Annotated in this window: 53 protein-coding genes and 2 tRNA genes (2 of these 55 running past the window's edge); 19 read left to right on the top strand and 36 right to left on the bottom strand. The window is 70.0% G+C overall.

Annotated elements, in window-relative coordinates:
- Positions 1-633, top strand: partial view of an acyl-CoA dehydrogenase family protein gene (locus tag ACZ63J_RS26235; protein WP_465406751.1) — the 3' portion only. 549 nt of this gene lie to the left of the window's left edge; the window shows 633 of its 1,182 coding nt (coding positions 550-1,182); the start codon falls outside the window, past its left edge; the stop codon is at positions 631-633.
- Positions 634-752: 119 nt separating this feature from the next.
- Here ACZ63J_RS26235 and ACZ63J_RS26230 read toward each other — a convergent pair whose 3' ends face one another.
- The 3 genes from ACZ63J_RS26230 to tpx all read right to left on the bottom strand — a co-directional run bounded on the left by ACZ63J_RS26230 (position 753) and on the right by tpx (position 2,324).
- Positions 753-1,223, bottom strand: coding sequence for an SgcJ/EcaC family oxidoreductase (locus ACZ63J_RS26230; RefSeq protein ID WP_465302270.1), 471 nt, complete (start codon positions 1,221-1,223; stop codon positions 753-755).
- Positions 1,224-1,252: 29 nt separating this feature from the next.
- Entirely contained in the window at positions 1,253-1,717 is a 465-nt protein-coding gene (locus tag ACZ63J_RS26225) for an SgcJ/EcaC family oxidoreductase (protein WP_465406753.1), read from the bottom strand.
- Positions 1,718-1,811: 94 nt separating this feature from the next.
- On the bottom strand, positions 1,812-2,324 hold the full coding sequence (gene tpx, locus ACZ63J_RS26220; RefSeq protein WP_465302266.1) for a thiol peroxidase: 513 nt from the start codon (positions 2,322-2,324) through the stop codon (positions 1,812-1,814).
- A 216-nt stretch (positions 2,325-2,540) separates the two neighbouring features.
- Here tpx and ACZ63J_RS26215 point away from each other — a divergent pair, with 216 nt between their 5' ends.
- The 3 genes from ACZ63J_RS26215 to ACZ63J_RS26205 all read left to right on the top strand — a co-directional run bounded on the left by ACZ63J_RS26215 (position 2,541) and on the right by ACZ63J_RS26205 (position 4,194).
- The gene (locus tag ACZ63J_RS26215; RefSeq protein ID WP_465302264.1) at positions 2,541-2,999 is read left to right on the top strand and encodes an SgcJ/EcaC family oxidoreductase; all 459 of its coding nucleotides are present in this window, start codon (positions 2,541-2,543) and stop codon (positions 2,997-2,999) included.
- Between the two features lie 29 nt (positions 3,000-3,028).
- Positions 3,029-3,484 carry an SgcJ/EcaC family oxidoreductase gene (locus ACZ63J_RS26210; RefSeq protein ID WP_465302262.1) on the top strand — a complete coding sequence of 152 codons (456 nt, stop codon included), beginning with the start codon at positions 3,029-3,031 and terminating at the stop codon, positions 3,482-3,484.
- A gap of 131 nt (positions 3,485-3,615) precedes the next feature.
- Positions 3,616-4,194: a VOC family protein gene (locus ACZ63J_RS26205; RefSeq protein ID WP_465406755.1), complete on the top strand. Its 579-nt coding sequence runs from the start codon at positions 3,616-3,618 to the stop codon at positions 4,192-4,194.
- 133 nt (positions 4,195-4,327) lie between these two features.
- On the opposite strand, the gene ACZ63J_RS26200 is transcribed toward ACZ63J_RS26205, so the two are convergent.
- From ACZ63J_RS26200 to ACZ63J_RS26180, 5 genes are all read right to left on the bottom strand, one after another.
- Positions 4,328-4,400: transfer RNA gene (locus ACZ63J_RS26200), tRNA-Ala, on the bottom strand.
- Between the two features lie 54 nt (positions 4,401-4,454).
- The gene (sepX, locus tag ACZ63J_RS26195; RefSeq protein WP_465406757.1) at positions 4,455-5,279 is read right to left on the bottom strand and encodes a divisome protein SepX/GlpR; all 825 of its coding nucleotides are present in this window, start codon (positions 5,277-5,279) and stop codon (positions 4,455-4,457) included.
- A gap of 162 nt (positions 5,280-5,441) precedes the next feature.
- On the bottom strand, positions 5,442-6,110 hold the full coding sequence (locus ACZ63J_RS26190; RefSeq protein ID WP_465341388.1) for a GNAT family N-acetyltransferase: 669 nt from the start codon (positions 6,108-6,110) through the stop codon (positions 5,442-5,444).
- Positions 6,110-7,387, bottom strand: a complete 1,278-nt coding sequence (glp, locus tag ACZ63J_RS26185; protein ID WP_465302254.1) for a molybdotransferase-like divisome protein Glp — start codon at positions 7,385-7,387, stop codon at positions 6,110-6,112. The genes ACZ63J_RS26190 and glp overlap by 1 nt, the downstream gene beginning before the upstream one ends.
- Positions 7,384-8,289 (bottom strand): UTP--glucose-1-phosphate uridylyltransferase, encoded by a 906-nt coding sequence (locus tag ACZ63J_RS26180; protein ID WP_465406759.1) that lies wholly within the window; start codon positions 8,287-8,289, stop codon positions 7,384-7,386. The genes glp and ACZ63J_RS26180 overlap by 4 nt, the downstream gene beginning before the upstream one ends.
- 24 nt (positions 8,290-8,313) lie before the next feature.
- On the opposite strand from ACZ63J_RS26180, the gene ACZ63J_RS26175 reads away from it, so the two are divergent.
- From ACZ63J_RS26175 to mscL, 4 genes are all read left to right on the top strand, one after another.
- Positions 8,314-8,904, top strand: a complete 591-nt coding sequence (locus ACZ63J_RS26175) for a 5-formyltetrahydrofolate cyclo-ligase (protein ID WP_465406761.1) — start codon at positions 8,314-8,316, stop codon at positions 8,902-8,904.
- An 86-nt stretch (positions 8,905-8,990) separates the two neighbouring features.
- Positions 8,991-9,290, top strand: a complete 300-nt coding sequence (locus ACZ63J_RS26170) for an FmdB family zinc ribbon protein (protein WP_465302248.1) — start codon at positions 8,991-8,993, stop codon at positions 9,288-9,290.
- Positions 9,291-9,420: 130 nt separating this feature from the next.
- Positions 9,421-10,050, top strand: a complete 630-nt coding sequence (locus ACZ63J_RS26165; RefSeq protein ID WP_465406763.1) for an SAF domain-containing protein — start codon at positions 9,421-9,423, stop codon at positions 10,048-10,050.
- Positions 10,051-10,083: 33 nt separating this feature from the next.
- Positions 10,084-10,497 carry a large conductance mechanosensitive channel protein MscL gene (gene mscL / locus ACZ63J_RS26160; RefSeq protein WP_465406765.1) on the top strand — a complete coding sequence of 138 codons (414 nt, stop codon included), beginning with the start codon at positions 10,084-10,086 and terminating at the stop codon, positions 10,495-10,497.
- Between the two features lie 5 nt (positions 10,498-10,502).
- On the opposite strand, the gene ACZ63J_RS26155 is transcribed toward mscL, so the two are convergent.
- Both ACZ63J_RS26155 and ACZ63J_RS26150 read right to left on the bottom strand, forming a co-directional pair.
- On the bottom strand, positions 10,503-10,676 hold the full coding sequence (locus ACZ63J_RS26155) for a hypothetical protein (protein ID WP_465302242.1): 174 nt from the start codon (positions 10,674-10,676) through the stop codon (positions 10,503-10,505).
- Between the two features lie 90 nt (positions 10,677-10,766).
- Complete coding sequence (locus tag ACZ63J_RS26150) at positions 10,767-11,267, bottom strand: MogA/MoaB family molybdenum cofactor biosynthesis protein (protein ID WP_465302240.1); 501 nt, start codon at positions 11,265-11,267, stop codon at positions 10,767-10,769.
- Positions 11,268-11,390: 123 nt separating this feature from the next.
- Between ACZ63J_RS26150 and ACZ63J_RS26145 the strand changes: the two genes are divergently transcribed.
- On the top strand, positions 11,391-12,446 hold the full coding sequence (locus ACZ63J_RS26145; protein WP_465406767.1) for an NAD-dependent epimerase/dehydratase family protein: 1,056 nt from the start codon (positions 11,391-11,393) through the stop codon (positions 12,444-12,446).
- 186 nt (positions 12,447-12,632) lie between these two features.
- On the opposite strand, the gene ACZ63J_RS26140 is transcribed toward ACZ63J_RS26145, so the two are convergent.
- The 3 genes from ACZ63J_RS26140 to ACZ63J_RS26130 are packed head-to-tail and all read right to left on the bottom strand — an operon-like array spanning position 12,633 to position 15,818.
- Positions 12,633-13,682 (bottom strand): sensor histidine kinase, encoded by a 1,050-nt coding sequence (locus tag ACZ63J_RS26140; protein WP_465406769.1) that lies wholly within the window; start codon positions 13,680-13,682, stop codon positions 12,633-12,635.
- Complete coding sequence (locus ACZ63J_RS26135; RefSeq protein ID WP_465341382.1) at positions 13,679-14,380, bottom strand: response regulator transcription factor; 702 nt, start codon at positions 14,378-14,380, stop codon at positions 13,679-13,681. Before ACZ63J_RS26135 ends, ACZ63J_RS26140 begins: the two co-directional genes overlap by 4 nt.
- 10 nt (positions 14,381-14,390) lie before the next feature.
- Entirely contained in the window at positions 14,391-15,818 is a 1,428-nt protein-coding gene (locus ACZ63J_RS26130; protein ID WP_465439629.1) for a hypothetical protein, read from the bottom strand.
- 158 nt (positions 15,819-15,976) lie between these two features.
- Here ACZ63J_RS26130 and ACZ63J_RS26125 point away from each other — a divergent pair, with 158 nt between their 5' ends.
- From ACZ63J_RS26125 to ACZ63J_RS26110, 4 genes are read left to right on the top strand one after another with little or no spacing between them, the layout of a single operon-like run.
- Positions 15,977-16,621, top strand: a complete 645-nt coding sequence (locus tag ACZ63J_RS26125; RefSeq protein WP_465439641.1) for a glycosyltransferase family 2 protein — start codon at positions 15,977-15,979, stop codon at positions 16,619-16,621.
- Entirely contained in the window at positions 16,618-17,301 is a 684-nt protein-coding gene (locus tag ACZ63J_RS26120) for a TIGR04282 family arsenosugar biosynthesis glycosyltransferase (RefSeq protein ID WP_465439627.1), read from the top strand. Before ACZ63J_RS26125 ends, ACZ63J_RS26120 begins: the two co-directional genes overlap by 4 nt.
- A complete protein-coding gene (locus ACZ63J_RS26115; protein WP_465400149.1) occupies positions 17,301-17,933 on the top strand; it encodes a class I SAM-dependent methyltransferase in 633 nt (210 codons plus the stop codon). Before ACZ63J_RS26120 ends, ACZ63J_RS26115 begins: the two co-directional genes overlap by 1 nt.
- The gene (locus tag ACZ63J_RS26110) at positions 17,930-19,063 is read left to right on the top strand and encodes a molybdopterin-dependent oxidoreductase (protein WP_465400150.1); all 1,134 of its coding nucleotides are present in this window, start codon (positions 17,930-17,932) and stop codon (positions 19,061-19,063) included. Before ACZ63J_RS26115 ends, ACZ63J_RS26110 begins: the two co-directional genes overlap by 4 nt.
- Positions 19,064-20,100: 1,037 nt before the next feature.
- Here the strand turns inward: ACZ63J_RS26110 and ACZ63J_RS26105 are convergent.
- From ACZ63J_RS26105 to ACZ63J_RS26075, 7 genes are all read right to left on the bottom strand, one after another.
- On the bottom strand, positions 20,101-21,537 hold the full coding sequence (locus tag ACZ63J_RS26105; protein ID WP_465400151.1) for a S1C family serine protease: 1,437 nt from the start codon (positions 21,535-21,537) through the stop codon (positions 20,101-20,103).
- A 71-nt stretch (positions 21,538-21,608) separates the two neighbouring features.
- On the bottom strand, positions 21,609-22,691 hold the full coding sequence (gene galT, locus ACZ63J_RS26100) for a galactose-1-phosphate uridylyltransferase (protein ID WP_465302222.1): 1,083 nt from the start codon (positions 22,689-22,691) through the stop codon (positions 21,609-21,611).
- Positions 22,688-23,488 (bottom strand): DeoR/GlpR family DNA-binding transcription regulator, encoded by an 801-nt coding sequence (locus ACZ63J_RS26095; protein WP_465302220.1) that lies wholly within the window; start codon positions 23,486-23,488, stop codon positions 22,688-22,690. The genes galT and ACZ63J_RS26095 overlap by 4 nt, the downstream gene beginning before the upstream one ends.
- A 158-nt stretch (positions 23,489-23,646) precedes the next feature.
- Positions 23,647-25,056: an ATP-binding protein gene (locus ACZ63J_RS26090; RefSeq protein ID WP_465400152.1), complete on the bottom strand. Its 1,410-nt coding sequence runs from the start codon at positions 25,054-25,056 to the stop codon at positions 23,647-23,649.
- The gene (locus ACZ63J_RS26085) at positions 25,053-25,745 is read right to left on the bottom strand and encodes a response regulator transcription factor (protein WP_465302216.1); all 693 of its coding nucleotides are present in this window, start codon (positions 25,743-25,745) and stop codon (positions 25,053-25,055) included. Before ACZ63J_RS26085 ends, ACZ63J_RS26090 begins: the two co-directional genes overlap by 4 nt.
- A 68-nt stretch (positions 25,746-25,813) precedes the next feature.
- Complete coding sequence (locus ACZ63J_RS26080) at positions 25,814-26,422, bottom strand: trimeric intracellular cation channel family protein (protein ID WP_465302214.1); 609 nt, start codon at positions 26,420-26,422, stop codon at positions 25,814-25,816.
- Complete coding sequence (locus ACZ63J_RS26075; RefSeq protein WP_013230063.1) at positions 26,423-27,076, bottom strand: response regulator; 654 nt, start codon at positions 27,074-27,076, stop codon at positions 26,423-26,425.
- 273 nt (positions 27,077-27,349) lie between these two features.
- On the opposite strand from ACZ63J_RS26075, the gene ACZ63J_RS26070 reads away from it, so the two are divergent.
- Positions 27,350-27,422 (top strand) — tRNA-Arg (locus ACZ63J_RS26070).
- A gap of 84 nt (positions 27,423-27,506) precedes the next feature.
- On the opposite strand, the gene ACZ63J_RS26065 is transcribed toward ACZ63J_RS26070, so the two are convergent.
- The 5 genes from ACZ63J_RS26065 to ACZ63J_RS26045 all read right to left on the bottom strand — a co-directional run bounded on the left by ACZ63J_RS26065 (position 27,507) and on the right by ACZ63J_RS26045 (position 37,305).
- A complete protein-coding gene (locus tag ACZ63J_RS26065; RefSeq protein ID WP_465400153.1) occupies positions 27,507-28,562 on the bottom strand; it encodes a hypothetical protein in 1,056 nt (351 codons plus the stop codon).
- Positions 28,559-32,965 (bottom strand): coiled-coil domain-containing protein, encoded by a 4,407-nt coding sequence (locus tag ACZ63J_RS26060; protein WP_465400154.1) that lies wholly within the window; start codon positions 32,963-32,965, stop codon positions 28,559-28,561. Before ACZ63J_RS26060 ends, ACZ63J_RS26065 begins: the two co-directional genes overlap by 4 nt.
- Positions 32,962-33,702: a hypothetical protein gene (locus ACZ63J_RS26055; protein WP_465400155.1), complete on the bottom strand. Its 741-nt coding sequence runs from the start codon at positions 33,700-33,702 to the stop codon at positions 32,962-32,964. Before ACZ63J_RS26055 ends, ACZ63J_RS26060 begins: the two co-directional genes overlap by 4 nt.
- On the bottom strand, positions 33,699-35,264 hold the full coding sequence (locus tag ACZ63J_RS26050; RefSeq protein ID WP_465400156.1) for a hypothetical protein: 1,566 nt from the start codon (positions 35,262-35,264) through the stop codon (positions 33,699-33,701). Before ACZ63J_RS26050 ends, ACZ63J_RS26055 begins: the two co-directional genes overlap by 4 nt.
- 175 nt (positions 35,265-35,439) lie before the next feature.
- Entirely contained in the window at positions 35,440-37,305 is a 1,866-nt protein-coding gene (locus ACZ63J_RS26045) for a DNA/RNA helicase domain-containing protein (RefSeq protein ID WP_465400157.1), read from the bottom strand.
- Positions 37,306-37,588: 283 nt separating this feature from the next.
- Here ACZ63J_RS26045 and ACZ63J_RS26040 point away from each other — a divergent pair, with 283 nt between their 5' ends.
- Positions 37,589-39,514, top strand: a complete 1,926-nt coding sequence (locus ACZ63J_RS26040) for a DNA/RNA helicase domain-containing protein (RefSeq protein ID WP_465400158.1) — start codon at positions 37,589-37,591, stop codon at positions 39,512-39,514.
- On the opposite strand, the gene ACZ63J_RS26035 is transcribed toward ACZ63J_RS26040, so the two are convergent.
- Complete coding sequence (locus ACZ63J_RS26035; protein WP_465400159.1) at positions 39,511-40,710, bottom strand: amidohydrolase family protein; 1,200 nt, start codon at positions 40,708-40,710, stop codon at positions 39,511-39,513. The genes ACZ63J_RS26040 and ACZ63J_RS26035 overlap by 4 nt on opposite strands.
- Before the next feature lie 10 nt (positions 40,711-40,720).
- Positions 40,721-41,227 carry a GlcG/HbpS family heme-binding protein gene (locus ACZ63J_RS26030; protein ID WP_465400160.1) on the bottom strand — a complete coding sequence of 169 codons (507 nt, stop codon included), beginning with the start codon at positions 41,225-41,227 and terminating at the stop codon, positions 40,721-40,723.
- A 158-nt stretch (positions 41,228-41,385) separates the two neighbouring features.
- On the opposite strand from ACZ63J_RS26030, the gene ACZ63J_RS26025 reads away from it, so the two are divergent.
- Entirely contained in the window at positions 41,386-42,474 is a 1,089-nt protein-coding gene (locus ACZ63J_RS26025) for a sensor histidine kinase (RefSeq protein WP_465400161.1), read from the top strand.
- Positions 42,471-43,094: a response regulator gene (locus ACZ63J_RS26020; RefSeq protein WP_465400162.1), complete on the top strand. Its 624-nt coding sequence runs from the start codon at positions 42,471-42,473 to the stop codon at positions 43,092-43,094. The genes ACZ63J_RS26025 and ACZ63J_RS26020 overlap by 4 nt, the downstream gene beginning before the upstream one ends.
- Here the strand turns inward: ACZ63J_RS26020 and ACZ63J_RS26015 are convergent, their stop codons facing one another.
- Positions 43,095-44,006, bottom strand: coding sequence for a hypothetical protein (locus ACZ63J_RS26015; RefSeq protein ID WP_465400163.1), 912 nt, complete (start codon positions 44,004-44,006; stop codon positions 43,095-43,097). It lies immediately after the preceding gene.
- The gene (locus tag ACZ63J_RS26010) at positions 43,993-44,643 is read right to left on the bottom strand and encodes a vWA domain-containing protein (RefSeq protein WP_465302197.1); all 651 of its coding nucleotides are present in this window, start codon (positions 44,641-44,643) and stop codon (positions 43,993-43,995) included. The genes ACZ63J_RS26015 and ACZ63J_RS26010 overlap by 14 nt, the downstream gene beginning before the upstream one ends.
- Before the next feature lie 149 nt (positions 44,644-44,792).
- Between ACZ63J_RS26010 and ACZ63J_RS26005 the strand changes: the two genes are divergently transcribed.
- Entirely contained in the window at positions 44,793-47,723 is a 2,931-nt protein-coding gene (locus ACZ63J_RS26005) for an AfsR/SARP family transcriptional regulator (protein ID WP_465400164.1), read from the top strand.
- 83 nt (positions 47,724-47,806) lie between these two features.
- Here ACZ63J_RS26005 and ACZ63J_RS26000 read toward each other — a convergent pair whose 3' ends face one another.
- From ACZ63J_RS26000 to ACZ63J_RS25970, 7 genes are all read right to left on the bottom strand, one after another.
- Positions 47,807-49,012, bottom strand: a complete 1,206-nt coding sequence (locus ACZ63J_RS26000) for a helix-turn-helix domain-containing protein (protein ID WP_465439625.1) — start codon at positions 49,010-49,012, stop codon at positions 47,807-47,809.
- A gap of 100 nt (positions 49,013-49,112) precedes the next feature.
- Positions 49,113-49,289, bottom strand: coding sequence for a hypothetical protein (locus ACZ63J_RS25995; RefSeq protein WP_465302191.1), 177 nt, complete (start codon positions 49,287-49,289; stop codon positions 49,113-49,115).
- Between the two features lie 176 nt (positions 49,290-49,465).
- Positions 49,466-52,618, bottom strand: a complete 3,153-nt coding sequence (locus ACZ63J_RS25990; protein ID WP_465400166.1) for a helicase HerA domain-containing protein — start codon at positions 52,616-52,618, stop codon at positions 49,466-49,468.
- Positions 52,615-53,277 (bottom strand): hypothetical protein, encoded by a 663-nt coding sequence (locus ACZ63J_RS25985; protein ID WP_465400167.1) that lies wholly within the window; start codon positions 53,275-53,277, stop codon positions 52,615-52,617. Before ACZ63J_RS25985 ends, ACZ63J_RS25990 begins: the two co-directional genes overlap by 4 nt.
- A 9-nt stretch (positions 53,278-53,286) precedes the next feature.
- Positions 53,287-54,912, bottom strand: coding sequence for a tyrosine-protein kinase family protein (locus tag ACZ63J_RS25980; RefSeq protein WP_465400168.1), 1,626 nt, complete (start codon positions 54,910-54,912; stop codon positions 53,287-53,289).
- A complete protein-coding gene (locus ACZ63J_RS25975; RefSeq protein WP_465400169.1) occupies positions 54,909-55,505 on the bottom strand; it encodes a toll/interleukin-1 receptor domain-containing protein in 597 nt (198 codons plus the stop codon). Before ACZ63J_RS25975 ends, ACZ63J_RS25980 begins: the two co-directional genes overlap by 4 nt.
- A gap of 81 nt (positions 55,506-55,586) precedes the next feature.
- On the bottom strand, positions 55,587-56,804 hold the full coding sequence (locus ACZ63J_RS25970; RefSeq protein ID WP_465400170.1) for an MFS transporter: 1,218 nt from the start codon (positions 56,802-56,804) through the stop codon (positions 55,587-55,589).
- Positions 56,805-56,874: 70 nt separating this feature from the next.
- Between ACZ63J_RS25970 and ACZ63J_RS25965 the strand changes: the two genes are divergently transcribed.
- Positions 56,875-56,979 carry the 5' end (the start) of a LysR family transcriptional regulator gene (locus ACZ63J_RS25965; protein ID WP_465400171.1) on the top strand. Its footprint extends 804 nt past the window's final position, so only the first 105 of its 909 coding nucleotides appear in the window; the start codon lies at positions 56,875-56,877; the stop codon falls past the right edge of the window.

Below are 56,979 nucleotides of genomic sequence, written 5' to 3'. Positions count from 1 at the left end.
TCCGGCTTCGCCGGCACCGGCAGTGTCAACACGGTGGCCGAGAACCTGTTCGTGCCGGCCGAGCGCGTCCTGCCGATGCCGCTGGTGCTCCAGGAGCAGTTCGCCTCCGAGCTCAACGCCACTTCGCCGGTGTTCCGCACCCCGATGATCCCGACCGGCGCGTCCGGCTTCATCGCCGTGGCCATCGGGATGGGCCGCGCGGCCCTGGCCGAGTTCAAGAAGTCCTTGGCGGGGCGTCCGATCGCGTTCACCGACTACGGCCTCCAGAGCGAAGCCCCGATCACGCACTTCGAGATCGCCGAGGCGGCGCTCAAGCTCGAAGAAGCCGAGTACTACGCCTGGCGGATGGCCTCCGGCCTCGACAAGAAGGGCGAAGCCGGCGAGAAGTGGACGCTCGAAGAGCGGATGCACAACCGCGGCCGGCTCGGCCGCCTCGTGCAGCTGGTCGAAGAGTCCGTCGACATCCTGGCGCGCGCGAGCGGCGGGTCGTCGATCAAGCTGAGCAAGCCGATCCAGCGGATCCGGCGTGACATCCACGCGTTCAGCCTCCACGGCCTGATGCACCCGCACACCAACTTCGAGCTGTACGGCCGTTCCCTCTGCGGGCTCGAGCCGAACACGCCCTACATCTGAGCCGGCCCGGGTCCTCGGCATCACGCCGGGGACCCGGCTTCCGTTTCCGGCACAAGGAAAAGCCCCCGGTCTCCTCGACTTCGAGGAGACCGGGGGCTTTGTGCGGCTCAGGGGTGAGCTCAGCCGCCGATCGGGCTGCTCTGGTGGGACAGCAGCGCCCAGGTCCCGTCGTCCTGCTTCGTGACGATCCAGGTGGCGCGGATCCGGCGCGCGGGCGCGGTTTCCGTCTCGCCGTCGAGGACGATGCCGCCCTGGGTGATCACCATGACGGTGTCGTCGGTCAGGTACGACACCTGGAGCGGCCAGCCCTTCACGTGCGCGCCGCGCAGGCCGCCCTCGAAGCCGGCCTTCATGAACGCGCGGATCTGCTCGCGGCTGGTCAGCTGCTCGTCCTGCATGAGCAGGCTGCCGTTCTCGGTGAACACCGACGCGAACTCGTCCGCGTCGTTGGCGGCCCACGCGTGCGTGATGCGCAGCGGCACGGTCAGCGCCACGCGGTCACGGGGATCGGTGAACTCGTGGTAGAACGAGGTGTCCTCCTCGATCCCGTACGAGGCCAGGATTTCCGGCGCGGTGGTCGGAGCGGTCATAGCGGGTCTCCTTCGTCCGAGGATCGGGGCTACCAGCGCAGCGTCGCGCCGGTGCCGCGCGGGCTGTTCTGGTAGCCGGCCAGGTACCAGACGCCGTCGTCGGCCTTGGCCACGGTCCAGGTGGAGCGGACGGCGAGCTCCGGCGAGATCTCGGTCTCGCCCGGCGCGAGGATGCCGCCGTGGGTGCGGATGAGCGCGACGGAGTCGTTCACGAGCCGCAGGTCGACCGGCTTGCCGGTGATCCGGGAACCCTTGAACGGTCCGGCGAACGCCGCGGACAGGAACGACCGGATCTCGTCGCGGCCGACCTTGTACACGTCGCCGGGCAGGATCAGGGTGCCGTCCTTGGTGAACACGTTCACCACGGCGTCCACGTCGTTGCGCGCCCAGGCCTCGACCAGGCGCAGCGGCACGCCGAGCACCTCCTTTTCGCGCTCGCTGGTGAACGGACCGTAGTAGTCGTCCAATGTGGACTCGTCGACTTCAGAGGACACGGGTGTCCCCTCCCTTCTGTCACCGGTCGGTTGTCGTTCCCAGCGTGGCAGCCGCCCAGGCCAGGAGCGCCTTCTGCATTGCCGGTGCGGCCGGTCAGGCGGCCCGGCGGGTGCCCTCGGCGGCCTTCGCGGCGGCGATGACGGCGTCGTAGTCGGGCTGCTCCTCGATCGCCGGGACGTACTCGGCGTACACGACGGTGTCGGTCGCGTCGACCACGAACACCGCACGCGCGAGGAGGCGGAACTCCTTGATCGCCACGCCGTACGCCGTGCCGAACGAGAGGTCGCGGTGGTCGGAGACGACGCGGACGGCGTCCGCTCCGGTCGCGCCGCACCAGCGGGCCTGCGCGAAGGGCAGGTCGACCGAAACGGTCAGCACGGTGACCTCGCCGAGCTCCGCGACGGCGTCGTTGAAGCGGCGGGTCTGCAGGTCGCACACCGGCGTCTCCAGCGACGGCACCACGGAGATGACGCGGACCGTCCCGGAGAGCGTGGAGAAGGTCAGCGGGGACATGTCGGGGGCGACGACAGTGAAGTCCGGCGCCGCGTCCCCCGTCGTCACAACCGGGCCGACGAGGGTGACCGGGCGGCCGCGGAAGGTCACCACTCCGGCACGTTCGGGAATCGCATTCATGGACTGGACCGCTTTCTGGGTCGGAACAGGTCCGCGCCAGCGTTGCAGCGCCGCCACGACCCCGGCGTCTCCTGAGCTGCCGCATGAATGAAGACGCGTCGCCGCCGGGTCGGCCGCGACCATCGTGGGGAGGTTTGTCGTGTCCTCATCGGCAGACCGACCCCCGTAACCCGCGAGAAGAGGGCCGGAATGACGACGACCGAACAGGCTCGTTTGGACGCTTACTACGGAGAGTTCACCAGCGACAAGGAGAAGGAGGTGCTCAGCGTCCCGCTGCGGCTCGTGGCGGCCTGGGCGAAGAACGACGCCGACGGTGTTGCCGACGTCTTCGTCGAGGACGGCATCCTGATCCTGCCGGGCGACGTGTACAAGGAAGGCCGCGAGGAGATCCGCGTCTTCATGAAGGCGGCCTACGCCGGGCCGTTCAAGGACAGCGGTGTCACCGGGCAGCCGGTGGACCTGCGGTTCGTGACCGATGACGTCGCGCTGATCCGCACCCACGGCGGCATCCTCGCCGCCGGCGAGACCGAGATCGCGCCGGAGCTGGCGGTGCGCTCGAGCTGGATCACGGTCAAGCGCGACGGCGAGTGGTACCTGGCCGGCTACCAGAACAGCCCGCGCGGCGCCGGCGCCACCCTTCGTTGGTAGTTCCCCTCGTTCCCCAAGGAGAGAAATTCATGAGTTCCAAGGCAGCCGACCTGGTCGCGCAGGCGAAGCAGTGGGCCGGGTACTACGGCGAGTTCCCCAACGGCGAAGAAGGAGCGGTGCTGACGGTGCCGCTGCGGCTGCGGGCCGCGTGGGACGCCGGCGACGCCAACGCGATCGCGGACCTGTTCACCGACAACGGCAGCATGCTGGTCGGCGACGAGCAGCTGCGCGGCCGTGAGGCCATCCGCACCCACCTGACCGAGCTGTTCGCCGGCGACTACCGGGGCACCAAGGTCTCCGACGAGCCGGTCCGCATCAAGTTCCTCACCGACGGTGTCGCGCTGGCCATCACCAAGGGCGGCATCCTCGCCGACGGAGCGACCGAAATCGCCCCGGAGAACGAGAACCGGGCCACCTGGGTGGTCCGCAAGGAATCCGGTGACTACAAGCTCGTCAACTACCAGACCAGCCCCCTCCGCGGCTGAGTCCACCATGCTGAAGGCCACCTCGGGGAAAAGACCTCGAGGTGGCTTTCGCGCCTTCCCGGACCCGAGTCCCGTTCGCACGAGCAAATAGCTCCGTGTCGTTTCGGCGGTCCCGGGCTTACGTTCGGGCGGTGGCGAACGAACTGACGATTCCCCTCCTGCCCTGTCCGTCCATCAACGAGATCGCGTCGTTCTACGAGATGCTCGGCTTCGAGATCACCTACCGGCAGACGCGGCCGAACCCGCACGTAGCGGTGCGACGGGAAGACATCAACCTGCACTTCTTCGGCATGGAAGGCTACGACCCGGCGCAGTCGTACAGCACGTGTCTGGTGATCGTCCCGGACACCAGCGAGCTGTTCGAGGCGTTCGCGGCCGGAATGCGCTCGGTACACGGAAAACTGCTCGTCTCCGGCATCCCCCGCATAACCCGCCCCCGGCTGCGCAACGACCGCTACACGGGCTTCACGGTCATCGACCCAGGCGGCAACTGGATCCGGATCAACAGGGCCACCAAGGAACCCGAGGCACAGACGAAGCTGGCCAAAGCCCTGGAGAACGCGGCAAGACAGGCAGACGCCCGCGGCAACGAACCCCAAGGCCTGAAGATCCTCGAAGGCGCCCTGAAGCGAGCAACCGGCAACGAACCAGAGCTCCAGGCAGCCCAGGACTACCGCGACGAACTCATCGAACGACTCAAAGATCGCTGACAACAAAAGGTGACCACGGCCGGGGGTCCGGGGGCGAAGCCCTCCGGGCGGGGCGTGGGGGTTGCACCCCCACAAAACAGAGAAGCTCCACGCAAAAGGCCCGCGCCCTTTGCGGGCACGGGCCACCTAAGCGTGGAGCTGAGGGGAATCGAACCCCTGACCTTCTCGATGCGAACGAGACGCGCTACCAACTGCGCTACAGCCCCTTGATCGTGCTCGTAGAGCTTAGCAGTGCCCTGCGAGCACAATCCGCCGGGGGGTCACTCTCCGACGGCCCGGCGGTAAGGCCCGGTCCCGGGCTCGTCGAGCTCCTCGAACGCGGGGTCCTCGTCGTCGAGGTCGACGACGACCGCGCTGCGGCGGACGCGGGACGTCGGTGACGGGCGGCGCTCGACGACCTCGCGCCGGACCGGCTCGACGACCTCGACGTCCTCGGCCTCGTCGAGCTCGACCGGCTCCTCTTCCTCGATCTCCGGACGCGGCTCGGGGTGCCGCGGCGCGCGGGTGCTGTTGAAGCGGGCGAGCCGGCGCTGCCGGATCTCCTCCTCGATGCGCACCTGCCGGCGCAGGTACACGAGGTACCCGACCAGCGCGACGTCGGCGGCGCCGTGGCCCCACCAAGCCAGCGGGGTGAGGAAGCCCGCCACGGCGGCGGTGGCCACCGCGATCACGAGCAGGATGACGACGACGCGCTGCCGGAAGCCGTACTTCGCGCGGGCCGCGATCTCCGCCGCTTCGGGGTCGAAGCCGCCGCGGCCGGGCCGGTAGCCGGGCCGGTCGCGCTCGGCTCGCGAGCCGCGTTTGGGCTGCGGGAGCGGGTCGGGTTCGGGCTCCTCGTCTTCGAGGTCCTCGTCGAGCTCGGCTTCGAGCTCCGCGAGGTCGTCCTCGACCGAGGGCCGGGACTTCACCGGCTGGTCGGACATGGCGAATTCCTCCCGGTCTTCGTTGCGTCCACTGCGCACCACCCTGGCCGCGAGCGCGGAGTCGGTCGTCCGGGCGACCTGCTGCCGTCTGCGCGCGACCATGGGCACGAGTACGACGAGCCATGCCGCGGCCAGCGCGACGATGATCACGGAACTGGGCATCTCCCGTCACCTCCCCCGATCCTTCACCTGAAATCACGCTAGTCACAGGAGTAACAGATCGGGCGGAGGCTCGCCGGGTTCGATCACGGAAATGCCTCACCGGATTAGGTGATTCTCACAGCATGTGGTAACGCGCTCACTGACCCGGGTGGGTAATCACCGTCAGGCGTAGTCCGCGCGGCCCGCCGAGACGAGCCGGGACACCAGCCCGGACCCGGTCTCCTCGCGCGTCACGGCGAAGCAGTAGTGGTCGCGCCAAGCACCGGCGACGTCGAGGTAGCGCTCGAACAGCCCCTCCTGCCGGTAGCCCGCCTTGGTGAGAACCCGCAGGCTGGCGACGTTTTCCGGGCGCACGGTGGCCTCCAGCCGGTGCAGCCCGGCCGGGCCGAAGGCGTGGTCGGTGACGAGCGCGACGGCGGCCGTCGCGACCCCGCCGCGGACCACGTCGGACGACACCCAGTACCCGATCCAGGCGGACCGCAGCGACGCCCGGATGACGTTACCCACAGTGATCTGGCCCGCCAGACGACCGTTCAGGGTGATCGTGAAGGGCAGGCACTGACCACGCCGTGCGAGCGAACGCAGCGCCGCCCACTGCGACGGCCACGACCAGAAGGCGTTGCGTTCCGGCCACGGGCCGACGCCGGTCGGCTCCCACATCTCGAGGTGCGCCCGGTCCCGGAGCCGGATCCGGCTCCACTCGCCGGCGTCGCGCAGCCGGACCGGCCGGACCGCGACCTCGCCCGCGGGCACGCGCAGCGGCCCGAGCCGCGCCGGCCAGCCCGGGTGGCGGCTTTCGACCGGGTAGGACACGCCGGACACGGAGTTCATCAGGCCCGTTGCGCCAGGAACGTGACCTGGACCTGCTCGCCCGCGGGGACGTCGGTCATCTCTTCCGGCACGTTGATCAGGCAGTTCGCCTCGGCCAGCGACGCGAGCAGGTGCGCCCCGGACTGGCCGAGCGGCTGGACGAGGTACTCGCCGTTGGCCTCGTCGCGCAGGAGCTGGCCGCGCAGGTAACCACGCCGCCCCTCGGTCGAGGTGATCGGCGACAGCAGCCGCGCGCCGACGATCCGCCGGTGCGGGTTGCGGGTCCCGCGCGCCGCCCGGATCAGCGGCCGCACCAGCACCTCGAACACCACCAGCGCGCTCATCGGGTTGCCCGGGATGAGGAACGTCGGCACCGAGTCGGGCCCGAGCCGGCCGAACCCCTGCACCGAGCCGGGGTGCATCGCCACCCGCGTCATGTCGATGCGGCCGAGGTCGGACAGCGCCGCGTGGACCTCGTCGCCGGAGGAGCCCCCGGCGCCGCCGGCGACCACGACGATCTCCGACATCAGCAGCCGGCCCTCGACGATCTCCCGCAGCCGCTTCGGCTCGCTCGCCACGATGCCGACCCGGCTGACCTCGGCGCCCGCGTCCCGCGCGGCCGCGGCCAGCGCGTAGGAGTTGACGTCGTAGACCTGCCCGACCGACGGCGTCCGGTCGATGTCGACCAGCTCGTCGCCGACCGACACGATCGAGACCCGCGGCCGGGGGTAGACGAGGACCTTCGCGCGGCCGACGGCGGCGAGCAGGCCGACCTGCGCGGAGCCGATCGTGTCGCCGTTGCGGACCGCGACGTCGCCGATCTGGACGTCTTCGCCGGCGCGGCGCACGTACCCCGCCGACGGCACCGAGCGGTGCACGGTGACCCGGGCCTGGTGCCCGTCGGTGTAGGCGAGCGGCACGACGGCGTCGGCCAGCGTCGGCAGCGGCGCGCCGGTGTCGACCCGCACCGCCTGGCCGGGCTGCAGGCGCCGCGGCTGGCGCGAGCCCGCCGCGATCTCCCCGACGACCGGCAGCTGCACGGGCTCCTCGCCGGCGGCGCGGACGTCGACGCTGCGCACCGCGTACCCGTCGACCGCGGCCTGGTCGAAGCCGGGCAGCGCGTGCTCGGCGACGACCTCCTCGGCGCAGAGCAGGCCCTGGGCCTCGGAGATCGCCACCCGCACCGGCTGGGGCCGGACGGCGGCGTCCAGCGTCATCGAGATCTGCGCGTCGACCGAGCGAAACTCGGCCTCCTCCTCGGCCACTTCGGGCCGTGCCGCGTCGAGGGATTCCGTCATGGGCGATCTGTCCCGATCCGTTCCGTCAGCCACGCCCGTAAAGATGGACCGTACTCGGGCGTTTCAAGCGCGAAATCGACCGCGGCGCGCAGGAAACCACCCGGATTCCCCAGGTCGTGGCGGCCGCCGCGGTGCACGACGACGTGCACGGGGTGTCCTTCGGTGATCAGCAGCGCGACGGCGTCGGTCAGCTGCAGCTCCCCGCCGCTGCCCGGGGTGATCCGCTTCAGCGCGTCGAAGATCGCCCGGTCGAGCAGGTACCGGCCGGCTGCGGCGTAGGTCGACGGCGCGTCCTCCGGCTTCGGCTTCTCGACCATCCCGTGCACGCGCTTGACGTCTTCGTCGTCGGTGTCGGTGACGTCGAAGACGCCGTACGGCGAGATGTCGGCCTTCGGGATGTCGAACGCGCAGAGCACACTGCCGCCGTACTGCGCCCGCACCGCGCTCATCCGCTCGAGCACGCCGGTGGGTAGCACGAGGTCGTCCGGCAGCAGCACGGCGACGGCCTCGTCGTCCGGTTTCAGGTTCGGCTCGGCCTGCGCGACGGCGTGGCCGAGCCCGAGCGCCTGCTCCTGGATGGCGGTCTCGACGGCGAGCAGGGCGGACCCGCGACGCACCTTCTCCAGCAGCTCGGTCTTGCCCTTGGCCTCGAGGTTCTTCTCGAGCTCGGGCTGCTCCTCGAAGTACCGGACGACGGCGTCCTTGCCCGGCGAGGTCACGATGACCAGGCGTTCGGCGCCCGCGGCGGCGGCCTCGGCCGCGACCAGCTCGATCCCCGGCGTGTCCACCACCGGCAGCAGCTCCTTGGGCACGGCCTTCGTCGCCGGCAGGAAGCGCGTGCCGAGGCCGGCGGCAGGCACGATGGCGGTTCTGAACGTCTGGGAGGTTGCGGCGCCCGTCATGGGCGCAAAGCCTAACGTGAGGTCATGCATGCGCTGGGCAATGAGCACCTGAGCAAGGCGGAGTGGCGTGCGCGGCTTTCGGGCGCGCGAGCGGCCCAGACCCCCGAATCGCACGCCCAGGAGGCGTCGGCGCTGGTCAACGCGGTGTCGAAGGTCACAGCCACGACCGTGTGCGCCTACCTTCCCTTCGGCGCCGAACCGGGCACGGCGACGCTCGCCGACGCGCTGGCCGCCGGCGGGGCGCGGGTGCTGCTGCCGGTCATCCGGTCGCGGTCGGAACCGCTCGACTGGGCCGAGTACACCGGCGAGGCCGATCTCGTCCCCAGCCTGTTCCGCGGGATCCGCGAGCCCGGCGGGAAACGCCTGGGTGCCGGCGCCGTGGGCGCGGCGGAGCTGGTCCTGGTGCCCGCGCTGGCCGTCGACCACCGGGGCGTGCGGCTCGGCCGGGGCGCCGGCCACTACGATCGCTCGCTGGTGTTCGCCGCGCCCGGAGCGGCCCTGCTCGCCGTCGTGCGGGACGAAGAGCTGGTCGAGCAGCTGCCCGGGGAGGCTCACGACGTGCGCATGAGCGGGGCCTTGACGCCCGCTCGAGGCGTGCTGGAGCTGCCGATGTGAGCAACCAGGAATTGCTTTCGGGGAATGTCATCCAGCACAATTGGGTTGGCACTCTTGTCGGATGAGTGCCAGTGAAGGAGCCGTCAGTGCCTACGTACCAGTACGCCTGCAAAGAATGCGACCACCGGTTCGAAGCCGTGCAGTCGTTCTCGGACCCCAGCCTGACCGTGTGCCCGCAGTGCTCCGGCACGCTGCGCAAGGTCTTCAGCTCGGTCGGCGTCGTCTTCAAGGGCAGCGGTTTCTACCGCACCGACTCGCGCGACTCGAGCAAGTCGAGCACCGCGTCGGCCCCGGCGAAGAGCGAGACCAAGACCGAGACGAAGTCGGACACGAGCTCGGCATCTTCCTCCTCGACCACGACGAAGACGACCGCCGCGGCCTCCTGAGCCGCGAGTTGTCCACAACACCCCGGTTGTCCACAGATGCCGGACGAAGCCCTTCCGGCGGCTCGTCCGGCTTCCCTAACGTCGATCTCGTGCGGCACCGCGCCGCACCCGATCCGACCGAGGGGGACCCGTGGACGTCCTGGCGAAGTTCCACCCACCTGATCTGACCCGGCTGCGGGGCCGGCGGACGCGGCTGATGCGCCGCTGGCTCGCCGCCTGCCTGCTGCTGACCGGCGCTCTGCTGTTCGCCCATCCCGGCTCCGCGCGAGGCGCGCCGACGACTCCGACGGTCGTCGCGGCGCACGACCTCCCTTCCGGCGCGGCTCTGCGCGCCGCCGACGTCCGGCTGGCCGACCTCCCCGACGACGCACGTCCGTCGGGCGTGCTGAGCACCCTCGACGTCGTCGACGGGCAGCTGCTGGCGGGCGCCGTCCGGGCCGGTGAGCCGCTGACCGACGTCCGCCTGGCTTCGGCCATCCCCGCCTCGGGTGATCCCGGCACGGCGACCGTGCCGGTCCGGCTGGCCGACGCGGCCGTCACCGAGCTCCTGCGGCCTGGCCAGCGCGTCGACGTCGTGGCGGCGCCGGAACCGGGGGTGCCCGCGTCCGTGCTGGCCGTTGGTGCGACGGTGGTGACGGTGGGAAAGCGTGAGGCGTCCGCGGCCAAAGGACCCTTGGTGCTGCTCCGGCTCCCGGAGGCGGTTGCGACGAGGGTGGCGGCGATTTCACTGGAGCGACCGGTAACGGTTACTCTCCGCTAGCCCACGCCCCCGTCTCGTTCGTGAGGAGAACCAGTGTTCAAAGGCTTCAAAGACTTCCTGATGCGCGGCAACGTCGTTGATCTCGCCGTCGCGGTGGTCATCGGCTCGGCGTTCACGGCGATCGTCACGGCGTTCACGAACGGCCTCGTCAAGCCGCTCATCAGCACGATCGGCGGCACGGAGGCCGCCAAGGGCCTCGGCTACCAGATCTTCGACAACAACCCCTCGACGTTCCTGGACGTCGGCAACGTGATCAACGCGGCGATCAACTTCGTGCTGGTCGCGGCGGTGGTCTACTTCGTGATCGTGCTGCCGGTGAAGCACGTCCAGGAGCGGCGCAAGCGCGGCCAGGAGCCGGGCCCGGCGGAGCCGACCGACGTCGAGCTGCTCATCGAGATCCGCGACCTGCTGCGCGCCCAGGCCCAGCGCGACAACGGCCGCGGCTGAAGCCGTCAGCGGTCGTGGTGCGGTGGCCGGTTCTCCCGGTACCAGTCGTCCGGGAGGCCGGTGCGCCGGTCGGGGTCACGTTCGTCGGAGGTCGTCTCGGGCAGGACGTCCCCGAAGATCTCGTCCACCCGGCGGCGCCACTCGCCACTGGTCTTGGGGTCGCGCTCCGGTCCCGGCATGCGCCCAGTGTCCCACGACGCGTTCTTTGACAACTCCAGAGCGAACCTCGAAGCCGGGAGCGACGGGCATCCCGTCACCCCCAGCCGGGGTCAGACCTCCTCGAGGCCCGAGAGCTCGTCGATCACGTGCGGCACGAGCGAGGTCAGCGTCGCCATGCCGTCGCGCACCGCGGAGCGCGAACCGGCCAGGTTGACCACGAGGGTGCTGCCGGAGACGCCCGACAGGCCTCGCGAGATCCCCGCGTCGACGGCGCCGGCGGCCAGGCCGGACGCGCGGATCGCCTCGCTGATGCCCGGGATCGGCCGGTCGAGCACGCCGGCGGTGGCGTCGGGGGTGTTGTCCCGCGGCAGCACACCCGTGCCGCCGACGGTGATCACCAAGTCGGCACCGCCGATCACGGCGGTGTTGAGCGCGTTGCGGACATCCACGATCTCGGCTCCGACGACCACCACACCGTCGACGATGAAGCCGGCTTCTTCGAGCAGCTCGGTGACCAGCGGTCCCGTGGTGTCCTCGTGCTCGCCGTGCGCCACGCGATCGTCCACGATGACCACGAGGGCCCGGCCCAGCCGTTGTGCACTCCGTTCCATGGCGCCCACCGTAGTCGGTTTCGGCCACCCGGCGCCGGGAGGTGCCGGGTGAGTTCTGACGATCCGGTGACGCCGCGGCGCACACCTGGGCACGCCCCCGCGTGACCCCCTAGCGTGGCCGGTGTGCGCGTACTGGTCACCGGCGGAGCCGGGTTCATCGGGTCACACATCGCCGATCTGCTCGTCGAGGGGGGTGACGAGGTCGTGGTGCTCGACAACCTGCTCCAGAAGGCGCACGGTTCCCGCACCCCACCGGCGTACACCTCCCGGCACCGCTTCCTCCTCGGCGACGTCACCGACACCGAAATCGTCGCGGAGCTGCTGGACGGCGTCGACGCGGTCTGCCACCAGGCGGCGGTGGTCGGCCACGGCGTCGACCCGTCGGACGCGCCGTCGTACGCGCTGCACAACGACTACGGCACGGCGGTCGTCCTGGCCGCGATGCACGCGGCCGGGGTGCGGAAGCTGGTGCTGGCGTCCTCGATGGTCGTCTACGGCGAAGGCCGGTACGCGTGCCCGGACCACGGTGTGGTGACCCCGTCGCCGCGCCGTCAGTCCGATGTGGACGCCGGCCGCTTCGAGCCACGGTGTCCGGCCTGCGACGCCGAGCTGGGCTGGCGGCTGGTGCCCGAAGACGCGCCGTTGAATCCGCGCAGCTCGTACGCGGCCTCGAAGCTCGCGCAGGAACACTTCGCCGGCGCGTGGGCGCGCCAGTCGGGCGGCAGTGTGTGGGCGATGCGCTACCACAACGTCTACGGCCCGCGGATGCCGCAGAACACCCCGTACGCGGGAGTGGCGTCGCTGTTCCGCTCGGCCTTGGAGCGCGGCGAAGCCCCGCGGGTGCTGGAGGACGGCGGCCAGCAGCGCGACTTCGTGCACGTCCACGACGTCGCCAGGGCGAACGTCCTGGCTCTCCGGACGGACGGCCCGGAGGGCGACATCACGCCCTTGAACGTCTGCTCGGGCACCCCGCACACGGTGGGCGAGCTGGCTGAAGAGCTGGCCCGCGCCTGCGGCGGCCCGGCGCCCGAGGTGGTCGGCGGCGCCCGCACGGCCGACGTGCGCCACGTGGTGGCCGACCCGGCCCGCGCCCGCGAGCTGCTGGGGTTCACCGCGGAGATCGGTTTCGCCAAGGGCATGGCCGACTTCGCGACGGCCGAGCTGCGCGACCCGGTCTGACGGCGCTGACCGCACCCGCTCGTCTACGGCCGTGTGAGCGGTAGCAGGCGCCGCTGTCGGTCAGCACCCGCCGAACGGTGATGCCGCAACCGGCGAAGTGGAGACCGACACCTGGAACCGCTCCGCGGCCCGTCGTGCCTCAGCGTGGGTCGCGGGCCACGATCGCGATCTCGCCAGGCAGTGCAGCTAGGACATCGCCAACGGCAGCCGGACCTCGAACCGGCACCCGGGGCCGTGGTTGTGCACCCCGATCTTCCCGCGGTGGGCCTCGACCAGCCCCTTGGCGATGGCCAGCCCGAGCCCGCCGCCGCTGGTCGTGCCACCGCGTTCCGGGGTCCGGGCCTGCGTCCCGCGGAAGGCGACGTCGAAGACCCGGTTGATCTCGTCGTCCGGGATGCCGCCGCAGGAGTCGTCGACGGCGAGCAGTGCCTCGTCGCCGTCGACCCCGATCTGGACCGCGACCGTCCCGTCGGGCGGCGTGTGGCGGATCGCGTTCGAGACCAGGTTCCGCACGATCCGCGCCAGTTCCGGGTCGCTGCCGTTCACCACCGGCCACGTCGACGCGTTCGCGAGCACCCGCACCCGCTTCCGCTCGGCGACCGGCGACTGGGCCGCGACGGCGTCGCTGACGACGTCCCGCAGCGGCACCGCGGACATGGTCAGCTCGAGGGCGCCCGCGGTGATCCGCGAGAGCTCGAAAAGGTCGCCGACCATCGCGGAGAGCCGGGTGGTCTCGCCGCTGATCCGCTGGGCGTAGTCGGCGACCTCGCCGCGTTCGGACACCACGCCGTCGGCCAGTGCTTCGGCCATGGCCTGGATGCCGGCCAGCGGGCTGCGCAGGTCGTGGCTGATCCAGGCGACCAGCTCCCGCCGGGACGCCTCGGCCGCGCGCTCCCGGTTCCGGGCCTCCCGCTCCCACACACTGCGGCGCGCGATCGCCCGGCCGAGGATGATCGCCGCGGGCACCGTGACCACCGCGACGAGCAGGCAGACCAGCAGCATCGTGGTCAGGGCCGGGGTGAACATGAACCCGCTGACGCCGAGCACACCGACCAGTGTGGCGAGCACCGGGATCAGCACCAGCACGGTCATCGTGGTGGCGAGGGAACCGCGGCGCAGCACGTAGAGCACCACTCCGCCCAGCACGGCCACCGGAAGCGCGAACAGCAGCGCCAGCGGCAGGATGTGCGACAAGTGCTCGAGGATCTCGCGAAAGGACTCGCCGGGTTCGATCACGGCTGCTCCCGGTCGTAGCGGTAGCCGACACCCCACACCGTCGCGACCCGGGTCGGCTTCGCCGGGTCGCGCTCGATCTTCTCGCGCAACCGTCGCACGTGGACGGTCACCGTGGACTGGTCCCCGAAGTCCCAGCCCCACACCTTTTCGAGCAGGTCCGCCCGCGAATAGGCGACGCCGGGGTGGCCGAGGAAGAACGCGAGCAGGTCGAACTCCCTGGTGGTCAACGGGAGTTCGCGGCCACCGAGTGTCGCGGTGCGCGCCGTCATCTGCAGCCGGAGGTCGCCGTCGACGAGCTCCGCGGCCGCCGGTTCCGGGCGCGGCATCCGCGCGCGGCGCAGCACCGAGGCGACGCGGAGGGCGAGTTCCTTGGGGCTGAAGGGTTTCGTCACGTAGTCGTCGGCGCCGAGCTGGAGCCCGGCGATGCGGTTCTCCTCTTCGCCGAGCGCGGTGAGCATGACGATCGGCACCTGGCTGACCTGGCGCAGCCGCTTGCACACCTCGAGGCCGTTGATCCCCGGCATCATGACGTCGAGGACCACGAGGTCGGGCTCGTGCGCCGCGAACTTCGCGAGTCCCGCGGCGCCGTCGCCGGCCTGGTCGACGGTGAACCCGGCGACCTCGAGGTAGCGGCGCACGACGTCGCGGACCGTCTCGTCGTCGTCGACCACGAGCACGCGCCCGGCCTGATCGTTCATCACGTCTCCCTCACCAGCCGGTCAGCAGCAGGTGGTTGACCGTCAGCGCCGTCGCCGCCTGCGCGGCGAGCCACCAGCGCCGGCCGGGCCGCGGCAGCAGGGCCGTCATTGGCAGCAACCACACCCCGAACGGTAGCCAGATCCGTTCGGTCTCGGCTTTCGACAGGCCCGAGACGTCGGCGAACACGATGGTGAGCAGGGCGGCGAGGCCGAGCAGCAGCACCGGGTCGGTGAGCACGCCACGGCGTTGGCGGGGCAGGAAGGCCTCGGTGAGCCCACGCCGGAGGGCGGCGATCACCGCCGGCCCGAGGGCCACGGACACCGCGGCCAGGTCCGCCCAGACCCAGTACGAATAGGGCCGGACCAGCGCGACACCCTGGTAGTAGCGCTCGACGACCAGGTGGTAGCCGTCGAGCCACCAGAAACCCGCCCAGGCGAAAACACCGACGACGGCGATCGCCGCGGCGATCGCCAGGGCGGCCGCCCGCCACTGGCGGCCGAGCACCGCCACGGCCAGGGCGACCAGGCCGAGCAGCACCAGGCCGTACGAAAGGAAGATGCCGTAGCCGAGCAGCACCCCGGCGGCCAGCCCGGCCGGCACGGCGTACCGGCGGCCGTCGGTGAACCCCTTCGCGGACAACGCGAGCAGCGCCAGGCCGGTCGCGGTCGTCCCGGCGAACAGGCCGTCCGCGGAGACGCCGATCCACACCGCACCGGGCGTGAGGACGGCGAAGGGCAGCACCGCGCGGGCCGCGTCGGGCCGGCCGAGCAGGGCGACCGTCGCGGGCACGGCGACCGCGACCAGGCTGCCGACGAGCACCACGGCCGTCGCCGCCCAGGCGCCGCCGTGCAGGCCGAGCCGGTCCAGCCAGACGAACACGAGCGTCGCGCCCGGCGGGTGGCCGGACACGTGCGTGGTCCACGAGTTCGGCTGGAAGTCGAGGATGCGCGAGGAGAACTCGCGCAGCATCCGCGGGATGTCGGTGATGCCGGGAACCTCGTGGAGGTACTCCTGCGGAATGGTCAGGTGCCCGGCGAACCCGCGTGCCCAGCCGTCGACCATGGCCAGCGAGAAGATCCACGCGAGCGACGCGAGGTAACCGAAGGCGAGCGCGCGGCGCCACGGCAGGCGGGCGGCCAGCGCCGGCCCCTGGAGCACCACCGCGGCGGCGACCAGCACGGCGAACACCGAGCCCGGGCCGACGTGCGGCAGCCAGTCGGCGAACAACGGCGGCGAGTTGACGAAGATGACCACACCGGAGCCCGGCCGGTTGTAGTACAGGCCGACCGCGGCGGCCGCGGCCACGAGCACCGCGACCGCCGCGACGGCGAGGAGATCGGCCCGGTGGGCGCGGCGCCCGGGTCGACCGAGTGTCGGGGGTTCGGGTTCGCGGACGGGCGGCTCGGCGAGCCGCGCCGCCGGGTTCGGCTCGCTCATCGCCGTCCAACCTAGGGCCTCCGGCGGTGTTGCGCGCCCTAGGAGCGGCAGCCGTAACGACGCGGTAAGAATTCGTCACACGTCATGATTCAGTAATAGCCGCAAGGGTTCTCTGGTGTCCACCATGGACCTACGGTCGGCGCGTGACTTACTCGGAAGTGGACGTCGTCCTCCCTTGCCTCGACGAAGCGGGTGCGCTCCCCGGCGTGCTGGCCGGCCTGCCGCCGGGCTACCGCGCGATCGTGGTCGACAACGGCTCGGCCGACGGCTCGCCGGAAGTGGCGGCCTCGCTGGGCGCGAAGGTCGTCCACGAATCGCGTCGCGGGTACGGCGCGGCCGTGCACGCGGGCCTGGAAGCCGCCACCTCAGACATCGTGTGCTTCGCCGACGCCGACGGGTCCCTGGATCTCGGCGACCTGCCACGGCTGGTGAGCGCGGTCGAAGGCGGCGCCGACCTCGCCGTCGGGCGCCGGGTGCCGACCGGCCCAGGGGTGTGGCCTTGGCACGCGCGAGCGGGCAACGTCGTGCTGGCGCTGCTGCTGCGCGGGCGGGGGCTGCCGGTGCGGGACATCGCGCCGCTGCGGGCGGCGGACCGGCGGGCGCTGCTCGCCCTCGGCGTCACCGACCGGGCGTTCGGCTACCCGCTCGAGCTGCTGATCAAGGCCCAGCGGGCCGGCTGGCGGGTCCGCGAGTTCGACGTCCGCTACGGCGAGCGCGCGAAGGGAACCAAGTCGAAGGTGTCCGGCTCGGTGCGGGGCACGCTGCGCGCGGTCCGCGACTTCGGGCGGGTGCTGGCGCGATGACAACCCCGTTCGTGCTGCTGGTCGTGGCCAAGGCGCCGGTGCCCGGGCTCGCCAAGACCCGTCTCTGCCCGCCCGCGACGCCGGCCCAGGCGGCGGAGATCGCCGCGGCCGCGCTGCTCGACACCCTGGACGCCGTCTGCGCGGTGCCCGGCGCCGCGCCCGTCGTCGCCATGACCGGCCAGCTCGGCGCCGCGGCCCGCTCGGCCGAGATCGGGCTCGCGCTGCGGCGGGCCACCGTGATCCCCCAGCGTGGCTGGGACTTCGGCGCTCGCCTCGCGAACGCCCACGCGGACGCCGCCGCGGTGCACACCGGCCTGCCGATCCTGCAGATCGGCATGGACACCCCGCAGGTCACGCCGGAGTCGCTCGCCGCGGCGGCCGCACCGGTCGTCGTCGACGGGCACGACTCGGTGGTCGCCCCCGCGATGGACGGCGGCTGGTGGGCGCTGGGACTCGCCGAACCGGCGCACGCGCAAGTCCTTGCAGGCGTCCCGATGTCCCGCGACGACACCGGCGAACGTACTCTGCGCGCGCTCATCGCGTGCGGGCTACGGCCGCGACGGGGCGCTGAACTGTCCGATGTGGACACGATGGCGGACGCCCGCGCGGTGGCGGCGCTGTGCCCGGACGGCCGGTTCGCCCGCGCCGTCGCGGCGGTCGACGGCCGGGCGGTCGCGTGATGACGGCCCCGGCGACCACCGGAAACGAGTTCGACCACGGCCTGCTCGGCCACCAGTGCTGGCTCGAGCTGGCCAACGGCGAGCGGATCGAGCTGCCGGTCGAACGCTGGACCGAGCCGTCCGACGGGGACGACGTGCTGCTCGACGCCTGTTCCGGCCCGACGATCGACCTCGGTTGCGGGCCCGGCAGGCTCACCGCCGCGCTGGCCGAACGCGGGGTCCTCGCACTGGGCGTGGACAGCTCCCGCACGGCCGTCGGCCTGACCCGCCGTCGGGGCGGGAGTGCGTTGCGCCGCAACATCTTCGACCGGCTGCCCGGCGAAGGCCGGTGGCGGCACGCCCTGCTCGCCGACGGCAACATCGGCATCGGCGGCGATCCGGTGGAGCTGCTGCGCCGCACCGCCCGGCTGCTCGGCGCGGGCGGTGACGTCCTCGTCGAGCTGGAGCCGCCCGGCCACGGCCTGCGGCACGAGCGCGTCCGGCTGCGTCCCGGGCACGCCGACGTCGCGTGGTTCACGTGGGCCTGGGTCGGCGTGGACGCGATCGCCGAGGTCGCATTGCCCGCCGGCCTGCGGGTCGACTGGACGACCCGGCACGGCCACCGCTGGTTCGCGCGGTTGGAGCGGCCGTGAAGCTGCCGATTCCCAGTGAAGAACAGTTCAAGGCGGCGGCGCACAACGAGCGCGTGACGTCGAAGATCGGGCTGGCACTGGCCGTCACGTTCACGACGTGCTTCATCACCGGCCTGATCAGCCACCTCATCCAGCACCCGCCGACGTGGTTCTTCTGGCCCAGCCGCCCGGTCGGGCTCTACCGCGTCACGCAGGGACTCCACGTGATTTCCGGCGTAGCGTCGATCCCGCTGCTGCTGGCGAAGCTGTGGAGCGTCTACCCGAAGCTGTTCGGCCGGCCGCTCGTCCGCTCGCTGCCGCACGCGCTGGAGCGCCTCTCGATCCTCGTGCTCTCGGGCGCGGCGTTCTTCGAGCTGACGACCGGGCTGCTGAACGTCGCGCAGAACTACCCGTGGGGGTTCTACTTCCCGCAGGTGCACTACGCGGTGGCGTGGCTGGCGATCGGGTCGATCCTGGTGCACGTCGCGGTGAAGCTGCCGGTCGTCCGCCGCGCGCTGAGCCGCGCGACCGTTGAAGAGGAGAAGAGCGAGCCGTCCGCCGGGCTGTCCCGACGGGGTTTCCTGCTGACGACGGGACTCGCGACGGGTGTCGCGGTGGTCGCCACCGCCGGTGCCACGGTTCCGTTCCTGCGCGGCGTTTCCGGCCTGGCGTGGAAGACGAGCAAGGGCACGCAGGATCTCCCGGTCAACCGCACGGCGCTGGCCGCGGGCGTCACGCAGTCGGCACGCGCCGCGGACTGGCGGCTCTCGATCCTGACGCCACGCGGCACGACGGCGCTCTCACTCGACCAGCTGCGCGCGCTGCCCCAGACGACGGCGGAGCTGCCGATCGCGTGCGTCGAGGGCTGGAGCCAGTCGGCGGTCTGGCGCGGGGTTTCCCTGCCGGCACTGCTGAAAGCCACCGGCGCGCAACCGGGCGCGACGGTCCGAGTGTCCTCTTTGGAGCGTTCGGGGTTGTACGGCGTCAGCGTGCTCCCCGGCGAGCACACGGCCGACGAGCTGACGCTGCTCGCACTGGAGCTGAACGGCGAAGTGCTCAACATCGACCACGGCTTCCCGTGCCGGATCATTGCCCCGAACCGGCCGGGCGTGCTGCAGACGAAATGGGTCTCGAAGCTGGAGGTGCTGTGAAGGTCACCCGCGCTTTACTCGCGTTGCCGGGCCTCGCCGCGCTCGCGTGGGGTGTGGTGCTGTTCGCCGAATACGCGCTCCCGCTGCGCCCGGACGTCTACGGCACGATCGCCTGGATCATCGGCGGCCCGCTCTTGAACGACGGCGTGGTCGCCCCCCTGACAGCGGTGCTCGGCATCCTCCTCGGCCGCCTCCTGCCGCACCCGTGGAAGGTCCCGGTGGTCGTCGCGACGGTGCTCACCGGGGTCCTGGCGATCCTGGCGTTCCCGCTGCTCTGGCGCCCGTACGGCACCCCGCCAATGCCCGGCCTCCACGACGGCAACCCCACCCTGGGCCTCACCCTCACCCTGGCCGCAGTCTGGCTGGTAGCCCTCCTGACCCCACTGGCCCGCCGTGTCGTCCCCCCAATCACACGTGTCGACCCTCCAAACACACGTGTCGACCCTCCAGACACGAGTGATGCCCCTCCAATCACGCAAGATGCCCCCTCAATCACGCGTGACGCCCCGCCAGACACGCGAGACGCCCCGCGAGACACGACAACCGCCCCGCCCGGCACCCCAGTCCACCCTCCTGGCGCACGAACCGACTCCCCAGGCACGCCAGCCGACCCACCTGGCACGCCAACCGCCCTTCCAGGCACGCCAACCGACTCCCGAGGCACGCCAGGCAACTCACCTGGCACGCGAACCGCCCCGCCAAGCGCGCCAGCCGACTACCCAGGCACGCCAAGCGCCCCTCCCGGCGCACGAACCGACTCCCCAGGCACGCCAGCCCACCCTCAAGGCGCGCAAACCGACTCCCCAGGCGCGCCAGCCGCCCCACCCGGCACACCAGCCGCCCGTCCAAGCGCGCGAACCAACCCACCCGGCCCACGAACCGACCCACCCGCCACCTGACCCAGCCACAAAAACGGCCACGCGCGACCGGCATCAAGTGCCAGGTCGCGCGTGGCCTAGTGGGTCCGGCCCCGGATCACGGGGGTCGAGCCATAGCTGGTCTCGGCCGCGCCGAGGCGGCCGAGCGTCTGGAATGGATCAGTTGGCCGGGACGGGCTGCCCGCCGAGGGTCACCTCGACCGTGCGGCCGTCGGCGAGTGTGAACTTCGCCTTCTCGTCCGGCGCGCGGGTGCGGATCGCCGCGACGAGCGTGTCGGACTTGTCGATGGCGCGGTCGTCGATCTTGGTGACGACGTCGCCCGCCTTCAGGCCGGCCTTCTCCGCCGGGCTGCCGGCGGTGATGGCACCGAGCTCGGCGCCGCCCTGCGGGGCGTCCTTCACCTGCGCGCCGATGTAGGTCTGGATCGCCTGGCCGGTCTTGATGATCGTGTCCGCGGTGCGGCGGGCCTGGTCGATCGGGATGGCGAACCCGATGCCGACGTTGCCGCTCTCGGAACCGCCCTGGCCCTGGCCGCCCGAAGCCGACTGCGGGCTGTAGATCGCCGAGTTGATGCCGATGACCTGGCCGGACATGTTCGACAGCGGACCGCCCGAGTTGCCCGGGTTGATCGCCGCGTCGGTCTGGACGGCGTCCATCACCGTCTCCTGGCCGCCGCTGCTGCCGCCCGCGCGCACCGGCCGGTGCAGCGAGCTGACGATGCCCGAGGTGACCGTGCCGGCCAGCTCGAACGGCGATCCGATGGCGACGACGGACTGGCCGACGCGCAGGTCGTCGGACCGACCGATCTCGACCGGGGTCAGGTTGCCGATGCCGTCGACCTTGACCACGGCGATGTCGGTGGTCGGGTCGCGGCCGATGACCTTGGCGGCGGCCTTCTTGCCGTCCTGGAACACGGCCTGGATCTGGCCGCCGTTCGCGGCGACCTCGACGACGTGGTTGTTGGTCAGGATGTAGCCGTCGGTGCTGATGACGAACCCGGAGCCCTCACCGGCCCCCTGCTGCCCGCTCACCTGCAGCTCGACGACGCTCGGCGACAGCTTCTGCGCGACCGACTCGACCGAACCGGCCGGAGCGTTGCCGGTCTGCTGGGCCGGCTTCGGCGCGTCGAGCGCGTTGCCGGCCGGGCCGCCGGACGACCCGCCGGTCAGGTACCCGACGGCCCCGCCCGCGACGCCCCCGACGAGCAGCGCCACCAGCGCGACGCCGGCGAGCAGCTTCCCGCCGGTGCGCTTCGGCTGCGGCGCCGGTGCGTTGTAGACGGACGTGCCGGGCATGCCGGACTGCGCGTACGGGTTCGGCGGCGGGTAGACGCTCTGCTGGGTCTGGCCGGACGGCACCTGCGCACCCGGGGCGGACCACGGGTTCGCCTGCTGCGCTCCGTACGCCGGATCGGCCCCGGTCACCGCGTGGTAGGACGGCTCGGAGTACTGCGGCGTGCCGCCGGACTCGGGCGCGGCCTGCTCGCCGTACGGCGTACCCGCCCACCCGCCTTGAGCGGCCTCCTGGCCGGGCTGGGCGTCCGCGGGGTGCCGCGGCGCCGCCGCGTCGTGCGCGTTGGGGTCGTTCTCGGTCATGCCCTCACCTTGCGCGATGGTCCTGAGAGGTTCCTGAGCCGAACCTGTGCATCGGAGATGAGTATGGCCGCTCAGCCCGCCGCGCGGAGCCGTTCCGCGATCTGCTCCGGCGTCGCGTCGTTGATCCACACCGCCATACCCGATTCGGACCCCGCCAGGTACTTCAGCTTGTCCTTGGCGCGCAACACGGAGAACAGTTCCAGGTGGAGCCAGCCGAGCTCGCGGTCACGGCGCACCGGCGCCTGGTGCCATCCCGCGATGTAGGGCAGCGGCCGGTCGTACAGCGCGTCGCAGCGGCGCAGCACGTCCAGGTAGACGTCGGCGAAGTCGTCGCGCTCGGCGTCGGTCAGCGCCGGGATGTCCGGAACCTGCCGGTGCGGCACGATCTGCACCTGGACCGGCCAGCGCGCCGCCGGCGGCACGAACGCCGTCCAGTGCTCGCCGGACGCCACGACCCGCGCGCCGGACTTGATTTCCGCGGCGAGCACGTCGCCGAGCACCGGGCGGCCGTGTTCGGCCTGGTAGGCGCGGGCGACGTCGAGCATCCGCGCCGTCTTCGGCGTGACGAACGGGTACCCGTAGATCTGGCCGTGCGGGTGCGAAAGCGTGACGCCGATTTCCTCGCCGCGGTTCTCGAACGGGAAGACCTGCTCCACACCGGGCACTTCGGACAGTCCGGCCGTGCGGTCGGCCCACGCGTCCACCACGGCCCGCACCTGCTTCGCGCTCAGCCGCGAGAACGCGCCGTCGTGGTCGCTGGTGAAGCAGACGACCTCACACCGTCCACGACCCGGCCGCACCGGCACCAGCCCGAGACCGTCCACAGTGGACGGCTCGCCGACAACATCCTCGGCGAACGACGGGAACCGGTTCTCGAAGACGACGACGTCGTAGTCGCTTTCGGGGATTTCACTCGGTTTGCCGGGCTTGCTCGGGCACAGCGGGCAGAGGTCGGCCGGCGGCTTGTACGTCCGCGTCTGCCGGTGCGCGGCCATCGCGACCCACTCGTGGGTCAGCGGGTCGAGCCGGATCTCCGACGCGGCCGAAACCGGCGGCAGGTCACGGGTGTCCTCGGCGACGCGGTCGGGCGCGCCGGGCTGGTCGAAGTAGATGATCTCCCGGCCGTCGGCCAGGTGTCGTACGGTGCGCTTCACGCTTCCTCGGCCTCGACCGTCTCCGCCGTTTCGGCGATCATGAGTTCCCCTGCCCTTTCGGCGAGCATTTCCTTGGCCTCGTCGGAAATCCCGTCGTCGGTGACCACGACGTCGGCCTCGTCCAGGTCGGCGATCGTCGAGATCCCGACGGTGCCCCACTTGGTGTGGTCGGCGAGCACGACGAGCTTGCGCCCGGCCTCGACCAGCGCGCGGTCGGTCTCGCTCTCGGTGAGGTTCGGCGTCGTGAACCCCGGCCCGTCGGCCATCCCGTGCACCCCGAGGAAGACGACGTCGAGGTGCAGCGACCGCAGGCTGTGCACGGCGACCGGCCCGACCAGCGCGTCCGACGGCGTCCGCACCCCGCCGGTCAGCACGACGGTGCGATCCGGCTGGGTCGACCCGCGGAGCACGTCCGCGACCTGGATCGAGTTGGTCACGATGGTGAGCCCGGGAATGGCGTCGAGCGCCCGCGCGAGCGTCCACGTGGTGGTGCCGGCCGAGATGCCGATCGCGGTGCCGGGCCGGACGAGCGTGGCGGCGAGCTCGGCGATGGCTTCCTTCTGCGCGCGCTGGCGCACGGACTTCGCCTCGAAGCCGGGCTCGTCGGTGCTCTTGCCGATGACCGAGGTGGCGCCGCCGTACACCTTCTCGACGAGCCCGCGCCCGGCCAGGACGTCCAGATCGCGGCGGACCGTCATGTCGGACACGCCCAGCCTGGTCACGAGGTCACTGACCCGGACCGCACCGGTCCGGCGTGCCTCTTCCAGGATCACCGCCTGTCGCTGACGCGCCAGCACCGTTCAACTCCGTCCCCGCTGAACTTCGAGCCCCAACCACACAAAATCCTACACGATTCAACACGGGATCCGCAGGGCCGACGGGGGTGAACTTCGAATGACCAGGTCACGCCCGGGGCGGCGCGCCCCGGGCGAACAACACCGCGACGGACAACCGGTCAGCCGGGCGCTCCCGGCAGCCGGACCGTCATCAGCGCGCCACCCTCGGGCGCCCGCGCCGCGTACACGGCCCCGCCGTGCCGCTCGGCCGCGTGCTTCACGATCGCGAGGCCGAGGCCCGAACCGGGCAGCGTCCGCGCTTCCGAAGAGCGGTAGAAGCGGTCGAACACCTTCGGCAGGTCCTCCTCGGCGATGCCCGGGCCGGCGTCCGCGACCTCGACCACGGCGGTGCCGTCGCCGAGCGGGTAGAGCCGCACCCAGACCGTCGCGTCCGGCGGCGAGAACTTCACGGCGTTGTCCAGCAGGTTCAGGATCGCGCGCTCGATCGAGCTGTTGTCCCCGGTGAGCACCCACGGCTGCAGCGAGACGTCGAAGTTGATCTCGCCCGCGCGCCGCCGCGCCCGGTCCAGGGCCCGTTCGACGACGTCCAGCAGGTCGACGCGCTCGAAGCGCTCGCGCGGCTCGTCCTGGCGAGCGAGCTCGACGAGGTCGCCGATGAGCTGCGTCAGCTCGTCGAGCTGGCCGCTGATGTCCGCGACGATGTCGACGCGGTCGGCGTCCGGCAGCGGCGGCGCGCCGGGTTTGCTCGCGGCGAGCAGCAGCTCGAGGTTGGTGCGCAGCGACGTCAACGGCGTCCGCAGCTCGTGGCCCGCGTCCGCGACCAGCTGGCGCTGCCGCTCCTGCGAGTCCGCGACCGTGCCGAGCATCGTGTTGAAGGTCTGGGTGAGGCGGGCCAGCTCGTCGTCGCCGCTGACCGGGATCGGCCGCAGGTCGCCGGTCTTGGCGACCCGCTCGGCGGCCGAGGTCAGCCGGTCGACCGGGCGCAGGCCGGTCCGCGCGACCGCGGTGCCCGCCGCGGCGGCGACCAGGATGCCGGCGCCGCCGATCAGGAACAGCACCAGTGCGAGCTCGTTGAGCGTGCGCTTGGTCGGCTGCATCGACTGGGCGAGCACGATGGCCTCGCCGTGCCCGGTGGGCAGCGCGACGACCCGGCTGTCGGTGCGGAAGTCCGTCCGCATCGACTCCGGCGAATCCCCGTTCGCCACGTTCAGCTCGTCCTGGCCGAACGGCGGCGCCGAGCTCGAGAGCGGGTAGGTCATCACGGCGTGCTGGACGTCGGGCGCGGCGGTGAGCTGCCCGATCTGCAGGTCGGCGCTGGCCAGGAACGCGCCGGGCACCTGCCGCAGCTCGGTCTGCACCTGCGGCGACGCGACGGCCGCCTGGGCGCGCGCCATCAGGCCGTCGTCCAGCTGCTGGTAGAGGTTGCTGCGCACGACCATGTACGCGCCGAGCGACACCAGCGCGACGGCGCCGGCGACACAGGCGGCGGCGAGCAGCGTCACCCGGCCGCGCAGCGAGAACCGGCGTGTCCCCCACCGCGTGCCCCGGGGGTCGCCGGGTTCGGTCACGGCGGGGTTTCCCTCAGGACGTAGCCCACCCCCCGCACCGTGTGGATCAGCCTCGGCTCCCCCTCGGCCTCCGTCTTGCGGCGCAAGTAGCCGACGTAGACCTCCAGCGCGTTGCCCGACGTCGGGAAGTCGTAACCCCATACTTCCTCCAGTATCCGGCCCCGCGTGAGGACGTGCTTCGGGTAGGAAAGGAACAGCTCCAGCAGTGCGAACTCGGTCCGGGTCAGGCTGATCTCGCGCCCGCCGCGGCGCACTTCCCGGGTGCCCGGGTCGAGCGTCAGGTCCGCGAAGGACAGCATCTCGGACGCCTGACCGTTCTGGCCCTCCGGGACGGCGCGGCGCAGCAGCGCCCGCAGCCGGGCGAGCAGCTCTTCCAGCGCGAACGGCTTCGGCAGGTAGTCGTCGGCGCCGGCGTCCAGCCCGGACACCCGGTCGGAGACGGTGTCGCGGGCGGTGAGCACGAGGATCGGCAGGTCGTCGCCGGTGCTGCGCAGCCGGCGCGCCACCTCCAGGCCGTCGAGCCGCGGCATCATGACGTCGAGGACCATGGCGTCCGGCCGGTCGGCGATGATCGCTTCCAGGGCCTGCGCACCGTCACTGGCCAGCTCGACCTGGTAGCCGTTGAACTCCAGGGACCGCCGGAGCGACTCACGGACGGCGCGGTCGTCGTCCACCACAAGGATGCGCATGGCTGTAGTTTTACTCAGCGTGCTGAGACTCGCCTAAGAACACACACAGAACTAACAAAGAGATTCCCTTACTCCGGCGCCCGCGCGACCGGCGCGTTCCAGTGCCGCCAGAGCGCGACCATCCTCACGGTGACCACCGCGGCGGCCGCGACAACGGTGACCGGACCTTCGGGCAGTCGCACAGCGTGACCGATGGCGACGAGCACCGAGCCGGCCAGCGCGGCCACGGCGTAGATCTCTTTGCGCAGGACGAGAGGGATTTCCCGGAGCAGCAGATCACGCACGGCGCCGCCGCCGATCCCGGTCGTCATGCCGATCAGACACGCGGCGTAGACGGTCGCGCCGGCGTTGAGCGCGATGGTCGTCCCGGCGGTGGCGAAGACGCCGAGCCCGAGCGCGTCGGCGAGCAGCACACCCCGCCGCAGCCGCGCGACCTGCGGGTGGAAGACGAAGACGACCAGGGCGGTCGCGGCACAGACGGCGAGGTAGGGCCAGTTCCGCAGCGTCGTCGGCGGGTGGATGCCGAGCAGGACGTCCCGGATGACCCCGCCGCCGAGCGCGGTGGTGAGCCCGACGACGACCACGCCGAAGACGTCCAGACGAGCCCGCACGGCGGCGAGCGCCCCGGACGCCGCGAAGGCGACGAGCCCGAGGAACTCCAGCGCCGTGAGCAGCATCTACTGGTCGAGCAGGCCGCCGCGGTAGGCCAGCAGGGCGGCCTGCACGCGGTTCGCCGCCCCGATCTTGGAGAGCACGGCGGAAACGTACCCCTTGACGGTGGCCTCGGAGAGGTGCAGCCGCCCGCCGATCTCGGCGTTGCTCAGTCCCTGCCCGATCAGCGCGACGACCTCGCGTTCCCGTTCGGACAGCGAGGCGAGCAGCTTGCGAGCGGGCTGAGCAGCGCGTTGTTCGTCCCGGTGCGACTGGACCATCCGCGCGGCCACCCCAGGATCGAGCACGGCCCCACCCCGGCTCAGGTCCCGCACGGCCCGCAGCAGCGCGGCGGGGTCGATGTCCTTGAGCAGGAAGCCGTTGGCCCCGAGCCGCAGCGCGAGGCTGACGTACTCGTCGATGTCGAAGGTGGTCAGCATGGCAACGGTGGGCGGATCGGGGAGCGCGAGGATGGCCCGGAGCGCGCGAATGCCGTCGTCGGGGGCGCGCATCTTGATGTCGAGCAGGGCGACGTCAGGGTGGTACCGCCGGGCGACCTCGACCGCGGATCTGCCGTCGGAGGCTTCGCCCACGATCTCGATGTCCTGGGCCCCGGACATCATCGCGCGCAGCCCCGAGCGCACCAGTTCCTCGTCGTCGGCGAACATGAGCTTGATCAACGAAGCCCTCCGCAACAGCCAGTAGGAGGCGGCTCCCCGCGTCCCGTTAACGAAGGTTACCTACTGTTGTTCAGCAGTTCGAAACCAGACACGACCAGGTGAGGCGCTGGTCCGTCCAGGTCAGATGCGGCGGACCGTCCGGCAGGGTATATCTCCGGTCAGCGAGGAGCTTGAGAACCACTCACCTGGGTGACGACGGAGGTCGTGTTAGTCCATCCGTGCCCCTCCTGCTGCGACCGCCCCGGGCCCGCTAAGCTGGGCTCGGCAGTACATGCCCTCGTAGCTCAGGGGATAGAGCACCGCTCTCCTAAAGCGGGTGTCGCAGGTTCGAATCCTGCCGGGGGCACCCACAACTCGTGGTCGACAAGACGACCGGGTGCTTCGTGTTTCACCGGCTGGTTTCGGCAACGTGTCGCCGTCTTCGCGGCCGTCAAATCGCATCGAGCATGTCGCGGTGGTCCATGAGCAGCTCGTACCCGACCGCTTCCTGAGGAAGACGGAATCCATCGACCAGTGCGTCGCGGGCCGGCTCGGCGTACTGGCCCAGCCACTCGGCGGCTTCGGCAGCCTCGGCTGCCGGCACTCGGGCGGCCGGGCTCCTGTGCCGCGCGCCGAAAAGCAGCTCGTAAAGCGGATACGCGGGACCGACCGCCGGGAGGCCGGCCAGGCCGGCTCCGGTGTTCGCCGCGGCCGGGATCTGCAGTCCCTTCAGATCCACATCGCCGAAGTACACGATCCGAGCTGGTGCCGGCACCAGCAACGGCACTGTCAGCACCGCGGAGGGAAACTGGTTGCCCGTGCCGTAACCGACGTGGCGTCCCGGGCCGCCTTCCGCGGCATGGTGCCGCGTGACCTCCAGCAGCGATGCGTAAGTGTGGTGGTTCTCCGCGATGAGCAACGCAGTCCCCCTGGCGTCCACCGCGCCTGGAACCCACTGAGAGACAAAGGGGATGGGCACGGAATAGCACCGCAACAGGTCCGGCGTCAGCGCCCCGGACTTGAACAACCGAGTGGTCATGAGCTTGTTGAGCCGTTTCTCGTCACCGAAGAGCTCCAACGAGCGTTCTCGCATCGGCACTCTCGGCCGCGACGGGCCACCGTCCCGCAGAAAGGCTGCCACCGTTTCGAGCAGAGCGACCTCATCGTCCCGGACGGCGATGCGGCCGGCCTCTTCGAGCGCAACCGGCCATACACGTGCGCCACGCGGCTCTCGCACGATCCGCTCGCGTGGCGGCCGGCGCACCCACAGCGGCAGAGCGGGCACTGCCCGCCCGTCGAAATGGCGTGGCGAGCTCGGCAGGATCACCAGCTCGGCCGCCGCCAGCTCGTCCAGCGCGGCGCGAAGGTCACCACGCGCAGTCGGCGCGGTCGCCAGGCTGCGATCGAACGCGACCGCCGCGGCGTACAGGGCCTCGATCGCTATCCGTTGCGCCGGTGCCGCGGCCACATGATCGGCGAGGTGCCTGGCGAGCGCACTCATCGTCATGAGACGGCACCGTCGTCGCGGGCCACACGAGCGCCAGTGATGCCCTCGGCAGCTGACCCGAACTGGTCTTCCACGACGACGTAGCGTCGCGTGCGAAGGGCCCCTGGCGAGTTGCGCATCCGCAGCACGTTCGGGAACTGGCCCACGGCGCCGAGATCCTCCACACCGGTCGTGTACACGAGCTGTACCCCGTGCGCGGCCGCCACGTCCCGCTGCAGCCGGAGAAGGGCAACGTGACTGGCCGTGCCCAACGGGTTGTCCAGCACGAGCGTGCCACCGAGCGCGCCCTTGCCCCGGCCGCGGTTGACCGCGCGCAGACGAGCAAGCGTGCAGTAGAGAGCGACGCAGACCGTGAGCTTCTCACCGCCGGAGAACTTGCCGAGATGGGTCACGTCGACCGGCTCGACAGCCAGGTCGCTGTTCGGCTTGAGGACCTTGACGGTGAAACCGCGCGGCGCCACGGCCTCGTGCACACATCGCTTGAGCAGAGCGAGGCCTTCGGGTTTCGAATTCTCCGAAACGATCCGGTCCACAACGGCGTCGATCCGGGCGTGCAGGTCCTCCTCGCTGCCGGGGCGGACGAACCGGATTCGCAGGAAGTGCTCGTTCCCCCACCCACCCAGGGTGCCCGGCAACTTCGAGTGCCGTTGCGCCGAGTCCAGGTTGGCAAGCACGTCCTGCACCAGAGCGGCGACTTCGACCACCACGAGTCGCTGATCGCGGCCGATGTCGGCGAGTTGTCCTTCGATGGTCGTGCGACGCACCCGCATTTCGCCCGCACGTGCGGCCGCGCGATCGGCCAGTACGTCGGAATCGTCGCCGGTGAACCGGTCCCGGATGGCATCGGGGATCCCGGCGAACCGGTTTTCCGCCGCGAGCTTCCGCACCTCGCGGACCGCTTCGTCCGCACCGCGTCCCGTCGACGACGCGAGGTTGGCGGCCGAGGTGAGACGTTCGAGCACGGTCTTCAACTCGGCCTCCGCATCGATGCCGCCGTAGGCGGGTACCCCCTCGGGAACAGGGGCCGGAAAGGCGGCATCGCCGAGCCGGCTGGCTTGCTGGCCGAACACCTGCGCAACGGTGTCCGCCTCCTGAGCGGCCTTCTTCGCCTCGTCCGCGTCCCGGTGCAGGCCGGTCACCCTGCCACTCATTTCGGTGGCGCGTGCCGACTCCTCCTCGGCCAGTTCGCGTGCCTCGGCCTCGGTTTCGGGTTCAACCTCGAGCTGCGCGTGCCGCAGCCTGTCCTTCGGCTTCCTGCGGCCGACTTCGTCCTGCGCGTGTTTCAGCTCGGAGTCGGCGCTGCTCAGCTCACGCTGAGCCTTGTCGGCCGCCTCTCGTGAACGATCTTTCGCAGCGGTGCGGCGCTCCGGATCCTGACCATCACCGGTCTCGAGCAAGGTGGCTGCCCGTTCACGAACCCGATCCGGATAGGTTGCCAGCGTTCGGTCCGCTCGCTTGCCGCGATGGATGAGGGAGCTGAGCCGTTCGGCCAGCACGGACTGCGCCGCGACCGTCGCCCACTGCGAGTCAAGCTCGGTGAACCGGCTCTGCAACACCGACAGAGGACCACCGACCTCCGCGACAGCGCCGACGTGATCGTGATCGAGCAGGGAGATCCCGCGCTCGTCTCGTTCATACCGTTCCCAGGTGGACTTGTGGTCCCTCGCCCGGCCTCGGGCACTTCGCTCGGTTTCTTGGTAACCTCTCGCGCGGCCAGCGGCTTCGCTGGCGATGCGTTCGTGCGACTCGACTTCCTTGACAAGCCGCTCGATCTCATGCCGCAGCCCTGAAAGCCCGAAGACCCTGTTCGCCAGAGTCGCCAGCCGCTCGATCTTCCCCGCCAACGTCACGAGTTGCTCGGCAACAACCTCCTCCTCGGCTGCGTCATCCGCGTCCCGGCGATCGAGTTCGTCGACCTGCTCTCGCAGTGTCCCGTCGGCAGCGTCGATCGCGTCGATCGCCTCTTGCTGTTCGCCTGCAGTCTTTTCCAGCGCATCCAGATGACCCGCGGGGCAGTCGCGCAGCAAGGATTCCAGCGCGCTCAGGAGCGTCCGGTCCGCATTCAGCTGCTCGTGGAGCGCGGCGTTCCGTCGATCCTGCTCGTGGCGTCGCAGCTCACGCTCCGTTCGCGCACTCTCGGCCGCATTTCCGTCGAACAACGCCGGGTCGCTGGGAACCACCGACCACCCTGGTGCGGCGGTGGTGAGGGCCTGCTGCATCTGCGCGGCGGTGCACACAGTGACATGGGAAATCGAATGCCAGTCGTGAGACGCCACCACACCGCGGGCGCTGTCGGCGTCAGCATCGGCCACGACGACGCCCGCGGCGAGTTCGGCGACGTGAGCGTTCTCCAGCACCTCGGCGCGTTCTGCTTCGGTGACGAGATCACGCAACAACTCCCACCCCGGCCGGGCCGGCACGCCCGCGGCGACCAGCACCTCGGCGGCGCGCTGGGCATCACGGGTGGTGGGCAGGAAGTCGTCGGCACGCAACGCTTCCAGCGCACGGTCGTCGTCCGCCGCGTCGACACGATTGTCCACGATCGCCGACTCGCCCGCCGCGGATGCGTGGGTCAGGGCGGAACGCAGGTCGGCGGCTTCGGCCCACAGCGCGATCCGACCACCTTCTTCGAGCTGCATCAGCTCGGCGAGCCGGGCATCCGTTGCGAGTTCGTCAACACGTGCGACCAGCTTCGCACGTTCAGCAACTTGGCGATCCCGCTCCGCCACTCTCTCGGCCTTGTCGGCTGCCAGCTTCGTCCGCCGGCTGCCCAGCTCCTTGCGCAGTGCCGGCCGGGCCGCCCGCTGCCGACGGACCGCTTCGATCCGTTTTACGGCCTCACGTCTGGTGGCGCGGGATTCGGCGAGGACAACGGCCGGAACTGCCTCGGAATCCGGCAGATCTCCTCGGCTCACCGCACTTTCCAGAGCGTCATCGATCTCCGCAACCTGAGCTCGCAGGTTCTCGATCCGCACCTTGGCCGCGGCGGCGAGGACGCTATTCTCCTGTGCTCGACCGGACTCCGTTTCGAATGCCGAATTCGCATCGTCAGCAGCCGTGGTCTCCATCTCCTCGGCGGCACGCTCATCGCCGGCGAGTGTCGAGTAGCGGGCCTTCAGAGCCGCGGCGGCTTCGTCTCGCGCTGCGCGCAGTGGTGCAGTCTGCCGCTCCTCTTCTGCCATCTGCAGGCGCACCGACGCCGCCTGGCGCTCAGCATCCAGCCGCTCGGCCAGCGGCTCCACGACCTCCCATGCTTGGTTCTCGCGCTTGGTGTCGGCCGCGATGGCCGCCGCGTCTTCCCGCGCTGCAACAGCTGCTGTGTGCCTGTGTGCCGCCGCGATCCTGAACAGCTCGTTCGCGACATCGTTGACCCGGTTGCGCTCCCGGTCCAGCCTGAGGGCGTCCTCACGAAGCCGCTGCTCCTCGTCCGTGAACCAGTCCTTGTCGCCCTCTTTCGCCGATGCCGCACTGCGAAACGCGCCGGCGAGACGTGCAGCCGCCTCCCTCGCCGCGGCGGCCTCGCCCGCGGCCTTCTTGGCGAGGTCGTGCCGTTCGGCCAGCACGTCGAGCCGGCTCGCCATCTCGCCGCAAAAGTCGCGATCGACGAGCAGGTCCGGCTTGCGGCCGAGCACGCTGATGACCTTTCGCAGGTTGGCGGCGACGAGGTCGGGCTGTGCACTGTCGACGGTGAGATCGATCAGGAAGTCGACGAACTTGTCGGTGGACGGGAAGTTGAACAGCTCGGCAACGCCGCCCTCCGAATGATTCATCTGCTTCTGGTAGCCGAACAGCGCTGGATCGAGGTCCCGCGCGGTGAGCGTTTCCATCCACTGACCGCGCTGGTCGGTGATCGAGAAGAGGAACTGCTGCGGCCGGGATGCCGCAATCTCCCGCAACAGGCGGACGAACTCGGGCATCGGCCGCACCCGGCCCGCCTCGTCGTGCACGGGCAGGAGAGCGAGGTCGAGCACCCCCGGTACCGCGAAGAAGGTGTAGTACCAACCCCGAAGCTTGTCGCGGTCACGGTCGGGGTCGACCGGCTTGCGCCGATCCGTCCACTCGTAGACCGCGCCGGTGATGAGCCGAGGTGCCGGCATCAGGCTGTCATCGGACTGCGCCACCCATTCCGCCACTGTGTGGCTGGTGTCGCCGGACGCAACGTAGTCCTCCAAGTGCCGCTTGACCGACCTGCCCATGAAGTCCCTCCGCAAGGGCAGCAAAAGGGCGAAGAAGAGGGACAGGAGGCTCGATTTACCACCTCCGTTGCGCAACCAGAGGATCGAGTCGACGGGCTCGATCACATCGGCTCGTTCGAGCGAGGACATGGTGAGTGTGAGGTCGGTGAACCGAGCGGCCCGATCGCCGACGCTCGCCAGCCGAAGGCGTGCCAGCTGGTAGGTCACGGCGCCTCCTCCGCTGGGTGGTCGCCGCGGCGGATCGCGGCCAGCAAGTCGTACGTCGCATTGCCGGCCAGCTCGCCGGCTTGGATTCGGAATCGTTCGAGCAGCTGAAACGCTTCCGGACCACGCGCAGGCGCTGAACGGGCAAGGCCCTGGTCCGCCAGCCAGGTGAGCACGTGGGCCACCCAGTAGGTCGACGAGGCCGGAGAGCGGCGAGCCTTGCCCCTGCCCCGGTCGGCCTTGTAACCGGGCGACAGCCGGTCGAAGGTGCGCCATGCCTCGTCGAACGACTCATCCTCACGCGCAGCCCGTTCCGGCGTCCGTTTCAGCCGGTCGCACGTGTCACGCAAGAAGCGTTCGATCTCGTCGACCGACACCCACCGCACGCGGTCGTCGTCGAAGTCGGCCGGCGTCGGAAAGGCGTAGGCGGCAACCGCAACGCTCACGAGCCCCACCAGCAACCGCTCACTCACACCGCCGACGTTCGGCAGGTCCGACACGCGGTACGCGAACACCGACTCGCGACGCACGCCGAGTACCAGGCCGAGGTCCGAGTCGGAGAGCACCTGCGCGTCCAATCCGTCGAGAACGCTGTCGACCGCGGTGCGGAACTCCGCGTCTGCGCGATACCGACCGAGGAGAGTCCGGTAGTCGGACTCGGCGCCAGGACGCATCTTCGGGCGAAGCGCACAGCCGATGAGCACACCCACGTCGGCCAGATCGCGCCGGCTGAGAGTCACGACGCCTCCCGACCTTCCTGCACCGACGAATGCGTTGTGGTTGCCCACCAGGCGAGCGCCTCTTCGTCCTCGGCCACGATCAAGTCATCACCCGACCAGCCGGGAACGCTGATCGTCGTGCCATCGGCATCGACCGCCGCGGCAGGCCCGAGAACACGTGCAGCGGTATCCACCGCTGTGGAGACGTCCTGAGCTGTCTCGGGCGCGTAGCTCCAGAGCACGGCGAGGACGATGATCCGTTCGACCGCCGTGCGATCGAGCTGTTCTGGCAAGTCTGCCGCCCGAACGGCAAGGAGTAGCTCCGACAGGCGTGCGGGCAGCGCGGTGGTGTCGACCACGTGCGCAGCCGCCACCAGCACCTCCGGAGGTACCGCGGGCGGGTCCGGATCACCGAGCTCGTCATCGAGGGCGGGCGGATCGTCCGGCGTGCTCTCCCGACGCGGAGCGAGCAGATCGTCGACCAGGTCGGCGAAGCGGACGATCCGGGGCACCTGGGTGCCGGCCAGCAGCACGGCAAAAGTCTCGGCGGGTCCGACCGCGTCGCCGGCCGGCATCGTGAGCAGCGGGAGCAACACGCCATCGGCGACATCAGGATTTCGCAGGCCACCGACCGGCCGGAACGATTGCCGTGTCTGTTCGTCGAGGAAGATCGTCCGCGCGCTGACCAGTCTTCCGTGCAGCTCCGTGTGCCGCTGACGGCACTCCTCCAGCAACCCCGCGATGCGCGCGGCCGTGCCGGCGACCGCGGGCTCCGCGTCGGCGGTGTCCAGCGCACCGCGGACGTGCTCGAGCAACTTGACTTCCGCCGCCAGCCGGTCCTCGAGGTGCGTGCGGTTGCGTTCCAGCTGTTCGGGCACCTGCTCGGCCCATTGAGTGAGCACCGATCTGATGTCACGCACGGTGTCCGCCATGAGCGTCCGCAACTCGTCGGCATAACGGACGGAAAGCAGCCGTGACCGTTCCGCGGCTTTCTCCGCCTGCCCGAACGCACCTCGTTCGAGTTGCCGGGTGAGCATGAGCTCGACCGCGGCCTGCTCGTCCTCGACGTCGAATTCCAGACCACCCACCAACGCGTTGATCGCGTCCGTCGAAGCACGGAGCACATTCACCCCTCTGGCGTGGTCCTCGTGCTCGGTGAGCAGGCGAAACTCGGCAGATACCAGTCTGTGGCGGACGGATCCGCTGACGTCGCGGCCGAAGACCGAAATCTGGTAGCTGTACGGCGCCTCACGTTCACGGCGGTTCAGCAGCGCATCGACGACATAGCGCGCGACCACACCGTGTTCGTCGGCGGTTCGCTCCGGGCGGGCGTTCGCCGCCAGTGCGCCAACCCCGGCGACAACCTCGTCATAGGTGATCTCGTCGTCGAACCCCTGCCGGGCGATGACCGTGTCGATGGCCGCCAGTGCCAGCGTCACGACGTCGTAGCCGTCCGCGCCCCATGACTGGCGTGTGGCATTGTCCGCCGCGTCCGCTACGGGCCGAACACGAAGGAGGGCCCGCACCCGATCGCCGAACGACTCGTCGAACACCGCCCGGCCCATAGCTGACAGGTCGCTCAACCGTTGTCACCCCCTCGGCGTGCCGGCCCCTCACCGTAGGGTCGACCTCCGACAGTTTCGGAGCCCGGTCGCCGCCGTTACACCCGTTCGGCCCAGCAGATCACTCCAATTCGCCGAAGGGGCCGCACAAGCGCGCACGGAAATCCGGCTCACCGCCGACGCGATCGTAGGGGACCTATGCCGTGTGCTTCCGGAGGAAATCGTTGGTTTCCGCATCTGCCGAGTAGACGCAGACTCCCTGCATCCCGCGCGTGAAGAGCACCTTGTACGCGTTCCGGACGAGCCGATCGAACCGTTGCCCGGTTGTCCGCTGCAGTGCGGGGTCTTCCGTGCGGTCGTGTTGCGCCACCCATCGCCCGTCGCGAATCACCAGGTCCTCGCCCATGATCACGCCGGCCCAGTCGTATTCGAAGCCCTGGGCGGTGTAGACGCAGCCGACCTGATCGAAGCCCCTCGGGTCCGACGCCCAGAACGACGTGGCCGGCACGCCCGGGACCGCCACGTCCGGCCACGCGTTCCACGAACGGTGCCAGCCGCCGATCCGGACGTCGGTGGCCAGGCTGAGCTTTCCGTCCTTCTCCACCGGTGGTGTCCACTTCCAGCAGAAGCCGGCCGCGATCCGGGCGCCGGCTTCGGTGTCCCTGGTTCGCGCTCGCAGCCACGCCTCGAGCGCGTGCGGAGCATCGACCGACTCCACCACGTATTCGTCGTCGGCGTCCGCAACGAGCTCCGACCACGAAACGGGCGTCTCGTCGATCAAGCCGAGCAGGCGCTGGACCCACAGGTCGAACAACGGTGATCCGCCGCACCTGAACTGCCCGTCGAGGTCGACCTCGACGATCTGGCAGTCCATCGCCCGGGCGATGTCCAAGACGTCGCCCGGCGAGCCGATCTCACTCGGCCGGACGACCTGGTGATCATCGAGGAGGAAGACCGGTACCTTCGCCGCGTCGATCAACTCGTGGATCTGCCCGCGTAACCGCCCCCGCCAGTGATCGGGCACGTTGGCCTGCCCTCGAAGGCGGTGTGCTTCGTCGCAGATCACGACATCGAGCTCGTTCCGGCGGGCACGGGCGAAGTTGTTGAAGTACTTGAAGACGTCTTCGCCCTGTCGTTGGTTCTCGCCGAAGACCGATTGCCGCAGCGTCTCGGTCATGGCCTTCGAACCGGTCGCGTGAACCACCTTGATCCCGCGACGTGCCATCGCCGCATAGAGGCTCAGCGCGATGGCGCTCTTTCCCGTGCCCGGTCCTCCTCGAACCAGGATTACCTTCTTCCGGCCGCCCTCGTTCCCGAAAGCGCCGGCAACCGCTGCCCGGACCGCCTCGAAAGCCACCTGCTGCTCGTCCAGCAGCACGAAATCCGTGCGCGCCGAAAGCGATCCTGCTGCCGTCGTCAGCAGCGACCGCGCCGGAGCTCGCCGGGCACGGATCAATACGTCCGCGGCACCTGCGGCGACCTGAAGCGCCCCCGTCAGATCGGTGGCGAGATCACCCAGCTGATCGGCCGTGTACAGCCGGCTGTAGTCGTCGGATTCGAAGTCGTCCAGTTGCCAGTCGTCACCACGGTGGGCGTTGTGCAGGTACGCCAGGCCCTTGACGCACGAGGGCGTGCGAGCCAACGACGGGACGAAGCCCAGGAGGTGCATGCAGTACCGGCGAACCTGCTCCGCCGGGTGCAGCACCGGCTGTCCCTTCCGTCCGTTGTAACGAACCAGTCCTCGTCCGACGACCTCGGCGTCATTCCATTGCTTGAGCTCGATCAGGACATAGGAAGGCAATCCCGTTTCCGGATGAACGCCGCAAAGGAGTGCGTCAACCCGCTTCGGGCTGTACGGCAGCTGATATTCGAGGACGACCTCGAGATCACCCAAACCGCAGTCGCAGAGAAGTCGCAGCAGCGCCGGAACGCTGTTGCGCCAGGCTCCGTGCTCTCCGTGCTTCTCATCCGGCCGGTAACGAACACCGACATGTGCCGCCAGGGCCGGAACCAGTTTTCCCTCTTCGAATTCGCGCAGCAGAATCCGCGCGGCACCCTGCACCAACCCTGTCCCTCCCGACAACGTCGATACCCCTCGATCGGGCACGATCATTCGAGCGGGGACCACAGTCCGCAACCAAATCTCGTGAATCACTTCCACAATCACGTCGAAGTTACGACATTCAGCCACACGGTTACTCCGAACGGAGTAGCTATTGCCACGGTTCGTGGCGCCTGGACGACGGCGAGGGTCCCGGGCAGCGGGACCCGTTTCCACTAGGCTTGCCGACCACGGCCCGACGGGCACCGGAGAACTCCGTTGCTGCCCCCAAAACCGTACGTCGATGACGCACGCCCAGGGGGACCCATTGGCACTGATCCGCGGCAGCGCAAGTGACCTGCTCGCCGAAGCGCGTGCCGGGCATCTGCACACCCGGCTCCGGGAACAGGCGGGGTACATCACCGGTACCCGGGTGGGGATCGGTGAGGTCACCTCCTGGCAGCGCAGCCTGCCCGTCCTCCTCCAGCAGGTTGCGGACGCTGGCCTCGGCGACGTCGAAGTCCTGCTCGAGCACCAGCTGCCGCACAGCCGGCAGCGCATCGACGTCGTCCTCTGCGGCGTTCGTCCCCGGACCGCCGAGCACACCTTCGTCTTCGTCGAGCTGAAGCAGTGGTCCAAGGCCGAGCTCTACTTGGCCGAAGTGCTGAACGTGCCCGGCCTGCCCGGCCGGCACCTGCACCCGGTCGAGCAGGTGCGGGGCTACTGCCAATACTTCGTCGACCACACCCCGGCCCTGGTCGAGCGGCCTCGCGCCGTGCACGGTCTGGCCTACCTGCACAATGCGCGCCGCGCGGACGTCGCCGCGCTTCTCGACCACCGGGTCGACGACTTCGGCCGGTTGTTCACCATGGACGACAACGCGAAGCTCGTCAGCCACCTGCGCGCGCTCCTCGACCCGGCCACCGGGCGGGCCGCCGGCCTCGCGTCCGGTGACGAGTTCCTGAACTTCGAACACCGGCCGACCAAGCCGCTGCTGACGCTGGCCGCGCAGGAGATCCAGGACCGGGAACAGTTCGTCCTCCTCGACGAGCAGAAGGTCGCCTACGAGCTCGTCCTGAACGCCGTCGAACGGTCGCGCGCCGCACAGACCCGGACCGTCGTGGTGGTGGAAGGCGGTCCCGGGTCGGGGAAGAGCGTCATCGCGCTGAGCCTGCTCGGCGAGCTCGCCCGGCGGGGTCTGGCGGTTCACCACGCCACGGGTTCAAAAGCGTTCACCCAGACCATGCGGAAGTACGCCGGTCGCGGGAACCAGCGCGTCAAGGGACTGTTCAAGTACTTCAACTCCTACGTCGGCAGCCATCCCCGGGAGCTGGACGTCGTGATCTGCGACGAGGCGCACCGCATCCGGGAGAACGGGGTCAACCGGTTCACGAAGAAGGAACAGCGGGAACGGGCCGGCCGGCAGATCGACGAGCTCGTCAACGTCGCGAACGTGCCCGTCTTCCTGCTCGACGAGAACCAGATCGTGCGGCCGGGCGAGATGGGTTCGCTGACGCAGATCACCGCCGCCGCGCAAGCGCTCGGCTGCGAGGTCGAGGTGGTCCGGCTGCACGACCAGATGCGGTGCGGCGGCTCGGTCTCCTACGACACCTGGGTCGCGCGGCTGCTCGGCCTCGGGGGGACGGCCGAACCGCCGATCGCGTGGAGCAAGCTCGCCGGACCGCTCGACGAGGGCATCACCTTGGCGGGAGTGGGCTCACCGGAAGCGCTGGAGGCGTGGGTGCTCAACCAGCAGGCCGCGCACGGCGGGGTAGCCCGCCTGGCCGCCGGGTACTGCTGGCGATGGAGCGACCCGGTCGGCGAAGGCGACGAGCGGCGCCTGGTCGACGACGTCCGTATCGGCTCGTGGGAACGGCCGTGGAACGCCAAGTCCGAGGGGAAACGGGCGGTCCCAGGCGTTCCCGAATCGGACTTCTGGGCGACCGACACCCGCGGTTTCGGCCAGGTCGGCTGCATCTACACCGCCCAGGGCTTCGAATACGACTGGTCCGGAGTCATCTTCGGGCCGGACCTGGTGCGCCGCGACGGAATGTGGAGGCCTGTGCAGTCCGGCTCGAAGGACCCGGCCGTCAAGCGCGCCGCCGAACCGCACTTCGGCGCGCTGATCAAGAACACCTACAAGGTTCTGCTCACCCGGGGCATGCGGGGTACAGCCGTCTACTCGACGGACCCCGAGACCCAGGCCTTCCTCGAGGAGATGACGAGCTAGGAGAGCACCTCGAGACCGTCGGCCACTACGACGCCGTTGTGGAGCACCGTGCGGTCCTTACCCCGGTCCATCACCGCGCTCGTCGGGGTCTCCCCATCCACGAGGACCAGATCCGCCCGGTCACCCACCGCCAAACCCGGGCGATCCGCAATACCGGACAGCCGGGGCACGGCGTGGCTCATGATCGACGCCCCACCCATCGTCGCCACCGCAAGACACAGCTCGACATGCGAATCGAGGCGGAAGCCGCGCGTGAACGCCAGCTGCCACGTCCGGTCCAGCATGTCGCAGTTGCCGTACGGGCTCCAGTAATCCCGCTGGCCGTCCTCGCCGAGGCCCACCCGGACTCCCTCGGACACCAGATCCAGCAACGACAGCTGCCCCGCCGCGGACGGCGCCACCGTGGTCATCGCGATGTCCAACGTCGCGAAGTCCTCGATCACCCTGCGGCTCACCGACTCCGAGATCGAGCCCAGGTCGTACGCGTGGGACATCGTCACCCTGCCGCGCATGTCCAGGGCGCGGACTCGCTCGATCACCAGGTCCGTTGAAAACAAACCCAGGTGGCCCGGCTCGTGCAGGTGGATGTCGATCTCCGCCTGGTGCTTCTCCGCCAGGGCGAACACCGCGTCCAAATGCCCCTTCGGGTCGCGGTCCAGGGTGCACGGGTCGATGCCGCCGATCACCGTTGCTCCTGCGCGCATTGCCGCGTCCAGGAGCTCCAACGTGCCTCGCTCGCGCAGGATGCCCGCCTGGGCGAACGCCATCACCTGGACCTCGGCCTGGGTGGCGAACTTCTCGCGCGCCGCCAGGACCGCGTCGAGCTTCTCCAGGCGGCAGTCCACGTCCACCTGCGCGTAACTGCGGACCCGGGTGGTGCCGAAAGCGATCATGCGCGAGAGGGTTTCGGCCACCCGCTCCGGCAGCGGGACCTCGGCGGAACGCCAGTTGTCACGGTCGTTCGTCATCATCGCCACCACGCCCGGGCCGCCCGTGTGGGGGCGGAACGGGAGGCCGATGCGCGTCGAATCGAGGTGGACGTGGACGTCGCTGAACGCCGGGAACAGCAGGCGGCCGCGGCCCTCGAGCGACGCCGGCGCGCCGGGCGAGTGAGGCCGGATCGAAGCGATCCGGTCGCCGTCCAGCAGGACGTCGCTGCGGGGGCCGCCCCAGGGGCGGACGTCACTGATCAGCACCGGGGCCACGTTACTTGCCCAGCGCGTCCACGCCGGCCTGGGCGAACGACTCGTCCTGCGCACCCGACGGCGCGCCCGCGACGCCCACCGCCGCGATCGGGGTGGAGCCCGCCGCGAACGGCACCGCGCCCGCCAGGAACAGCGTGCCGTCGATGTCCTTCAGCGTCGGGTTCTGCTGCAGGCGGCCGACCAGCTCCGACGTCTTCGCGTTCCACGAGACCGCCGTGAACGCCTTCTGCTGCGCCGAGCCGTAGGACTGCGGGCCCGCGCCGTCGCCGCGCAGCGTCAGGACGGTGTTGCCGTCGCGGTCCACCACCGCCACCGACACGTGCTGGCCCGCCTTCGTGGCCGCGTCCAGCGCCGCCTGGGCCGCCTTCTGCGCGGCGGCGATCGTCAGGTGCGACGTCTGCACGAGGTTCCGGGCCGGCGCGGGAGCCGCGACGGCCGGGGCCGCCACCGCCGAAACGGCGGCGAGACCGGCGGCAACGGCGGCGATCCGGGTGCGGGTCGAGATCATGGTGCGCTCCTTGGCGTCGTGGGGTTCGATGGCTCCAGCTTCACCCCGCGACCAGGTCGTTCCGGTCATCGTCCCGGCCGACACCGAGGTCATCCGATCGGCTGATGCGCGGGCCGGAAGCCCGGTTGACGCTGGTGCCGAGAGAGGAGGAAACCGGCATGACGACCGACGCGCGCTGGCTCGCCGCGGCCATGCACTCGGCCTTCTTCCTGCTGGTGCTCGGCTCCGCGGTCCGCTTCCTGACGCGGCACGAAGGCACCGCGCTGGCGCCGTGGGTGATCGCGCTGACCGCGGCGCTCGTCCTCGCCTACAGCACGGGCCTGCTGCTGAAACCCGGTCTGGCCTGGCTGCTCGTGGTCCTGCTCTTCTGGGTCGTCCTGGTGGTGCTCGCGCCCAGCTTCGCCTGGTCGGCGATCCCGCTCTTCGTCACCGGCCTGCGCACCCTGCCGACCGGCCCGGCCCTCGCGCTGGTCGCCGTGGTCACCGCGCTCGTGGTCGTCTCGCAGAACCGGCTGTCCGACGGCTTCGACCCGAACCTGACCGTCGTTCCGATCGCCATCGCCGTGGTCACCGCGGCGGTGATCACCTTCATGCGGCGGCAGGCCGAGCGGCTGCGCGAGTCCGAACGGCAGGCCGGCGTGCTGGCCGAGCGGCACCGGGTGTCCCGGGAGATCCACGACGCTCTCGCGCAGGGCCTGTCCAGCCAGGCGATGCTGCTGCAGGCCGCCGACCAGGCCTGGGACCGGCCCGAGCTGGCCCGTGAACACCTGCGGTCCGCGCAGCGCGTCGGCGTCGGGAACCTTTCGGAAGCACGCCGGCTCGTGCAGGACCTGGCGCCCGCCGACCTCGCCGACGCCACCCTCGAAGAGGCGCTCCACGCCGTGGCCGGGCGGCAGGCCGAGCTGCCGGTCGAGGTGCGGGTCGACGGAACCGGGCGGCCGCTGCCCGAGCGCGTCGAGTCCGCGCTGGTCCGGATCGCCCAGGGCGCGCTCGCCAACGCCCTCGAGCACGCCGGCGCCGGCCGCGCCGTCCTCACCCTCACCTACCTCGACGACCAGGTCGTGCTCGACGTCGCCGACGACGGCCGGGGGTTCCACCTGACGGAAAACGACCCGGGCGAACGCGGTCACGGACTCCCGGCCATGCGAGCCAGGGCGCAGCAGCTCGGCGGCCGGCTCACCGTCGAATCCGCCCCCGGCCAGGGCACCGTGATCTCGGCCGCGATCCCGTTGGAGACTGCCCCATGAGCATTCGTGTCCTGGTCTGCGACGACCACGCCGTCGTCCGCGCCGGGCTGCGCGCCCTCCTGGCGGGCGCGGACGGCATCGAGGTCGTCGCGGAGACAGCGACCGGGGAGGAAGCCGTCGCGACCGCGGCCACCACGCACCCGGACGTCGTGCTGATGGATCTGCAGCTCGGCGCCGGCATCGACGGGATCGAGGCGACCCGGCGGATCCGCACCGGTCCCGGCACGCCCCGGATCCTCGTGCTGACCACCTACGACACCGACGCGGACATCACCCGCGCCATCGCGGCCGGCGCCACCGGGTACCTGCTCAAGGCCGGGTCCGCCCACGAGCTGTACGCCGCGATCGAGGCCGCGGCGGCCGGGCGCACCGCGGTGTCGCCGCCGGTCGCCGACCGGATGATGGCGCAGCTGCGCACCCCGCGGCCCGCGCTCACCGATCGTGAGCGCGACATCCTGCGGCAGCTCGCGCAGGGCCTGGGCAACCGCGAGATCGCCCGCGCGCTGTTCATCAGCGAGGCGACGGTCAAGACCCACCTGAGCCGGATCTACGGCAAGCTCGCCGTCGACACCCGGTCCGGCGCGGTCGCGGTGGCCAAGGAACAACGGCTGCTGGACTGATCACGCCCACCGCGCGCCGTAGGCCATCCCCGGTGTGAGGTGCTGGAACCGCAGGTGCACCTCCCCCGCCGGGTCGACGTCGTGACGGCGTCCGCGATAACCCGAGTCGGACACGTCGCGCTGGAACGCCCCGTCCAGCGCCCACACCTCCCGCGGGCGCTCGGGGCCGAACCGGACCCGCAGGTCGAACACGTCACACGCGTGCCGCGGCACCGACACCATGTACGGCCGCAGGGACGGCGGCTGGAACAGGATCGCCACCTCCCACGACTCGCCGCGTGACAGCGGCCGAGGCAGCTCCAGGCCGTAGCCCCACCGGTCGGTCGCCTCCATGCCGCGGTCCACCAGCGTGCCGCCGTAGAGCACCGTGACCTCCAGGTCCGCACGCCCGGCGGGGAGGGAGATCGCGAGGTCGAGCGACCGGAGGCCGTCCTGGTCCGCGACGATCTTGCGTTGCTCCAGTACCGACGGCCGCGGCTGGTCGAGCACCATCGCCACCGCCAGCGACGTCGTGTGCCAGCGGTCGGCCGGCACAACGACCGGGGCCTCCGGTGATCCCGCCGCCAGCTCGGCCAGCAGGTCGATCGCTTCGTCGACGCGCCGGCGGACCGTGCGCGGGTCGCGGTCGACGCGGCGCGCGGCCCAGCGGACGCGGTCCTGGTACAGCGGCTGGTTGGCCTCCGCGGCGATCGCGAAGGCCGCCAACGCCGCCAGGCGCAGGTCCTCCGGCAGGTGCGCGGCCAGCTCGGACAGCCGGCCCGCCACCTTGTTCCGGATCGCCACCAGGCCGTCTTCCTCCGAAACCGAGCACGCCGTGCGGAGACCCGGGCCCACCCGTTCCTCGATCCGGCCCTGCAGGCCACGCCCTTTGCGGAGGGTCTTCAGCTCCTGAACCAGCTCAGAACGCTCCACGATGGTCTCCTTCAGTGCGTTTCCATGACGTCTCCTCTCCGCGCAGGGTGCGTTCGGCCGGTGGACGGGAAGTGGACAGAACGTGCATCACCGACGCGATCAGCGCGGTTCCCATGCGGACGCCGTCGCGGCCGAGGTAGGTGCGGTAGGTGCCGATGCGGCCGAGCGCGTCCTCGTCCGCGTCGCCGACGCCGAACGCGACCACGTGCGGGCGGCGCGCCCACGCCGGGTCGTCGAGCGTCGCGAACGCCGCCGGCCAGGTCACCGGGTCGGTCGGCTGGCCGTCGGACAGGAAGAACACGACCGGGCGGCGCACCCGCATCCGGTGCTTCTCCAGCGCGCCGACGTCGCCGTCGATGACCTCGCGCAGGAACGTGAACGCCGGTCCGAAGTTGGTGCCGGCGCACGCGCGGGGCGCGGGGAGCTCGGCGAGGTCGTCCATCGGCAGCAGCGACTGGACCACGTGCGGCGTCTCCCCGAAGCCGACCACGCTGCAGAGGACCCGGCCGGTGACCGACGCGTCGGCGTGCACCGCGCCGCGGAACTCCCGCAGCCCGGTGTTCAGCTCGTCGATGTGGTCGGCCATCGAAAGCGACACATCACAAGCGACGTAGCACGGCAACACATCGGACCCCATTCCGGTTTCTCCTTCACGCCCCTGGTTCACCGGTGCAGGGTGGCAAGCCGGTGTGTATCGAACGTGGAAGAAATGCGGATTTTCGAAACCCTTACGGCCGATTGCGCGATGTCAATCACGGACAGCAAGCTGACGGCCGGGGAGGCTGCGTGGAGTTTCGGATGCTCGGCCCGCTGGAGGCGTGGCACGACGGCGTCCCGGTGCCGCTGGGCGACCAGCAGCAGCGGTTCGTCCTCGTCGTGCTGCTCCTGAACGCGAACAAGCCGGTGTCGACCGCGCGGCTCACCGAGATCGTCTGGACCGGCCGGGAAACCAAGCCGACCCTGGTGCGCGGCTACATCAAACGCTTGCGCGACGTCGTCCAGGACACCGACGTCACCATCGAGACCACGCCCACCGGGTATCTGCTGCGCATCGGCGACGCCCAGCTCGACACCATCCGGTTCGCGCGGCTCCGCGCCGAAGCCGGGCGCACCGACGACCCGCGCCGGAAGATCGAGCTCCTGAGGGAAGCCGTCGGCCTGTGGCGCGGGACCTTCCTCGAGGACATCGACATCGACCGCGTCGGCGGCCCGGAGGTCGTCTTCCCCGAGGAGAGCCTGCCCGACGCCGTCGGTGACCTCGCCGAGCTGGAGCTGGAAACCGGTGACCACCGCTCGGCGCGTGACCGGCTGCGGCCGCTCGTCCGCTCGGACCCGGCCGGGCAGAAGCACGCCGAACTGCTCATGCGCGCCCTGGTCGCCGGCGGTGACCGGGTCGGCGCGCTGCGCGTCTTCAACGGCACCCGCGACGCCCTCGCCGAGCTGCGGATGGAGCCGGGTCCGGTGCTGCGCAACCTCGCCGCGCGGGCCGAGCACGGCGAGCCGCCGAGCTCACTGCCGTCGCGGCCCGGCGGGTTCACCGGCCGCGCCGCCGAGCTCGCCGCGATCGAGACGGCCGCGGCGACCGGGCGCCGCGCGGTCTGGGTCAGCGGCGCCCCCGGCGTCGGCAAGTCCGGGCTGGCGATCGAGGCCGCCCACCGCCTGCGCGACCGGTTCCCCGACGGCCAGCTCCTCGCCCGCCTGAACGGCTTCACGCCGGGAGTGGCCCAGACGAGCGTCGGCGACGCGCTCACCGAACTGCTCGTCGAGCTCGGCGTGCCGGCCGAGCAGATCCCGGCCACCGTCGGCCGGAAGGCCACGCTCTACCAGACGACGTTGTGGGGCACGCGCACGATGATCGTGCTGGACAACGCCGCGACACCCGAGCAGATCCGGCCGCTGCTGCCCGAGGCGGACGGCTGCCTCGCCGTCGTCACCAGCCGCCGGATGGGCGACGCCGACACCGGCGACTCCGTCCGGCTTTCCCCGCTGTCCCCGGAAGAAGCCGTCGACCTGTTCCACGCGCTGACCGAGCCGCAGCGAGTGCGCGGCCGGGCGGCCGCGGTCGCCGAGGTCGTCAAGCGGTGCGGGTACCTGCCGATGCCGATCCGGGTGGCGGCCGCGCTGTTCCGGCGGCACGGCGGGTGGCCGCTGGAGCACCTGCTCCACCTGCTCGAAGAGAGCGGGCCGTGGGGCGAGGACGACGGCATCGCCGCCGTGCGGGTGTCGTTCCAGCAGCTCGGGGAGCCGCAGCGCGTGATGTTCCGGCTGCTCGGCAGCCTGCCGGGGCCGGACGTCGACGTCACCGGCGGCGCGGCCCTCGCGGGCTGCGACGTCGGTGAGGCCCGGTCGCTACTCGACGACCTGCACGAGGTCAGCCTCCTGGAGGAGGCCGCGCCCGAGCGGTACCTGATGCTCGACCCGCTCAAGGAGTTCGCCGGCCGGGAGCCGGCGTCCCGGCAGGCGCTGGTGCGGCTCCTCGACTTCTACCTGGTCACGCTGGCGGCCGCGGTCGGCGCCGCCTATCCGTTCGACCGGGCTCAGCTCCCGGAGACGGACCGGACTTCCCCGGTGACGCCGGTGTTCGCCGACCCCGCCGCGGGGCTGCGGTGGATCGTCGCCGAGCGCGACAACCTCGTCGCCGCGATCCGGTACGCCGCCAAGCACGAGCTGCCCGAGCACACCTGGCGGCTGGCGGTGCTGCTGTGGCGGTACTTCAACACGACGAACCAGTTCGAGGACTGGATCGGCACGCTCGAGCTCGCGTGGGAGACCGTCGCCGCCGACGCGGGCAACAACTACGGCCAGGCACACGTGCTGCTGCGGCTGGCGACCGCGAACGACCGGCGCGGGCAGCTGTCCGAAGCGCTCGAACTCGCGGCCCAGGCCCTTCCGAAGTGGCGCCGCCTCGGTGACGTCCGGGGCGAGGCGGCGACGCTGTGCGCGCTCGCCATCCCGACGATGGAGCTGGGCCGCCACGACCAGGCGATGGCCCACCTCGAGGCCGCGCGCGAGAAGTACGAGCAGACCGAGGACCGGCGGGGCGAGGCCCACGCGTTGAGCATGCTCGGGTACCTCAACGAGCAGCACGGCAACTTCGCCGTCGCGCTGGAGCAAAACGCGGCGGCCGCGCGGATGCTGCGCGAGGTCGGGCACATCCAGGGCGTCGCGCACGCGCTGAACAACCTCGGTGCCGCGCAGGAGAAACTGGGGTTGCTCACGGAGGCACTGGCCAGCTACACGGAGGCACACGGCCACGCGGCCGAGGTCGGCGACCACTGCGTCGAGGCGTACGCGCTCAACAACATCGGCAACGTCCACCGCCAGCAGGGCCGGTTCACGCAAGCCGTGCGCTACCACGACAAGGCCCGCGAGGTGGCGGCGAACGTGCCCGACGCCGACCTGCGCACCCAGCTCTACCTCGACCGCGGCGCAACGGCCTTCGCCCAGGGCGCGCATCGGGACGCGCTCAGCGCCGGCAAGTCGGCGCTGGACCTGGCCGCGGGCCATGGGAACCGCGCTTATGAGGCTCGCGCGCACCACGACGTCGCGAAGACGTTGCATGCGATGGGTGCGCACGAAAAAGCCGTGGCGCACTGGAAAGCCGCCGAGGAGGGGTTCGCCGAGCTCGACCTACCGGAAGCAGCGCAGACGCACGACGAACGCGCGGCGCTGGCGTGCGCCTGCGGCGGCGTCAGGGCCGACGCAGGACGCGGCTGAGTTCGGGGCGTGGTCACGATGCTCTTCGTGGCCCCGTACCGGCTCAGCCGGCCCGGCCGGCTCACGTCGGCCGCTCACGCGCTTCAGTACCGGTGCAAGACCCGGCTCAGCTCCGGATATATCTCGCGGACGGAGTGATGCCCACGCCACCGGCTGAGACACCGGCCGAGCTCTCGCAGGTCGATGCGCACCGTCGCGGAGTCGACTCGCGCCACATCGTCGATCACTCCAGTCAGTGTCCGGCAGCTTTCGTCGATCTCACCGTCGAGGGCGTGCGCGAGGGAGCGGCGGACGCCGAACCTCGCTCTGGTGCGATGGTTGGCATCGGGCACACCGGACAGCGCCGCGTCTAGCAGAGCCGCCGCTTCACCGGACCGGCCGAGATCGACCAGCGACCAGCCGCGGGCGAGCGCCAGCGGATCCGGTGCGGACGGTCCGAGTGCCGGGTAATCGGCATCGTCCGCGGTCGGCGAGTACAACGGTCCGGCCGCTCTGTCGAGCGCGCGTTCGAAGGCATCGTGGTCACCGGCGAGCGCGTGCCCCTGAGCCTCCCGTCGCACCGCCAAGCCGAACGTCCGCGTTCCGGGCCGCCCTCGGCGCTGTGCCTGCCGGGCCAGGTCAATCGTCGCGATCGGGTCCTGCCGGTACAGCGCCAGCCCGGCCTCCCGGCTGAACGCATAACCCGCGATTTCCTGGTCCCCGCCGGCACGGGCCAGTTCCGAAGCGTGCTTCGTCCACTTCAGGGCGTCCTGCTCGCTCCCGGCCTCTTGACTTTGCCAGCCGGTGTATTCGGCCATCCGGGCGGCAAGCAGCAGCAGCCGCGACCGGATGGGTTCGGAGTTCCCTCTGGCCAGCGCATGCACGGTGTGCGTCTGTGTCACCAGGGACTCCAGGATCACCGCGGGGCTGGTCTGCATGCCGAGGGTGCGCAGGTGCTCGAAGGACGCGCGCAGCCCGGTGACGACGTGGTCGTCGAGGATCGGTCTCGGGCCGCCGGACAGCGCGATGCCGAGCACCGCCCCGCCCGCGCCGGCGAGCATCTGGCGGCGGTCCAGCGTGTTGGCGGCCCGGCTCCGCGCGAGCGCCTCCTGCGCCGAGTCGACGAGCGCGCCGCCGGCGTCCAGCACGCGGTCGCAGAGCCGGGCCAGCGTCGCGTTCGGCGGCTTGAGGTCGTTTTCGATCTTGCTGATGTAACTCTTGCTGTAGTTGACCCGCCTGGCCAGTTCCCCCATCGAGATCCCGGCCGAAGCCCGGCATTCCCGCAACTGCGCGCCGAATGTCCCGGCCATGCGGACCTCCATTCCTGCCACCTCCGAGTACACCATTTTAGTGCCTTCCACGCAATTACCGGACCGGCCGTGAACCCGGCACGGCCGGCCCGGTGACGCATCAGCCGTGCCAGGGGTTGCCGTTGGTGCCCGCCGGGGGCGGCGTGCTGGTGGTGGGCGGCGGCGGGGTGCCGCCGTCGCCGTCCGCGTACGCCGAGGTCGCGCCGATCACCGGGGCCGCCGCGAGGATGCAGAGGGCGAGGATCGGACCACCGATTTTGGCCAGCTTTTTGGACATGGCGAATCCTCCTTGGAGAGGGTGATTGTTCAGGGCTTTCGCGGTATTTCCGCGCCCTGCAACCAGGATTCGTCATGCGCTATTCGACAACAAGGAGTTGACCGTTTCCCGCTGTGGCGGGAAACGGTCAACGCACGAAGAAGGCCGCGTTCCCCCTCGGAACGCGGCCTTCTCCGTCAGCGACCGTCGCGGGCCCGGTCGAGTACCTCTTCCAGGCGCAACGGGCTGGGTGGGTGGTGGCTCAGGCACAGCGGGGCCCGCATGATGCGGAACCCGAAGGTCTCGCCGGTGACGTAGAACTGCCCGCGTTCCAGCCGCGAGATGTCCCCGACGGTGCTGCCCTTGGCCCTCGCCATCTCGTTCGCCGCGGCGACCTGGGCCGGGCTGTTCAGCCGGCCGAAGAACTGCGTCGTCGCGTTGCCGGTGACCTGGTTGTGCAGGCCTTTCGGCGCCTGGGTCGCGAGCAGCAGGCCGAGCCCGTACTTGCGGGCCTGCGACGCGAGCAGGATGGTGCTCTGGGTGCTGGCCGTCCGGCTCCCGGACGGGGCGATCGTCTGGGCCTCGTCCATGACGAACAGCCCGCCGAGCGGCCGGTCGGCCGCGGGGTGGCGCTTGATCCAGGCGAACACCTCCAGCTGCAGCTGGCTGACGAACCCCTGCCGCTGCTCTTCGGACGCCAACCCGACAAAGCTGACGACCGAGATCCGCGCCCGTTTGCCGGGCGACGGCGTCAGCAGCACGGCGGGATCGGCCGGTTCACCGCTCCCGCCGAGCAGCGGATCGTTGACCATCGCGGCCCGCAACGTCTCGGCCAGGTCGGCGGCGGTCTTCGTGCCGGTGGCGAGCTTGCTGACCCCGACGGGCAGGTCGGCGAGCAGGTCGACGAACCCGGACAGGCTGCGCGACTCCTCCTGCGCGAAGTGCGTGAGCGCCTCGCGGAGGACGGCCTGCCCACGAAGGGCGCCTTTGGTGCTGCCACTCAGCCGGGCGTGCGGCACGAGCCGCGCCACAGCCGCCTCGACAGCGGCGGTGAACTCGTCTTCGTCGTCCCGAACGCCGGCGAAGTCCGGCAGGGGGTGGAAACTGAGCGGCCGCCCCCCGGCGCGTCCGGGCGTCCAGATGACAACTTCGGTGTGAGCGAGGTAGTCGGCGGCACTGTCGGCGTCCCCGGCCCGCCACCCGTCGGGTGCCTGCGGCCAGGCATCCCCGAGCCGCGCGAGGTCGTTGTTCGGATCCAGCACGATGGCGGAGACCCCGTGGAGCGCGCACTCCTCGATGATCCTGCGGAGGAGGACGGTTTTGCCGGTGCCGGAACCGGCGAAGATCACAGCATGCTTGCGGAGGGACTCGAGCTCGATGCGGATCTCACCGTCGAGGCCGAGGGTGAAAGCGTTCTCCTGATGTGCCACCGGTTCCGGCTGCGACTGCCGCCTCGCAGCGGGCTCCTGCTCGGTCGCCTTCGGAGCTTGTACTTTCGGCGATTCCGGTGGAGGGCGGGTCTCCCGCTGGTTGCCACCCGGCTGCCCTGCGTCCGGGAGGATCTTCCGCAGCAGTCCCGTCTTGCTTGCCGGTTTGCGGGACACGAGCCAGTTCAGCAGCTCATAACTCTGGTGGGTGAGCATCTGACTCAGAGCCCAGAACGTCCGAAGGTCGTCCTTGCTGATCGTCACCTGGAGGCTGCCAAGGTTTTCCAGTCGGCGGAGCTCATTCTTGGTTACACCGCCTCCCCACCCCCGTGGTCCATCACGGATCACCACCAGGTGCCGGTTGTGGGTCCCTTCCTTCACTCCGGACGCGGACTTGGCTCCGCGCAACTTGCGCAGCACGATGTTTCCGTGCTGCGATGCGATGGCACGGAACACCCACTGTTCCCAGACGTCCCGCTTCTCATTGACGGTCCGGCGCAACCCGGCATGAAGGTCACCGGTATCGTCCGTTGCTTCCGTCCCCCAAGACCGGTCGTCATTGCCGACTTCGGTAATCCACGACTTCAAGGCAGCCTGGACCAGGCCCGGCATGACTACATCCACCGAGTGTTTGTTCATCGCCGAGTCGACATCGGCTCGTTTGCGCAGTTCGGAAAAACGGCGATCGAATTCGCTGTAATACTCTGCCTCGGAATCGAGATCCTGCGGCACCTCGACGACGACCTCGCCCGGTTCCTCGTCGAATGACGGCAGCTCGCGGATCCTGCCATACAGGCACACTTCGGCGTGTTGCTGCACACGCCGAAGCAGCTGACGTGGCGTATACGCACTCCAGGACGCAGCATCGAACGCCCCGACCGCAATTGGCCAGACAGGGTGTGGCGGCTCGAAATCGATGCTCAAGTAGACCATGCTCAGCCACTTCTGGACCACCGCACGGCCGAGCCGGGCGTCGAAGATGGCTCCCAGATTCAGCGTTCCGGTGAACCGGTCGTCGAACGAGTCGGGCGCATTCTCTCCCAGCAGGTTCCACGTGGCGGGCAGGCATGCCACAATCGTCAGCGTCCGTCGGGATATCTCCCGCAGTTGCATCAGACCGTCCGCGATCTTGGCCAGCTCATCGATCGTTCTTGCCGTCGGTTCACCGTTGGGAATCAACGAGTCCAGCTGGTCGACCGCCGCAACACTAGGACCGGTGAGCGCGAGCAGCTGCGAAATCTCCCTCACCAGGTCGCGCGGATCCTTCGAAACACCGGGCAGGCCCCAATACTTGCGTTCCCGTTTCTTGTCTTCACTCACCAGGCCCGACAGGTAGTCCTTACCTGTGGCTGCCTGGTCGATATCGGCGGAAGCGTACAGAACGAGGGCACGAATAGTATCGCTGCACTCGACGGCAATCTGCGGTTCTACGGCACGGACGGCACCAAGGAACCCGTTGACGTCCTCCACGGTGAGGGGTGCCTGCCCGGCAACCGCCTTGGCCACCGGCTCGGCTACCCCGGCTCGGTCGCACAACCGCTGCAGCAGTTTGGCCAACTGGCGCTCACCATCGTCGCCTGTACGCCACAGTTCACTCCGTATGGCGCGCAGAACGTCAGACCAGAAGGCTCCACCGGTCGTGATGTCGATCAAGAAGAAGTAGCCGCTCTCCTGCTGCACGAACCGCCGCACCCGGCCGAGCAAGTGGGTCTTGCCGACTCCCTTCTCTCCCTGCAGGGCGAGGCCGATGGGATTCGAGCCACGACTGTTCTTCACGTCTCGGATGCCCGCGCGAATCCGGTTCTCGGCGAGGGTATGCAACCCCTCGACGTGAAAAGGTGAAGAACCCCAAACGTCGTCCGGCGTTTCCGCGGAGTTGAACCGAACCGCCGCGAGTGCTTGCCGAAGCTGTTCTTCGGTCATGACTCCCCGATCGCCATCAAGTGCTTGTCTTCCCGGCCGATCCGGATCGCGGCGGCACGGTCCGCATCGGTGAGGCCACGGCGATTCGATTCCGGCGCGAATTGGGCGTCGCCGGTCTTCATGAGTTCCAGCAGCTTCTTGTCCACCTCGGAGCGGTCGGCGCCGTCGAGCCGGTCGCGGAGCAGGGTCAGGCGAACGAACTGCTGGGGCCTGTTCGCGAGCTTCCGATAGGCCGCACGAATCAGAGACTCCAGGTCGGCGTTCTCATCCGGTCTGAGAGGCCCGGTCCGGGTCAGCGGCCCTTCCGAAGACCCCTCACGGAGGAAGTCGACAAGGCGGATGTCCTGACGCTGAAGACGTCGAACGAGTCGCCGCAGGACTTCGAACACGACGCGAGCCAGTGGGCCACTGCGTTGCGGAGGCTCCACATCGGCGAGCTCCGACTCGCACCACACGACTCCGTCTTCCTCGATTCGGAGGTACACCCGACTGCTTTCCGTGCGAAACGCGAGCATGCCATCTGTCTTCAGGTTCTGCCGACCGGCAGGAGAGAGCCTCACCCCGTAATCGTTCACGAGTTCCGAGTTCGGCACCTCCCTGTTCAGGAAGGTCAGCGCGATGAGCGCGGCGCGTTCATTGGTTCCGTAAGTCCCTGCCATTTGGCCTCCTCACTTGGTCAACACGGTGATGCGGCGCTCCAACCGGCTGAGCAGGGCGTCGATTTCGGCGCGCAGGCCGGCCGGTGAGGTAACGCGGTTGCTGTTTGCGTGGACTTCGCTGAGCTGCTCGAGGTCAGTCGTCAGGTCTTTGAGCAGTGGCATGTCGCCATCGATCAAAGCCTTGGCCATGTCACGGACGGTCTGCTCGACCAACGCCCAGCGGCCGCGGTGCCCTGCGGCGTCAGGGACCTTCTTCAAGGCCGACGCGGCGTCCCGCAACGCAGCCTCGTCGGACTCGGGCCGGCCGACCGGCGAATCGTTGATGATGACAGCGTGCAACTGCCGAGCCACGTCACGGGGCTGGGACGTCGCCCCTAGGCGCAAGAACTGCAGGTTTCGCAGGAAGGCCGGCAACACAGCCTGGTTGGTCCGGGGGGTCAAGACACAGAAGAGGCGCCTGCCGCTGTCCGCGTCCAGGGCGTGCCGCAGGAATCGCTCCGCCTCCATCTGCTGCCATCTGCTCACTTCACCGTCGACGACGAGGCACAGGTGCTTCGCCGGATCGGCGGCCAGCTCCAAGAACTCCGGATCACCGGACAGGGACCGGTCCACCCGGAGACCGAAGGAGCTCAGCTCCTTGATCAGTTCGACGCCGACTTTCGGCTCCGGCCGGGGAAGTGAAACCAGCAAGTCCAGATTGTAGGAACGTCGCTGTGTGCGAGCAGCTGCCACGTAAGCGTCTCGGTTGTCCGCAAGCAGGTCCGTGCGGTCGAACTGCTGCGCCACGACGGCGGCGATCGTCTCGAACACGAACGAAATCTGGTCGGACGACGGCGTGTGTTCCTCCAGCACGGGCAGTTGTTCGCCGAAGCTCCAGTAAGACACGTACGGCACGGTGGTGTGCCTCAGCATCAAGTCTTGCGGCACGCTCTTGGAGAGCCAGTTCCTGAACAGTGGCGAGGTGACCTCGGCGCACCGGTTCTGCCAGTACTCGGCTCGTTCGTACTCCACCCGGTTGTCCAGTCTGGACAAGACCGGGAGTACGAGGTGCGGCGGCCGGTCGTAGGGCATCCGGTCGCGGGCCTGGTTCGCGCGGCCTGCGATGTCGACAACACCGTTGACGCTTTGGTCGTTGGCGGTGAACAACACAACGAGGCGATCCGGCAGGTGCGCCGTGCAGATTCCGCCGATGTCCGAAATGCCGGTCCGGCTGTCGATCAGGACGAAGTCGTAGTTCTCGATCCACTCGGCCCGACAGCACTCCAAGAACTCGGCGAACCCGTCCCGGTACAGGTCTTCCCAGTTGATGTCCTGAACCAGGCGGGTGTAATCGTCGTCTTGCCGACCGGCGGCCAGCAACGACAACTCCCCGCCGGCGAGATCGAGCCGGACGGCGTGGGGACTGGGACGGTCAGCGCCGGCAAGGAAGTCGGCGGCGAGGTCGACAACTCCGCCTTGGGGCATCCCGGGCAACAGAGGACGGAAGTAGTGGTGCAAGCCGGGCGCTTCGAGGTCCCAGTCGATCGTGAGAACTCGGTAGCCCCACCGCGCCAGGACCACCGCCACATTGGCCAGGGTGAAGCTGCGCCCGACCCCGCCTTTGTACGAGTAGAAAGTGGTGACCGACCCGGTCATGACCCGAACCTCGGCAACAGCGGCGGTGGCGGCAGCACGGGATCCGGCCTGGTGATGACCGGCCAGTCGGACTGCCAGGGCGGCACTTGTCTCAGCAGGTCGGCGAGGTCCTGCGCACACTGCCGCACTTTCTGCTGAAAGGCATGCCAGTCACGGGTGTCCTGGTAACCCGGCCCCGGATTGTCCAGCCCCTTGAAATCCCACCATGATCGACGACGTCCCTCTTCTTCGAAGACGAGCGAGTCCGAGTAGCGAACGGGGTAGATCAAGCCCTGCGGGCATTGCGGACTGGCCAAGCCGAGGACCTTTTCCCGCGCCTGCATACTGTTCCACTCGGCCATGCACCACTTCGACGTGAAGTACGGACCAGACAGGACGGCTATCATGATCTTGCTGTGCCGCAAGGCATTCTCCAGCTGCGAAGGCCAGTGAACACCGCGATTCATCCCCTTGTCGATGAAGACATGCGGCTCCGCGCCGATCTCGTCGATCAGAAAATCGATGAGCCAGGGATAGAAGTTGTTCAACAGCCACTTCGCCGCAGTTCCCCGCCGGGGGTAGCTGACGAACAAGTCGTACTTGTAGCCGGACACGCGGACGATGATATGCAGGCCGAACAGTGCGGCACCAGGACAAAAATGTGGCCAATAACCGCGGGAATGTCCAAAAACGGGCTAAAAAGTGGACACGATCGCCGCGCCGGCTGCGAGGACCGCTGCGGCGACCGGGAGGGCCCAGCCCGTGGGGGCCAGGGCTCCCAGGATCGCCACGCCCAAGGCCGCGCCCGTCTGGCGGGATGCGTTCAACGCCCCTCCCGCGGTGCCGGCCAGGTCTGGTGGGGCTGAGCCGACCACTGCGGTCAGCAGTGCTGGGATGGCCAGCGAGACCCCGAATCCCAGTGCGGCCAACGCCACCACCGACAACGCCGGGGCGAACGCTTGAAGCAGCGTGCCCAGCGCCATCAGGAGGAAGCCGGACACTGCTGGGGTGCGGGGGCCGATCCTGGCCACCAAACGGCCGGTGAAGATCGGGTTGAACGCCGTGGGGATCGTCAGCGGGAGGAATGCCAAGCCTGTCGCCGCTGGGGAGTAGCCGCGCGTTTCCTGGAAGTACAGCGACAGTACGAACAACACCCCTGACAGTCCGAAGTTCACGATCGCGCCCGCCAGGAGGTTTCGGGAGACCAAGCCTGGCGGGAGCATTGCGCCTGGGCGGCGCTGGGAGATCACCAGCACCGCCGCTGCCAGCGCCGTCGGCGCCAGGGCCCACCAAGCGTGCTCCACCAGCGCGTATGTCAGTGTCGACAAAGCGACTATTGTCGAGAGCTGGCCAGTAAGGTCCGTGCGGGTCGGGCGAGCCGGGGTGTGTGGGGCAGCTGAAGACAACGCCAGGGCGATCAGGGCCACCGGGACGTTCACCACGAAGATCGCCCGCCAGCCGAACGCCTCCGTCAGGACGCCGCCCAGCAGGGGGCCCGCTACCAGGCCTGTTCCGCTCAATGCCGCCCACACGCCCATCGCCTTCGCGCGTGACGCCGGTGCCGGGTAGGCCGCGGTGATCAGGGACAGCGACGAAGGCACCAACAGCGCTCCGGCGACTCCCAGCAACGCTCGCAAGGCGATCAGCATCGCGGCGGAAACCGACAGCGCCGACAACAGCGACAGCGCCGCGAACGAGAGCAGGCCCGTGAAGAACATCCGGCGGGCGCCGAAGCGGTCGGACCACGCTCCCGCCGTCAGCAGGAACGCCGCGAACGTCAGCGTGTAGCCGTTCGAAATCCATTGCTGCGCCGCCAACGAGGACGACAGCGACGGGAGCGCCACCGTCACGATCGTCGTGTCCAGCATGACCAGGAAGTAGCCCAGGGAAAGGCCGATGAGGAGTCTTGCCACCCCTCAACCCTGGACGCTCCGTGACAACCGCGGAAGCAGGGAGTTACGATGGCCGGTATCGGGAACTCCGATGGGGGACACCATGGAACTGCGCCACCTGCGCACCTTCCGCGTCGTCGCGCGGACGCTCAACTTCACCCACGCCGCGGCCGAGCTGCACTATGCGCAGTCCAGC

It is taken from the genome of Amycolatopsis sp. NPDC104863, from assembly GCF_055582965.1.
Note: the sequence above shows the minus strand (reverse complement) of the source record. Positions and strands in the feature narration are given on the sequence as shown.

Coding starts and splice junctions, on each gene's coding strand:
- ACZ63J_RS25995 (WP_465302191.1), bottom strand. CDS start 49,289: ATGTCCAAAAAGCTGGCCAAAATCGGTGGTCCGATCCTCGCCCTCTGC.
- sepX (WP_465406757.1), bottom strand. CDS start 5,279: ATGCCCAGTTCCGTGATCATCGTCGCGCTGGCCGCGGCATGGCTCGTC.
- ACZ63J_RS26215 (WP_465302264.1), top strand. CDS start 2,541: ATGACGACGACCGAACAGGCTCGTTTGGACGCTTACTACGGAGAGTTC.
- ACZ63J_RS26210 (WP_465302262.1), top strand. CDS start 3,029: ATGAGTTCCAAGGCAGCCGACCTGGTCGCGCAGGCGAAGCAGTGGGCC.
- ACZ63J_RS26155 (WP_465302242.1), bottom strand. CDS start 10,676: ATGCCGGGACCGGAGCGCGACCCCAAGACCAGTGGCGAGTGGCGCCGC.
- ACZ63J_RS26230 (WP_465302270.1), bottom strand. CDS start 1,223: ATGACCGCTCCGACCACCGCGCCGGAAATCCTGGCCTCGTACGGGATC.
- ACZ63J_RS26150 (WP_465302240.1), bottom strand. CDS start 11,267: ATGGAACGGAGTGCACAACGGCTGGGCCGGGCCCTCGTGGTCATCGTG.
- ACZ63J_RS26175 (WP_465406761.1), top strand. CDS start 8,314: ATGCATGCGCTGGGCAATGAGCACCTGAGCAAGGCGGAGTGGCGTGCG.
- ACZ63J_RS26020 (WP_465400162.1), top strand. CDS start 42,471: ATGAGCATTCGTGTCCTGGTCTGCGACGACCACGCCGTCGTCCGCGCC.
- ACZ63J_RS26000 (WP_465439625.1), bottom strand. CDS start 49,012: ATGGCCGGGACATTCGGCGCGCAGTTGCGGGAATGCCGGGCTTCGGCC.
- ACZ63J_RS25980 (WP_465400168.1), bottom strand. CDS start 54,912: ATGACCGGGTCGGTCACCACTTTCTACTCGTACAAAGGCGGGGTCGGG.
- ACZ63J_RS26030 (WP_465400160.1), bottom strand. CDS start 41,227: ATGATCTCGACCCGCACCCGGATCGCCGCCGTTGCCGCCGGTCTCGCC.
- ACZ63J_RS26130 (WP_465439629.1), bottom strand. CDS start 15,818: ATGAGCGAGCCGAACCCGGCGGCGCGGCTCGCCGAGCCGCCCGTCCGC.
- glp (WP_465302254.1), bottom strand. CDS start 7,387: ATGACGGAATCCCTCGACGCGGCACGGCCCGAAGTGGCCGAGGAGGAG.
- ACZ63J_RS26120 (WP_465439627.1), top strand. CDS start 16,618: ATGACAACCCCGTTCGTGCTGCTGGTCGTGGCCAAGGCGCCGGTGCCC.
- ACZ63J_RS26115 (WP_465400149.1), top strand. CDS start 17,301: ATGACGGCCCCGGCGACCACCGGAAACGAGTTCGACCACGGCCTGCTC.
- ACZ63J_RS26190 (WP_465341388.1), bottom strand. CDS start 6,110: ATGAACTCCGTGTCCGGCGTGTCCTACCCGGTCGAAAGCCGCCACCCG.
- ACZ63J_RS26065 (WP_465400153.1), bottom strand. CDS start 28,562: ATGACGATGAGTGCGCTCGCCAGGCACCTCGCCGATCATGTGGCCGCG.
- ACZ63J_RS26010 (WP_465302197.1), bottom strand. CDS start 44,643: ATGGGGTCCGATGTGTTGCCGTGCTACGTCGCTTGTGATGTGTCGCTT.
- ACZ63J_RS26040 (WP_465400158.1), top strand. CDS start 37,589: ATGACGCACGCCCAGGGGGACCCATTGGCACTGATCCGCGGCAGCGCA.
- ACZ63J_RS25990 (WP_465400166.1), bottom strand. CDS start 52,618: ATGACCGAAGAACAGCTTCGGCAAGCACTCGCGGCGGTTCGGTTCAAC.
- ACZ63J_RS26180 (WP_465406759.1), bottom strand. CDS start 8,289: ATGACGGGCGCCGCAACCTCCCAGACGTTCAGAACCGCCATCGTGCCT.
- ACZ63J_RS26085 (WP_465302216.1), bottom strand. CDS start 25,745: ATGCGCATCCTTGTGGTGGACGACGACCGCGCCGTCCGTGAGTCGCTC.
- ACZ63J_RS26105 (WP_465400151.1), bottom strand. CDS start 21,537: ATGACCGAGAACGACCCCAACGCGCACGACGCGGCGGCGCCGCGGCAC.
- ACZ63J_RS26135 (WP_465341382.1), bottom strand. CDS start 14,380: ATGAACGATCAGGCCGGGCGCGTGCTCGTGGTCGACGACGACGAGACG.
- ACZ63J_RS26025 (WP_465400161.1), top strand. CDS start 41,386: ATGACGACCGACGCGCGCTGGCTCGCCGCGGCCATGCACTCGGCCTTC.
- ACZ63J_RS25985 (WP_465400167.1), bottom strand. CDS start 53,277: ATGGCAGGGACTTACGGAACCAATGAACGCGCCGCGCTCATCGCGCTG.
- ACZ63J_RS26080 (WP_465302214.1), bottom strand. CDS start 26,422: ATGCTGCTCACGGCGCTGGAGTTCCTCGGGCTCGTCGCCTTCGCGGCG.